This window comes from Mesorhizobium sp. WSM4311, from assembly GCF_002295115.1.
Lineage (GTDB): Bacteria > Pseudomonadota > Alphaproteobacteria > Rhizobiales > Rhizobiaceae > Mesorhizobium.
In genome coordinates, this window is record NZ_NSFV01000018.1 from 56,861 (window position 1) to 114,531 (window position 57,671).

Here is a 57,671-nt window from a genome sequence, read left to right on the forward strand (position 1 = left end):
GCCAATAGGAGGGCGATCCCGAAGACCAGCGGCCTGGCAATCAGGACAAACATCGCCGCCAGATCTTCGAGAGGTGGTGCCGGGCGCGCCAGGTTCCTGGCTTCCAATCGTCGAATCATGCGTGGCATCGTGCTGTACCCTTCCGGTCAATCGGCAAGCAACGACATCTATGTCCGCCGTTGCTTCTACCTTGAACAAGCCGATGTTGTGGTGCAAGACATCATCGGTCTGAGCTAGACCCTTGCGCCGGGTACTTGGCGGTGTCTACTAGCCGCAGGGGCAGGGCATTCCGACCTCGGCCTCCGGCCGTTCCATGAACTGGGCATTGGTGATTCTGGGCGCAGAACGCCCGGCATCGGGATCCTAGGCCCATACAACGAGAGCATAATCGCTTGCCATTCAGCCTGTCTCCAGACCTTTTAGCCTTGCCTCTAATTCGCCCCGACCTTGACAGAGCAGCGCTGCCATCCGATGCCGTCGTCCGTTTTTGACATTCGCCGACTCTTGCCGAAGAAGACGAAAGCTCGATGGTCCAGGACAACGCAAACGGCGGTACTGCTACTGAAGCTCTCGCGTGGACTGCGTTGTGGAACGCCGCGTCAGATTGTGGCAGCGGCTCGCGCCCGATCAACCTGCAGTCCCTGCGCGCGCTGCCGGCGGGGCGGAAATGGATGCGCGAGGCCGTCAGGGTGGTCTTCGATGGGCTTATGGTCGGAAGCCTGTCGGCGCCGGCGCAATTGGCTGCCAGATGGGACAAGTTCGGCGGCGCCGTCACCGAGTTGATCGTCGAACTCGGCAAGGTCTGGGGCGATCCCGCAGCGGGTCGCCGCGCCCAGTATCAGCTTGAGCAAATGCTTCTCGACGTCGACGATCTTGCCGCGCGGCGCAGGCTGGCGCGGACACTCGGAATTCGCGTCGACGCTCGCAATCCGACCGCGATCGAACTCCCGGAAGGCATCGATCGAATTTATGCCTATCTGATGATGGACGGCCAGATCGAGGCTGTCGTGCAGTTTGGCGTGCTCGGGACAGTGACAAGAGATCATTGGATTCAGTTGATTCAGAATGTCGTGCCCGCTGAGCGGCTTACAGACGGTACGGCAAGGCTTGCAGTACGATCAACTGTGCCGCAAGAGGGCGTCGGTGCCGACACGTCAAACACGCTTGCACCCGAGGCGTTGCTGTCCACAGCCGAACGCCGGACCGATCCGGAAAGTCACTTCGGCAAACTCGCCCTATTGGCCGCTGCAGCGCGGGAGCTGGTTCGGTCGAGCGCCGAACCAGCACAACCTCCTGCAGCGCCGCGCCGAGCACGGTCCGCGGACAGGAATGATCGCGCGGCGTTCTGGAACAGCTATTTCGCGACCGAGGATCCGTGGAACTACGGCTCGCTCTATGAGCAGGAAAAATATCAGCGGCAGCTCGAAATCCTGCCTGCCGGCCCCATCGGACGGGCGCTTGAGCTGGCCTGCGCGGAGGGCCACTTCACGCGGCAGCTGGCGCCGCGTGTTGGCCATTTGACCGCAACCGACATCTCCGCCATAGCCATCGAGCGGGCCCGTGCGCGATGCAGTGATCAGCCTAACATTGAGTTCGGTGTGCTGGACTTCGCTGCGGACGCCCTGCCGGGTGAGATGGATCTGATCTTCTGTTCGGAAGTGCTCTACTACCTGGATGATCTCGCCGAGTTGCAGCGTATCACTAAAAAATTCGCTGAGGCATTGGCCCCTGGCGGCAGTTTCATCAGCGCACACGCATTCGTGTTACGTGACAATGTTGAAAGGACGGGCTTCGACTGGAACACATTCGGTGCCCAGGCGATCTCGGAGACGCTGGCAGCGACCGAAGGCCTCGTGCTCGAGCAATCGATCCAGACGGAGCTCTACCGCATAGACCGCTTCCTTCGCCTGTCGCAGGGCGATTTGGTAGCGAAACCGATGATCGATCATGTGCCAATCCGCGCGCCTATCGAAATCGGGGTCGCGCGAAATATCATCTGGGGTGGGGCGCGGGCCTTGCGCCGCGACGTCGCGCGCAACGAACGGCGGCAGCGTATCCCTGTCCTCATGTATCATAGCGTCTCCGATGATGGTCCGGCCGCGCTCGCCCGTTTCCGGCTCACGCCCGCCGCATTCGCCAGCCAGATGGCATGGCTGCGCGCCAATGGCTTTCACGCGATTAGTTCAGATCAGTTGGAAGTGTGCATCGCCAAGCGCCAACCATTCGTTGGCCGCCCAGTTCTTATCACCTTCGATGACGGCTTCCAGAATTTTGCCGACCATGCCTGGCCGACCTTGCGTGCGAACGACCTGACCGCGGAAGTGTTCCTGGTGACGGACCTTGTGGGGGAAAGTGCACAGTGGGACGCCCACAACGGTCCGCCGACGCAACTTATGGGAGCGGGGACGGTGCGACGCCTCGCCGCCGAAGGCGCGTTCTTCGGAAGCCACATGGCGACGCATCGCGCGATCGATGGTCTGTCGAGTTCTGACCTGGCCGCCGAGCTCCTGCGCTCTCGTATGTTCATCGAACGGTGGACCGGTCGTCCAACCACGGCGTTCACGGCACCCTTCTCTGTCACCGACGGACGGCTTGGCCGGCTGGCCAGGGAGTGCGGTTATCGGATCGGCTTCGGCGCCAGACACGGGCCGGCGGACCTCGATTGCGATCCCATCGACCTTCCGCGTATCGAGATTCGAGGGGATCGCTCGCTCGATGACTTTGTCGCCACTGTCGAGGCCGTGCTCGAATAAACGGTGAACGTATCAGTGTCATTGCTCCCACTCACAATAGGCAAGACACAATCGACGAGACGCTCCGCAGCGTGCGCGCCAAGTCTATCGTGCTCTCGACGAGATTATTGCGTTGACGATGGCATTCTAGCGGTTGGAAGGACTGCTGTCGCAGCGCGCCCCAATGATCCACAAAGAACATCGCCAGTCAGAGGCGATGCAGAGCATTGCCAGAACCTTACATTCTGGCTCGTCGAGGCCGGTCTAGATTTGTGACAAATTGGTTCGCTTTTTGCTCAATGTCCCGCCGGTACCGCCTTCGCTAGTCTATTGGGCGACTTGGGACACGGCTGACATCAGCTCCTGCGGGTTTGGCGCCCCAAACATGTATCGCCCACCCTCTGGAACCTCCGTGAAGCTCCAGCGGACGATCCCCTGCCGGTCCAGCAGGAACTGACCTATCAGTTGTCCGTGTCCGGTCGCCATCATCTGCTCGTCGGCTTCGGTCAGTTCGTAGTGGTCCTTGTTGTTGAGGATTTCGCTGGCGGCAAAGGGATCCAAAGGACCGGGCAACTCGCCTGGCATGTCGACCCGCATGTCCTTTGCCGCTGCCATCGAGACCTTGTACGGCCAGTTCGTCTCGTTTTCGGTGAATTCGAGATTGGGCAGTCCAAAAGCACGATGTGAAGCGCGTTCAGGGTCCGAGGCCGCAAGCAGATTCGGCATCGGGTGGTAGCGGAAATAGAGACGCGCCCGTTCGATCGGCGTGTTGACCACCGTCAGGCTCCCCACGCCCCTTTCGCGCAACTCCGGATCGAGCCGCGCCTGGGCGGCGATATGGCGCCTGCAAAACGCACAATGCAGACCTCGAAACAGCCCGACCAGCACCGGCTTTTGTCCACGAAAGTCGTCAAGCGCGATCTTGCCTTCCTGGGTAATCGCGTCGAGTACCAAGTTCGGCGCGCGGTCGCCCGGTTGAAGCGGTAACAAGTCAATAGGCGCGGACATTTCAACCTCCCACCCGGCTAGTCGAGAAAAGGCAGCACCACAAGCGTTTCCGGATCCAGCCCGTGCTGGGCGCATGTTCCCTGCGCCAGGGAAAAGTAACGTTCGGCCTCGGCCAGATTGTCGAGGTCGAGATTGAGCGTTGCGAGACCATCATAGCACGGAAACAGCAACTGGGGCTCGCCCGTTTCGCGGGCTACGTCCAGTGCTTCCTCGAACAAGCCAACCGCCAGTTCCGGACGGCCGTTGCACTGGTGGATCTGCCCAAGCACGATCAACGGCACCGGCAGGTGCTCGCGCTGGTCGAGTGCCCGGTCGATCTCGATGGCCTTCTCTGCGGCAGGGATGCCCTCCGTCGGACAGCGATCCGTGAAAGTACAACAAGCGACCGCCAGATTGGCGAGGAGGCGCGCCTGGAAACCCAGATCACCAATATGGCGCGCCACTTCAAGACCGCGCCGACAGACCTCGATCGCCTTTGCCGGATCGATGGTCGTGTAAAGCACGCCGAGATTGGTGTAGCCGCGGCAGGCCGCGCCCAGTAGACCGGCGGCTTCGGCCAATTCAATGCTACGCTCAACCTGCCGCACGGCTTCACGGTCTCGTCCAAGGCGAGCCAGCGCGACAGCCTTGGTATTGAGTGCCTCGGCGGTCACAAGGGTGGCATCGCACCCTGCCTCGGAGGCACGCTCCGTCGTCAGAGCGCCGACGCAATCCAGCGCCGCGTCCGCCCATTTTGCCGCGAGAGCATGATCTCCGCTACGGAACGCCTGTCGGCCACGTTCTTGCCAGAGATGCGCCTGCTCGATCGGGGCATCCGCTCCATCGAGGAGCGCTGCCGCTTCAGCATAGCGGGATTCTGCGTTGTCGCGCTTGCCGACGTCCCAGAACAGGCGACCGATCTTGCGCAAAACGCGCGCCGAAGCGACACGATCGGCTGACTCGCGATATGCCTGCAACACCGTCTCGTAATGGCGGTGCGCGATCTCGCGGCGGCCTGCCGGACCGCTCAAATCGGCAATGCGCTCTGCAATTGCCAGTTTGAGCGGTGTCTGCCCGGTCGCGCCCAACGCAGTCAGTGCCCGCTCGTAGAAACGAAGGGCGTCGTCGTTGGCGTAGATCATGCGAGCGTGATCGCCCGCCGCCTGCAGGTAGTGCGCGCCCTTCTCCCGCTCGGCGCTCTGTGCGAAATGATGACCGAGCACGGTCAAATCCTCGAGCCGTTCCGGCTTGTCGCCGCACAGTTTCTCCAAGGCAGCACCGACCCGCCCGTGGATGTCGGTCCGGCGCTGCAAGAGCAGATTCTGGTAGATCACGTCCTGCAGCAATGTTTGCGTAAAGCGGTAGCTTTGCGACGAGACCGAGCCTGATCCGGCAACTTCCTCGATGATTTCGGCATCGCAAAGCAGTTCGCAGCCGGCTTCCAGCCGGCCAGGATCGGCTGTCACGGTTTTCAGAAGTGTGGCATCGAAGCGCGGGCCGATCACCGCGGCTTCCTGGGCCAACCGGCGTACCTCTTGGGGCAGCCGGTCGACGCGGGCGAGCAACATTGCCTGGATCGTGGCGGGGATGCCGGTTGCGACCTCGCCTGCCACAATCCGCCATCGCTGGCCCTCGCGCACCAGTACACCGCGATCGATAAGGCCGCGAACGATCTCCTCTATAAAAAGGGGGTTGCCGCCCGCGCGCTCGAGGATCTGGTCAAGAAGCCCTCCTGCGGAGTTTACCCAGCTCTCGCCGAAAAGCGCCGCTAACAGGCTGCGTCCGTCATCGCGGCTAAGCGGTGAAAGCCTGAGTGCTGTGTGACTGACCCGACTTGAGTCGAGCTGGCCGTGGTCCGGCTCCGGACGATGCGTGACCAGCAACATCAACCGCGTGCGCTCCAACCTGTCCATCACGAAACGCAGTGCCTCGAGCGACACGGCGTCGGCCCAGTGCAGGTCTTCGACGACAATCAACAGCGGCGACAACGCAAGCCGCCGTTCGATGATTGTGCGGACTGCGTAGAGAATTTGCCGCCGCAGCTGCTCGGGCTCGACATGCTGCAAGGTGGCATCGGGGTCGCCAAGACCAAGCACATGGTAGAGCAAGGGCATCAGCCGCTTCGCCTCCTCGCCCTGCAGGCCGAGATCGGCCAGCAAGCCTGCGAGCTTCCCCCGCATTTCGTCCCCATTGTCGTTCTGCATCATCCCGGCGGCACTGCGCACCACCGCGCCCAAGGCGCCAAATGATCGTTCGCCCAGCGGTGAGCACGTGGCCTGCCGCACGGCGACGTTGCGAAAACGATCCTCGTCGCCGACGCGGGCGACGAACTCCTTCACCAGCCGCGATTTCCCGATACCGGCTTCTCCAACGAGGCGGACAAGTTGGGCCGAGCCGCTGCACGCCTGGTCAAGGCTCGCCAGCATTCTATGCAGCTCAGCGTCACGACCTATCATCGGCGCGCTGAGGCCGAGCGCCTCGAGCCCACGCGCCGCACGCGGCGCCGCAAGCGGTGCATCCAGCCGATGGACGAGCACACTGCCGGCCTTGCCGCGAAGCACGACATCACCCAGCGGTTCGTAGGAGAAGGCATGCCGGGTCAGCTTGTGAGTGAGCTCGCCTACCAGCACCTCACCCGGTGCGGCCAGCGATTGCAGGCGTTGCGCCGTATTCACGGTGTCACCGGTAACCGAATAGGATTTGGCGGTGCCGATGCCCAATCCGCCGGTGACGACCGGACCGGTGTTTATGCCGATGTGGAGCAACAGCGGCGAGCCGGAGTTGGGCGCGCTTTCGCCGAGCCGCGCCGTCCGGGCGATCATGTCGAGAGCGGCGCGAAGCGCACGCTCCGGATCGTCCTCATGCGCGACCGGCGCCCCGAACAAGGCAAGCAGTGCGTCGCCGATGAATTTGTCGACGAAACCACCAAAGTTTCGCACGGCTGCCGTCAATTCCTTGAACAGTTCGTTCTGCAGCGCTTGCATCACCTCGGGGTCGAGCTGCTCGCTGAGTGTCGTGAAGCCGCAAAGGTCGGCGAACAGGACCGTTACCGTCCGACGATCGGCCTCTGAGACGGGTTGCAGCCCATCGCCTTCGATGTTCGGAAGCAGCGACGGAATTCGAGAAGGCGGCACAACGGTCCGGCTTGGTGTGGGAGCAGGCCGTTCGACCGCTTTTGCGGGCGCACCGACGCTTGCCCCACATTTCGGACAGAACTCGAAATCAGGTGCGCAGAGGTAGCCGCAACTTGCGCATGGCACGGGTTGGCGCCTGCCGCACCTCGGACAGAAAGCGTATCCGCTCTCAACCTCGAAACCGCAGCCCGAGCAGTCCATCGAAAGACCTCACTAGCTACCGTGACGGCGTGATCGCGCTACGCACGTCACGGACAAGGTATTCACAAGGATGAACCGTTAGCCGTCGACCGGCAAGCGGCAGCGCAAATCGGCATCGAGCGATCCGTGTGGCTCCGTGGCAGGGCGCTGTCGATTCAGGCGGCTGCGTCCTTTGCGAAAGTTCCCTCTTCCCCTCTGTCTTCCTGCTATTGTGGGGACGAGGAGACGGACCGATGAGCGAGAATCGCAAGCTGGCCGCAATCCTGGCCGCGGATGTCGTCGGCTACAGCCGGCTCGCGAGCGCGGACGAGGATCGTACCTTGGCGAGGTTGCGGGCCCTGCGCAGCGACCTGATCGATCCGATCATCGCTGTGCACAACGGGCGGGTGATCAAGCGTACCGGGGATGGGGCGCTGGTTGAGTTCCGCAGCGTGGTGGATGCCGTGCGTTGCGCCGTTGAGGTTCAGAACGGCATGGTGGAGCGCAATGCCGGCGTACCGCAGGACCGCCGCATCGAGTTCAGGATCGGTATTCATCTGGGGGATGTCGTTGAAGAAAGCGACGGCGACCTGATGGGCGACGGCGTCAACATCGCTTCGCGTTTGGAGGGCGTCGCGGCGCCCGGCGCCATCTGCCTGTCCGAGGATGCCTATCGCCAGGTCAAGGCGAGGCTGGACCTCTCGGTCAGCGATCTCGGCAGCACGCAGCTCAAGAACATCGCCGAGCCCATCCGGGTCTATTCGCTGCAAGTCGGTAGCGCCGGGACCAAGGCGACCCCGGAAACCGCGACGGGCAGGCCGGCGACGGCAGCGCCGCCGAAGCTGTCGATCGCCGTACTGCCGTTCACCAACATGAGCGGTGACGCCGAACAGGACTACTTCGCCGACGGCATCTCCGAAGACATCATCACGGCGCTGTCCAAACTGTCGCAGCTCTTCGTCATCGCACGCAATTCGTCGTTCACCTTCAAGGGCCAGAACGTCCGTGTGCAGGAGGTGGGCGCGAAACTCGGCGTGCGGCATGTGCTTGAGGGCAGCGTACGCAAGTCGGGGAACAGGGTGCGCATCACCGCGCAGCTCATCGATGCAACCTCGGGCGGCCATCTTTGGGCGGAGCGGTTCGATCGCGAGCTGACCGACATATTCGCCGTGCAGGACGACGTGACGCAGCAGATCGTCGGTGCGCTGGCGCTCAATCTGACCGAGGGTGACCGTCAGCGGCTGGCGCCCGAGCACCCGCGCAACGCGGAGGCGTATGACTGTTTCCTGCGGGGCCGGGAGCTGTGGCACCGGCTGACGAAGGAGACCAACGTCGCAGCCCGCGACGTCTTGCAACGTGCCATCGACCTGGACCCGAACTTTGCCTCTGCCCACGCTTTCCTCGCACTCACGCACGGACTCGACTACCTCAATAGGTGGAGTGCCTCGCCGCCGGAATCGATGGCGCAGGCGGAAGAGGTCGCAACGCGAGCGGTAACGCTGGATGGCAGCGATCCCTGGGCGCACTGGGCGCTGGCTATAGCCAAGCTGTACACACGACAGCACGATGGGGCCATCGACGAGGCCGAGCGCGCGATCGTCCTCAATCCGAACTTCGCGGAAGGGCACGTCATCCTCGGCGAGGCGCTGTACTATTCGGGCAGACCCGAGGAGGCCCTCGAGAGTTTCGCCCGGGCGAAGACCTTGAATCCATACTTTCCAGATGTGCTTCTGCATTTCCAGGCTTTGGCGGCGTTCCAACTGGGAAGGTACGAAGAGGCCGTTGACCTCTTGCTGCAACGGCTGGCTCGCAACGCTGTCACCGACGTCTCTCGCGCGCTTCTGGCCGCCTGCTACGGCCATCTCAGCCGTTTCGCCGAGGCCCGCGCGGCATGGCAGGAAGTGCTTCGCCTCAACCCCGACTATTCGCTGGAATACCGTCGCAAGGTCTTGCCCTACAAGAACCCTGCCGATTTCGAACTCGTGGTGGACGGGCTCCGCAAGGCCGGTGTCGTGCAATGACAGGAGGCCATGTCAGGTCGCCTTGATCCCAGCCTGGCCGATCTTGCGCCATCGAGCGTTTTCGCGAACCAGTTTCAGGTCGTCGGTCGTCTCGGCAAATGTCCGCAATCGGTATTGCCGGAGCAGTTCCGGGAAAAGCGCCCCTTCCGGCAGGCCGGCAAGCTGCTCGCGGACCGAGATCTTTTCATCGATGACGCGCATGCCCCAGGCATTTTCCCGAACCTGCAGCTCCGCAGCCAGATCGCGCTCTTCCGGCGCGTTTTCATCTAGCGCAGCCAGCAGGATCGAGTGGAAAAGCGCTACATAACCAATCTGTCTCAGGCCACCCACAACCCGCACGCGCGGCAATATGGCGAGGACGAGGAACATCAGGAACAAGTTCGGCAGCAGCACGCCGTCCAGCAGCGCCTGCCTGAGATGCGGCCGCTCGAACGGGATGGAAAGACCATGCGGCCTGTCAGGCTCGATCAGGTGCCCGTTCTCGAGGACGAGCTTGCGCACGCGCTCCTCGCGGATGCCCCAGAAATAAGCCGTGGCATTGGGCAGGAATCTGCCAAATGGGGTCGATGCGGCCTCTTGCAAGGCACGGTCGAGACGCTGGCGCCTTGCGGGCTCAATGAGCAGTCTGGACAGGAGGCTGCCGTCATATTCCAGATGCCGAGCCATGGCAGCCGCGGCGAGCCGATCATCGATGAAAACCGGCAGGGCCATGCCGGAACGATCCCAACTGGCGACTAGGTCTTCGTTGAGCTCTGTGAGCGCATCGGCGGCGGTTGCAAACACCTTGTCCTGGCTGGCGAGCAGTGTGCCCAGCCAGCGACTGGCGTCCGTCTCATTGCCCACCGCTTCGAGCGCGCTCGTGTTGAGGGTGACGGGACCGGCCGCGCAGGCGCTTTTGCGGCACAGCTTGTGGCGCCCCATGCCGAACAGGTTGACCTTGTCGTCGCCGACATCGAGCCATCCCGGCCCCTCCCGGCCAACTGTCTCCATGGTCATCGTCGTTCCCATGAAGCTGAAGAAGACGGACAGCCCGTTTTCGACCGCGCCGAGCCAGGCAAGCAGGTGGGCGTCGAAGGTGATCCGGTCCATCAGAAGCAGGCAGTGCAGGCCTGACTGAATCACCGGTCTGTGCTCGAACTCTTCGAGGGCCTTGCCGATCTCTTCAGGCTGCATGATCACGCCGAGGCGCTGCTGCAGGACGTCGCGCAGGATTGAGCGGGCAGCGATCGCCGGGCTCGATGCAGGCCTTGGCAAGGGCCGCCACAGATGGCGGGCGTATTCGGAAACCGGTGCATTCCAGTTCTGCTCAATGTCACGCACAACTTCCGGGCAAAGCAGCGACAGCACAGCCAGAATGTCCGCCGGAGGCGCAGAGGTAGGGTCAAGGACGGCAGTCATTGGTCCCGTCTAGCCGCTTGCGGTGCAAACGCCAAGGGAGACCAGACTCGGCACGAATTGTTGGATTGGCAGTTGAGGCCCGACAGCGGATCTTAGAACCGCAGCCGGGCCATGCTCAGGAGGTCGTGGTACCGCCCGTTGGTAAAACCGGCCTTCACATGCCGGCCTTCGACCTCAAAGCCGTGGCTTGCGTAAAGACGGATGGCCGGTTCGTTGTCGGCATAGACGGTCAATTCGACCCGCTTCAAGGCGCGCCAATTGTCGGCCACGTCAAGCAACGCGCCAAGAATGGCCGAGCCAATCCCCTTGCCGACAAAGGCATCGTCAAGGCCGATATTGATCTCGCCGATATGCGAACGGCGCGGCGAACCCTGCACGACCAGGCTGCCATGGCCCACGACCCTGTCGTCCAATTCCGCAACGATCCAGGTGGTTTCCTGGCCGGACTTGGCGATGCGCCGTTCCACCTGCTCCACCCTCTCGAAAGGCATCCTGAGCGTGCCCTCACGGAAGCCCGGCATGTTGAAGATGGCGCAAAGCGCCTCCGCATCGCTTGGCCGGACGGACCGGATTTGCGGCTGGATCTTCTCGGGGGATGGCGAGGTGGTGCTGGTCATGGCGTTCCGGTGAAGGCAAGAGGCCCGGCACGATGCACCGGACTGCACCTGAAAATCCAGCCGTCTCTACAACCTATGATGCCGATTGCGCGCTGAAATACCGGAAGGCGCCGTAGAGTTTGAAGGCGCCGCTGACGCCGATCCAACCGAAAAGGGCGAGCCAGCACAATGTCCCGGTCGCCGTCCAGCCGATCCGGTGCACGGCGGCGTCGGTGATGACGAGGCCAAGGATGGCAAGCAGGCCAACCAGAAACTGCGCCAGGCCGAGCACCAGCAGTTCCTCGCGCGGCGCGCTTTTCCAGACGAGATATACGCCGCCAGCGCCAGCGAGGAAGATGGCGCTGTAGACCTGGGCGTGGAAGGGATCGACCGACCATGGCCAGGTGCGGCTGACCATCAGGGGATACAGCAGCATGCCGACGCCATAGAGCCCAAGGATCGTCGTTTCCGCCAACATGTAGCCGCGCCATGCGGGATTCAAAGTCACGCCTTTCGCTGAAGGGCGGGCCCTGGCCTGCCACAGGAACAGCCCGGATACCGCGGCCGAGGCAAGATAGACCAGGAACCAGAGCCAGGTCGCTTTTCGCTCGAAGTCGAAATAGCCGAGATTGATCAACGAAACCGCCGACACGATGACGGTGAAGATGAAGGCCATGACGAGCACCAGCCTGCCGGGCGACCACCGGTTCCAGAACAAGAGCGCCGCCATCACCGCCATTTCGGCGGTGTAGAAGCCGCCGAGGAAGCGGGCACTGAATGGCGTGACTGGCCAGGGCCAGCGCGGCTTGACCAGGGCCGGCGCGAAAAACAGGCCTGCGCCGACGATCAGGACGATGATAACCCCTGCGGAGAAAAGGCGCAGAGCCGCAGGAAATGGCGGGTTGTCGGATGTCGGCATGGGAGACGGTCCCAAAGATGAATGCCCCATGACCCATCATAGTGCCGCTTGCGGCTGTTGAAAATCGGCCGAATGGAAATGAATTGTCACCCGGCTTATCTACTCGAATGGCCATACGGTCCGTTTCGAAGTAAAATAGAACACCCGGATTAAAGAGCGGTCCGGTCAACACGCCGCGGGGGTGCATTTTCCGGAGCCTGCACGATGAACGAAGCTCAGGACCTGTTCTCGCTTCTGCGGCAATCGACCGATGTCGATCCACAGGCAATCGACGCGATCAAGCGAACAATCGCGGAGGGCAAGGACCGCGAACTTTGCCGCATCAACGCGCCAGCCTTCGCCAGCAAGCATGGCCTCGACGAGGAACGCACCATAGGCGCGTTTCTCCATGCGGCGCGGGTGGGCATCTTTGACATTTCCTGGAATGTTCTGTGTCCCGGCTGTGGCGGCGTGCTCGACACCAATGCAACGCTGAAAACCATGCAGAAGGAAGAATACACCTGCGCGCTGTGCGCCGAGGGCTATTCGCCGACCCTCGACGAGATGGTCGAGGTGACATTCACCGTCAGTCCCCGCATGCGCAGGATTGCCGCCCACAATCCACACGAACTGCCGTTGGTGGAATATTTCCGCCAGATCTACTGGGCGTCCGGCGTCGATCTGCCGGATGAGGATTTCGCGAAAAAGATTGAAGCGTTCTCGCTGGAGGATATCGAGCTTGCGCCCGGTGAAAAGGCGGTTCTGCCCATACAGCTTCCGTCCCAATTCATCATCGTGTTCGAGCCGGTCACCCACTCAGCGCAGTTCATCGACGTCAAGGGCGAACCAACAAAGGAGCGCCGAAGCCTCTCCTTGGTCTTTGACCGCGACCATGTCCAGAACCAGACGCTGGAGATGCAACCCGGCCCGTTGCGCATTTTGCTGGAAAACAGGACCGACACCCGCGTGCTGCCGACGGTCTTTATCGCTGGCCAGCAATTGCATGATCTCCTCGGTAAACGCCGGCCCTTCCTCACCGCCAAGCGCCTGCTCACCAACCAGACGTTCCGCGATCTCTATCGCGCGGATACGCTCGACATCAACCAGCGCCTGAAGATCACCAGCCTGACCTTCCTGTTCACCGACCTGCGCGGATCGACCGCGCTTTACGAGCGGGTGGGCGACCTTTCGGCCTTCGATCTCGTACGCGCGCATTTCCAGGTGCTGCACGAGATCGTCGCGGCGGAGGCAGGCGCGGTGGTGAAGACGATCGGCGATGCGGTGATGGCGACCTTCGCGACGCCTGATCGCGCGATAGCTGCGGCCCTCAGGATGCGCGATGCCATGCGTGCGCTCAATGACAAGAGCGGGCGCGAGGATCTGCTGCTCAAGATCGGGGTCCATGCCGGCCCCTGCATCGCGGTGTCCATGAACGAGCGACAGGACTATTTCGGCCAGACGGTCAACATTGCTTCGCGGGTCCAGAACCTTGCCAACGCACAGGCGATCTTCGCCACTCGTGCTGTGGTCGACGACGATCTCACCGCCGATCTGCTGCGCAGGAACGCGCTGACGCCCGTGCCTCACGAAGTCTCGCTGCGCGGCATTGAGCGGGAAATAGCAGTATATACGATTCCTTGAAGACTTGGTCCCTGAAGACTCGTCTCCGCCCTCACACGCGCCTGGAGAGAAAATAACGATCGGCGGGCTCCGAGGTTGGCGGCGGGAGGCGTTGCAACTGCGGGTGATCGAGCGGTGTGCCGCTGACCGCGAAGCCGCCGACGCGAAGCATTCGCGCAATCAGATCGGGAAGCCAGGTATTGGTCACTGCATCGCGATCGTCATAGCCGGTGCCGATGTCGGCATGAACAAGAGCGGCATCGATGCCGATGAACCTCTTCGCTGTCTCGCGTATCTCACCGAGCACGAGGTTTTCAGCTTCGGGAATTGAGCTGGCGTGTGCGCCCACTTCGCGGTCGAACACCACGATCCGGCGTCCGGGTAGGCGCTCGCGCAGATGATGGAACGTCCGGCCATTGCCGAGGCCCAGCTCGAGCACGAGCCCCTCCATCTTCGCCACCTCGACGCAGACTTGGTCGAGAATGTCGCGCTGTGCGGTCATCCTGCTGATGAAATTCTCAAGGCGACTCATGTGCGTTTGTGTGTCCTCAACCAGCTAAAGAGATCGGCGATGCCCGCGACCAGAACGGGTCGCGGGTGAAACCCTGGGGCGACGTGTCAAGCCCCGATCGAGTCTCGCCGCATATAGAGGCGAACGATGGAAACCGCAACAACCGAGCAGGCAGCCGACAAGGATCATACCGGGTGGAGCCGGCGGCCGGCGCGCGGCGGAGTAGCGATGTCACTTGTAGGGGTCTGCGGCGTCCCGCAGGCCGTCGCCGAGGAAGTTGAACGCCAAGATGACGAGAATGACGGGGAGCATCGGCAAAAGCAGCCATGGATAGAATGCGATCACGCTGACGCTGCGTGCCTCGGTGAGCAGGATGCCCCAGCTGGTTGTCGGCGCCCTCAGGCCGAGCCCGAGGAAGCTCAGCGCCGTCTCGCCAAGGATCATGCCCGGTATGGAGATCGTCGCCGTCGCGATCAAATGCGACATGAAGCCGGGAATGAGGTGACGCCCGATGATGCGGCTGCTGTTGGCGCCCATCAATTGCGCGGCCAGAACGTAATCCTCCTCGCGCAGGGCTAGAAGCTTCGAACGAACGGCCCGCGCCAGTCCGGTCCAGTGGATCAGCCCGAGGATGACGGTGATGCCGAAGTAGATCAGGATCGGGCTCCAGGTTATCGGCATGATCGCCGCCAGAGCCAGCCATAGTGGAATGCTGGGGATCGATTGCAGAACTTCGATTATCCGTTGAACGATCAGGTCGAAGAGACCGCCGTGATAGCCGGCCAGTCCGCCGATGACTATGCCGAGCAGGAAGCTGAAAATGATGCCGACGAGGCCGATTGTCAGTGAAATGCGTGCGCCATAGATGATGCGAGAGAGCACATCCCGCCCCAGCCTGTCGGTGCCGGCGAGAAAGAGTTGGCCGTTTTCGGCAGGGCAGACAAAATGCCTGTCCCCTTCGATCAGGCCCCAGAACCGGTAACTGTCGCCCTTGCAGAAGAAACGGATCCGCTGAACATCATCCTGCTCCTCGATGTAGTTTCGCTTGAGTGTGTCCATATCCAGCGTCATGTGGCGGCCATAGACGAATGGCCCGACGAACTGGCCGTTGTGGAACAGGTGCACCCCCTGCGGCGGCGAATAGATGTAGTCCATGTTGCGCGTGTGCAGATTGTAGGGCGCCAGGAACTCGCAGATCAGTATCCCGAAATAAAGCGCTGCCAGGAATATGCCGGAAACAACGGCAAGCCGGTGCCTTCGGAATTTCCACCACATCAGCCGCAACTGCGACGCCTGAAAGACCTTCGATTGCTCCGGCGTCATCGCCTCGACCGACTCCAGGTCAAAGGGCGCGATGGAAACGTAGTGTTGCAGTGGAGCACCTGGAGCGGGCAGCGGCGAAGGTGTGTTCATTTGGTGCTGCCGCCTTGCAAACGAATTCGTGGATCAAGCAGCGCCAGCGCCAGGTCGGAAATCAGGACACCGATGACCGTCAGGAAGGCAAGGAACATCAGGAACGACCCCGCCAGATACATGTCCTGGCTCTGCAGCGCCCTGATCAGCATCGGCCCGGTCGTTTCCAAGGACAGGACGATCGCGGTGATTTCGGCGCCTGAGATGATGGCCGGCAGGATAGAGCCGATGTCGGAAATGAAGAAATTGAGCGCCATGCGCAGCGGATATTTGACCAGCGCCTTGAAGGGATGAAGGCCTTTGGCGCGCGCGGTCACGACATACTGCTTGTGTAGCTCATCAAGCAGATTGGCGCGCAGCCGCCGGATCATGCTTGCCGTGCCCCCGGTGCCGATGATCAAGACCGGGATCCAGAGATGGGCGAGGATCGACTTCGCCTTGGCCCAGCTCATCGGCTCTCCGAGATATTGCTGGTCCATGAGATGGCCGATGGACGTGCCGAACCAAATGTTGGCGAAATACATCAAGATCAGCGCCAGCATGAAGTTCGGAATGGCAAGGCCGAGAAGGCCGAAGAAAGTCAGGCCGTAGTCGCCCCAGCTATATTGATGCGTGGCGGAGTACATGCCGATCGGAAAGGCGATGAGCCAGGTGAAGATGATCGTGACGAAGGAAACCAGTACGGTCAGCCACATTCGGTCCCCGACGACGTCGCGAACCGGCAGCTCATATTCGAAGGAATAGCCGAAATCGCCGTGCAGCATCCCGCCGACCCAGTAGAAGTAGCGAATGACCGGCGGCTGGTCGAAACCATATTCCTTGCGCATCATCTGGATGCGATCGGAATCCACCGCTTCGCCCTGAGCTCGAAGCTCGGCAACATAGCTGTCGAAATAGTCGCCTGGCGGAAGTTCGATGATCGTGAACACCAGCGCCGATATGACCAGCAGCGTTGGAACCATTACGGCAATGCGCCAGACAATATATCGAAGCACGCTCAGGTCTCTCCAAGCCAGAATGTATCGGGCATATAGACGCCGAAATAGGCAGTCGGGTCGTAGCCGTAGAGCGCCTTGTCAGGCAGGTTGTGCAGCCGCGAGGACGCCAGAACCGGCTGGTACGTTGCGTTCACCGTCCCGATTGAAAACACCTGATCGGTGTAGATCGATAGCATTGAATTCCAGATTTCGGCGCGCTCCGCGGCTTCGGTTGATGCGTTCCAGCGCTTGAGCAAAGCGATCAGCTCGACCACAGGCGGAAGATCGGGCGCTTCACCGACCGTGCCATGAGACAAGTAGTGAGCACCCCAGAGCGGCCATTGCAACTGGTCGTCGATGGTGGGGGCCAACTGGTACGGGTTCATGTCGGCGGTCGGCACGCCGTTGTCGATGCCCGACCACATCGACATCATGATCTCGCCGCCAAGTGCGCGGCTGCGGAAGATGTCTCGCTGCGAAGTCCGGATAAACACAGCAATGCCGATCTTGCGCCAGTGATCTGTGATGAGTTCGAGCGCGTCGGTTTCCAGGGTGCTTTCGCCGGCCGTTTCCACGATGACCTGCGCCGTGCGTCCGTCGGGAAGTAGCCGCAAGCCGTCATCGTCACGCGTTTGAAGCCCGACCTCGTCGAGCAGCGCATTGGCCTTGTCGGGATCGTGGGCGACCCAGGCTTTCGCGAATTCCGGCCGGTAGAGCGGGCTCTCCGGCAGGACCGTATCGGCACTTTCCTGCGCCAATCCGTAGAACACGGCCAAATTGATCTCGCGCCTGTCCACAGCGAGCGAAAGCGCGCGGCGCACGCGCACGTCACGAAAAAGGCCGCGCCACACCTGGTCGGCACAATTCAGATTGGGCAGCAGCGCCAGCCGCGAGCCCTGCGTGCGTTTCCACAGATGCATCTTCACCGGGTAGCGCTTCTCCGCGTCCTTCAGGAAGGAGTAATCGGCGAAGTCAATTCCCATGCATTGCAGGTCGCTCTCGCCCGCACCAGTCTTGGCGGAAATGATCGCCGACGAACTGACATTCATGACAAACCGGTCAATATAGGGCAGTTGCCGGCCATTTTCGTCAATTCGATGAAAGAACGGGTTGCGCTCGAAAATGAACTGCTCAGCCGGCGGCTTGGTCCGGTTCTGCCAAGGATCCAGCGTCGGCAACTCCGGGTTCTCCGGGCGATACTGCCGAGACATGCGGATATGCAAGAGCGTCCATTTCTTGGCCCGGTACTCCTTCATGAGACCGGCCAGCCGGAATGGATCCTGGTATTTTTTGTGAAACTGCTTGAGATAGGCGGCCGGCAGAACAAGCGGTAGAGGCGAAGCAGCGGCGAGCTTTGGCAGGAAGTCGGGATTGGGCGCATCCCAACTATAGCGGACCGTCAACGGATCGACGATGTCGAAGCGAGGCGCCTTGCCGTCCGCCAGCAGGGCCGGGGCGAGCCCGCCTTGCGAAAGCTCATCGTTCAGCCAGACATCCTCCCAGCAATAGCGAAAATCCTCCGGCGTCAGCAGGCTACCGTCGGACCATTTATGTCCTTCCCGTATCTTGAAAGTGAAGACGCGATCATCCGCTACGTTGAAACTTTCGAGAATGTCGGGTTGCATGTTAAGCTTTTCGTCATAGCCGACCAGGCGAGCATACCCATAGATCGTCATCATCCGGATATCCTTCTGGCTGCCGATGATCGTGCGCAGCGTGCCGCCATACTGGCCGGGCTGCCGGCCCATCGCAGCGAGATTCAACGCGCGCGGGCTCTTGGGCAGGCGTTCGGCGAGTGCCGGCAGCGCCCTGGCCTTCAACTGCGGCTGAAGAAATTCCGGCTCCAGATCGCCGGCGCGCGACGTGCCCGGCAGAAATGCCGAAGCCATGAGGCCAAGGACGGTGCGCCGGCTGATCAATGGCGTAGCTCGCTCACATCGGCCGAACGTCGGGCCAGCACGAGGTGGCCGCCGCCAAGATCGAGCGGCGACAACTTGTCCTCGTCGCCCTCGTCGCGGAATTGCGGTCCCCATGCGCTGGTGTCCGAAGCGCCGCTGAGCTTCAGCGTCTTGAAATCCATCGGCCTGTCGAGATCGGGGAAAGGGACTGCGGCGACCAGCGAGCGCGTGTAGGGGTGGACCGGTTTCCTAAGCAGAATTTCGCGCGGCGCAAGCTCGACGATACGCCCGCCGCACATCACCGCGATGCGATCGGCCATGTAGTCCACCACCGCCAGGTTGTGGGATATGAATAGGTAGGTCAGGCCCAGTTCCTTCTGCAAGTCCTTCAGAAGGTTTAGGATCTGCGCCTGGACAGAGACGTCGAGTGCCGAAACCGGTTCGTCGCAGATCAGCAGTTCCGGCCCCAGTGCCAACGCACGCGCGATGCCGATACGCTGACGCTGCCCGCCGGAGAAACTGTGCGGATAACGCTTGATGAAGCGCGGATCGAGCCCGATTGCCTGCATCAGGCTCTTGACCGTGGCCAGCCGGGACGCGGCATTGCCACGTTGATGGATTTCCAGCGGCTCGCTCAAGATGTTCTCCACCGTCATGCGAGGTGAAAGTGACGAAACCGGATCCTGGAAGACCATCTGGATTTTCGCACGCAGCATGCGCAAGGCGCCTCTCTCGGCCTCCAAGACGTCGATCGGTCCATCGCGGCCGTTGAAGATCACAGAGCCGCCGCTAGGGGTGACGGCCCGCATGAGGATCTTGCTGACGGTGGTTTTACCAGAGCCGCTTTCGCCAACCAGACCCAGGCACTCACCCCGTCTGATATCGAAGCTCACGCCGTCCACGGCGCGAACAAGGGTTTGATGATCTCCGCCGAACCAGCCGGACTTGCGGGTGGTGAAGGTCTTTGTCAAATCCCTGACCGAAAGCAGGATGTCGTCCGGCCCCTTCGATGCCGGCGCCGTCTGCTTGCCGAGCAGGTTCCCGACATTGACCGGCACGTCGCGGAGCGCCTTTAGCCTTTCGCCAGGCTTCAGGTCGAAATGTGGAACGGCTGCCATCAGGCCCTTCAGGTAAGGGTGACTTGGCCGGCGGAATATCGCCTCGACAGGTCCCGCTTCCATGATCTCGCCATGGTAGATGACCACCACCTCGTCGGCGACATTGGCGACCACGCCGAGGTCGTGCGTGATCAGCAGCATCGCCATGTTCAGTTTGGTCTGAAGCCCGCGCAGCAATTGCAGGATTTGCGCCTGGATGGTGACGTCCAACGCCGTCGTCGGCTCGTCGGCGATCAACAGGGCGGGCCGGCAGATAAGCGCCATCGCGATCATGGCGCGTTGACGCAATCCTCCCGAAAGTTCAAAAGGGTACATGTCATAGGCACGCCTGGGATCGGGAAAGCCGACAAGGCCGAGCATTTCCTCGGTCCGCGCCTTGCGCTCCGCCCGAGCCATGGGTGTATGAATCTGCAGGGATTCGCTGACCTGGTTGCCGATCGTGTGCAGCGGCGACAGCGATGTCATCGGCTCCTGAAAGATCTTGCCGATGCGGCTGCCTCTCAGCGCCCGGATTTCGGGTCCGTCACGCGGCATCTGCAGGATGTCCTGCGTCGTGCCGGGCTTTTCAGGATCGGAAAACAGGATACGGCCGCGAACATGGGCTGTCCTCGGCAAAATGCCCATCACTGCCTGGCTGAGAACCGATTTTCCCGAACCGGACTCGCCCACAAGCGCGGTAACCTTGCCGGGCAGGACGCGAAGATTTGCACGCCTGACGGCATGTAACGGTCCCCCGATAATGGCAAATGAGATGCCAACATCCTCGATCCGCAGCAGGTCAACGCCTGTATTCATTCTCACACCAGCCCCACTCTGGAGGCCTGCCAGGCGGCAGGCCCAGAAATTAAGACTAGCGCATTGCCAGCCTAGAGCAACGTGGATTCGAAACGGTCGCCAGAGGCGGAGCCGGCGATGGACTGCACAGCAAGGCGTACGGATCGGATCGTGGCGGTTACTGAAGCTTCCTCCGGTCGCCCTCCGACAGCCGGGCGGCATCGCGATGAAGAAGCATGAGCTGCTCGGCTTCCGATCTTCGATCGTGAATCGGCTCCAGCGCAGCATCTTCATCGAGTGCGAGAGCACCCGACAGATCGGGTGAAAGCACCGTCAGCTTCTGCTTGATGCCCGCCAGTTCCTCGTTGCCGAGCGTCAGCCAGCTGTCGGCGCCGCAATAGCTGGCGAAGTCTTTGCTGGCGAGAACGCTGTGCGGATACTTCTTGGTCAGGGTCTGGAGGCGCTGCACCTCGTTTACAGCCGAGCCGAAGACAGAAAATGTCAGCCGGTCGGTAAGCCCGACATTGCCGAACATCACATTGCCGACATGCAGGCCGATACCAAATTTTATATGGCCCAATCCCTGCTTCTTTCTGCGCTGATTGAGATCCATCATGCGCGCGCTGGCCTTGCGCGCTGCCGCAAGAGCAGCCTGGCAGGCGATCTCGGACTGCGAGCGGTGCCTTTCGCAAGGGTAGACGGCAATGAAGCCGTCCCCTATGAAACTCATGATCTGCCCGCCTTTGCGATTGAACGGTGCAGCAACGGCGTCGAAAAACTGGTTCAGCGTATCGATATAGACTTCGCGGCCGGAGGTCTCGGCAAGTCTTGACGACCCGCGCATGTCGCCCATGACCAGCGCGGCCCGGATTGTATCACCCTCGCCGCGCTTGATCTGGCCGTCGAGCACGCGCCTGCCGGCGTCGCCGCCGAGATAAGTTGTCATCATGTTGTCGGCGAGCTTCGTGAGTACCGCCATCTTGGTTGCGATAGCGAGATGGTTCTGGATTCGCAGCAGCGCCGAAATCATGCTGTCGCTGAAGCCTGCGGCACTGTCGGTGGACCAGGACCCCAACATACCCTGACCGGTGTTGCCGTTGAAGGGATGGACGAAAGCCATGTAATCGGTGACGCCCATAAGCTTGAGTTCATCGAAAACAGGAAACTCGGAGGGCACCGACGCGTTCAACCGGCGCCGCAGATGGTCGAGCTTGTTGCTGAGCAGATGGTAGTATGGGCTGGTCAGGAATCTGTCGGAATGCACGCCGCTCTCCTTGCGGAAGCCTTCCATTTCCATGCCCTGGCCGCGAAGCCAGGTGAAGCCAAGCGCATCATAAAGCGGATGAAGCATCGAAAAACTCAAATGCACCCGCTTCAGCGGCAGGCCGGCGGCAGCCAGCCGTTCACAAAAGCCTTGTACCAATGTTTCCAGGTCGTTGCCGGCCAGCGCCGATTGGGTCAGCCAATCGGCAACCTTGTCCATGAGAATGGTGGAAATTTCTGCTTGCGCTGTGCTCATGCTATCTCGAAACCCGTCGAAGACGAGCCATCTCCTTTGATCCGCCAGACCCTCGAAGTGAATGAAACCGGCTTCGGCGGCAAAGCCGGCGAAGAATTCCCGGATGACTGTCGTTGCAGGCAAGCAGCAGGCGTAACTGCATCTATCTCCTGGCACACATATTTGGCGAGGCTCCCGGCGGAGTGCAATCCCGATCCTGACATCGGGCAAAAAATTTCGCCGGCTCGGACGCCGTCAGGCCTTCACCACCGTCTCTCGGGCTAGTCCGAGACGGCCAAAAACATTTCGTGTGTCGACGATCAGAAGGGCGTGATCGGCGATCGCCTGATAGTCGATCGCATCATGGTCGGTTGCAACGAGGACAGCATCGAAATCCTTCAAGACCGCTTCGGTCAATTCGACCGAGCGACGCCCCTTGATCGCCATATGCTCCCGTGTGGTCGGGATCTCGGTAACATGCGGGTCGTGGAATTCCGCCTTGCCGCCCCATTCCTCGATGAGTTCAATGAGCCGTAGTGAGGGGCTTTCGCGGATGTCGGGCACATTCTTTTTATAGGCCAGCCCGATGATGAGAATGCGCGAGCGGCTGAGCGCCTTGCCGCAGCGCCGGTCCAGAGCTTTGGCCAGTTCATCGACGACATGACTCGGCATGGCCGTGTTGATCTCTGCCGCCAGCTCGATGAAGCGGGTCGGCAGTTCGTATTCGCGCGCCTTCCACGTCAGGTAGAAGGGATCGATCGGAACGCAGTGACCGCCAAGTCCGGGGCCAGGATAGAAAGGCATGTAGCCGAAGGGCTTGGTCTTTGCAGCCTCGATCACCTCCCAGATATCGATGCCCATCGCTCCGAGCACGATTTTCAACTCGTTGACAAGGGCTATATTGACCGAGCGGAAGATGTTTTCCGTGAGCTTGACCGCCTCGGCGGTCGCCGTGGTGGAAACCGGAACGACGGTCTCGATCACGCCCTGGTAGAATGCCTGCACGAGCGTCGCCGCCTCGATACCGTCGCCTGCCACGACCTTGGGGATCGTCGCGACTTCAAAGCTGCGGTTGCCGGGATCCTCGCGTTCGGGCGAGAAACCGAGGAAGAAGTCTATCTTCGATTGCAATCCGGTTTCTTCCAATATGGGCTTGATCACATCGTCGGTGGTGCCGGGATAGGTGGTCGATTCCAGCACGATCAGCTGGCCGAGACGCAGATGCTTGGCGATGGTGCCTGCCGTGTTCCTGACGAAGGAGAGGTCCGGCTCACGATGTTTCGTCAGCGGTGTTGGAACGCAGATGATGATGACATCGCAGACAGTCAGTTCGACAAAATCCGCAGTGGCACGGAACCGACCGCTAGCCACCTCGCCGGCAAGGGCAGTCGACGTTACCGCCTCAATGTAGGATTGGCCGTTGTTCAGGCACTCGACCTTCCGGGCTTCGATGTCGAAACCGGAAACCGGGAAGCCGGCGCGCGCGATCGCAACCGCCAGCGGCAGCCCGACATAGCCCAGTCCGATCACTCCGACTTGCGCGGCGCGCGTCGAAATCCGGTTCAGAAGACGGTCATATGGCGATCGTGAGGCGTCCAAAAATCTGTTCTTCCGTCAATTCGGACAGGCTGTCCGCTTCCATGGCGAGGCTCACCTGGTCCCAACAACCATGGCGGAGGCATATTGCGGAAGGTCGATTTCCGCAAGCCTTCATCAGACCAGCAGCTTCGCCTTCAGGCTTGCGGCAGCCATCGCATAGCCGCCGGCGGCGCCATCGATGAAATGAATGTGATCGCGCTGCAGGGGCGACGCGACGAGGCATGTCATCAAGGCCGATTTCTGGCGGTGCAGGCCGTAGCTGCAGATGCCCGCCTCTTCCGCCTGTTTCAGCCGGCTCTCGATGCGTTGCAACACATCCGCGTCAACGTCGATGGTCATCTTCAAGCCGTCGTCGAACTTCCGGAAATCCGAATTGCTTGCCACTTCGCGTTTGTAGACTTTTGGATCGAAACGACCGATGGTCCAGCCAAATCTATCGGCGACCGCAGTAAGCGTCATCAGAAAGATCACCCACAGCTTCGCCAGCCATCGCCGCCCTGGCGGCGCCGTGGCCCGCGCCTCGACATCGAGACCGGCTGGCAGCAGACTGTAGCCCGGCCCGTCCACCGGCACGGGGTGGCCATCGCGCTCCTGCCTGCCGGCAAGGGCAATGATGTCGGAAGCCAGAAACTGAAAACCGCGCAAGTCGCGCGACACCCCCGGTATGGCTATGATCGAGACGATTTCGCCATGCCGGGCTTCTATCGGGTTCCAGCGGCAGGAGAGGCCGGTCAGATCCGGCCGCGCGCCGGCCGGCGCGGGTTCGATGCGGTAGCGTCCCGCTTTCATCTCGGCTTCCGCCCAACTGCCGCCACCGCCGGCGAACATGGCATAAAAGACAGCTTCGGAGGCCTGGAACCTCGCCACGCGAACGTCGAGGCCTTGCGCCCTTATATCCTTCATCGGCACGATTGCGGCACGCAAGGTCAGGTCCAGTTCGTCCGCCACCCATCTCTGGACAGCCGCCAGCGCGTTGCGGGTGACGTCCAGAGCCGAGCCGGGAAACGCCACGAGCGCGCCGTCGCCACCGAAGACAAAGGGAAGATCTTGCCGTCCCAGCGCATTGAGCAGCGCCGAAATGACGCTGGCACCGGCCATATTGACGGTTTTATAGCGCCCGGCCTCGATCGCCTTGGTCGAGCCGACGATGTCGGCGGTGGCCAGCGCCCAGCCATCTGGGAGAGGCCGATAGTTATCGATATCGGCAACGCTTTCGAACTTTGCGAAGACCGGCAAGGAAGCGACAAACGGATCGGACGCGGCAGCTGTTTCCATGAGCATCAGATAGCACACTCCATTGCTTGAAGTTGAGTAGATCGTGCCTGGAAATTGACTTGCGTAGGCTTTCCGATGATAGGGTTCGCCGATGCGAATTGCCTTCTACGCGCCGCTGAAGTCACCCAATCATCCCGTTGTCTCCGGCGACCGCCAGATGGCGCGAATGCTGGTCAAGGCGCTGGAGCATGGAGGGCATAGCGTCGAACTGGCATCCGAGTTGCGCTTCTATATACGCCAACCGGAGCAGAAAGGTTTCGATGCGCTCAAGATCGAGGCCCGAGAGGAAGTCGCGCGGCTGGCAAAGCTTTGGGATCGTGGCAAGCCCGATCTCTGGTTCTCCTATCATCCCTACTACAAGGCGCCCGACCTGATCGGACCCGAGCTGGCGTCGGCCTTTGGTGTCCCCTATGTGACAGCGGAAGCCTCCTATTCGAGGCGGCGCGACGCCGGCGTGTGGGCCGATGCGCAAGCCTTGGTGGCGCGAGCAGTCGAACAGGCAGCGCTGAATATCTGCTTCACGCAAAGGGACCGTCGGGGGCTGACAGATGCGATACCCGACGCCGCTCTTGGCATGCTTCCACCCTTCATCGACACATCGGCATTCCGGGAAACGCCGGCACGGGGTTGCCCGACGCGCCTCGTTACCATCGCCATGATGCGCCCGGGCGACAAAGCCGAAAGCTATCGCATGCTGGCGCGAGCGCTCGGTTCGATCGGCCACCTGCCATGGACCATGTCGGTCGTCGGCGACGGGCCTGCCCGCGACGAGGTCAAAGCGCAATTCGCCGGGTTGCCCGCCGACCGTATCGAATGGCTTGGCGCGATTGAGCCAGCCGCCGTGCCGGATGTCCTCTCCAGTGGGGGAATCTACGTCTGGCCGGGTTACGGGGAGGCCTATGGCATTGCCTATCTCGAAGCACAGGCCGCCGGTCTTCCGGTGGTGGCTCAGGACGTTGCCGGCGTACCGGAGGTCGTACGGGAAGGCCAGACCGGGTTTCTCACCCCGCCGGGCGATGTGGCGGCATTCGCTTCTGCCATCGAAAGGCTGCTGGCCCGTAACGACGAAAGAACCATCATGTCCGCGAAAGCCAGGCGTTTCATCCTCGAGGAACGTTCCCTCGGAGCTGCGGCGGCGCGTCTGGTCGAACTTCTTCAGAAGATCCCGGCTTCATGACATCCGATCAGATCTGGCAGCCATTGGTGGACGAACTGGCGTGCCGGCAACGGGCGGGCCGCAAGGCAGAGTTCTGGCTGCGCGACGATGACGCCGTGGATCCGACCCCCGCGCTTAATCGGCTGCTCGACCTGACCGGTGAATTCGCGGTTCCGGTCACTCTGGCCGTCATTCCGGCCCTGACCGATGAGAAGCTTGTCGTCCGGCTTCAGGAGGCGCCGCATGCCACGGTCGCGATCCATGGCTGGGCGCACCGAAATCATGCGCCCGAGGGCCACAAAAAGCAGGAGCTCGGCGCGCATCGGCCACGCGAGGCGGTACTCGATGATCTGGCTCGCGGGCTGTCGCACGTGACCGGCCTGCATGGCGCACGCGCCGTTCCGATGCTGGTGCCGCCCTGGAACCGGATCGACGCCGGCTTTGTACCCGACCTTGGATCGACAGGATTTGCGGCATTGTCGGTCTATGGGCCGCCGAAGCCGGCTTCACTGGCGGTCATCAACAGCAATGTCGACATCATGGATTGGCATGGCACGCGCGGTTGCCGCGATCATGGTCTATTGGTTCAGGCTATTATCGCGCAATTGCAGCATGCATTCGATGGCGGCGAACCGGTCGGCCTGCTCACCCACCATCTCGTCCATGATGAATCGGCCTGGCTTTTCCTCGAACGGCTGTTCGCAGTCACCGCACGGACCGAGGCCTGCGTGTGGCTTCCGATCAAGACATTGATCGGGCGCAGCGCCGGCAAAGGAACGTAGCTCAGCCTTCTTTGTGCAATGAGGCAGGAAATTTGAGCGTCTGGCCATCCCGTGCTGCAAAAGCGCCGGCAAACCTGTCTTTGGCCAGTTTCTCGATCTCGTCCAGTTCCTCGTCGAGGCGTGTCGGATCGTGGTGAAACAACGCAAGCCCGTGCGCACCGGCCGCCTCACACAGGTTGACGCCCTGTTGCCATGTCGAGTGCCCGTTACCGCGGCGGCGTTCCATTTCCTCCTCGGTGTAGGTGCAATCGTAAACGACGAGGTCGGCGTCTTCGATCAGGTCGAGCACCGCCTGATCGAGTTTGTCCGGTTCGTGCTCAGTGTCTGTGATTACCGCCACGACGCGGCCGCCCCATTCGACCCGGTAGCCTATGCAGCCGCCCGGATGGATAAGACTGCCGGTCCGGACCACCACCCCCTCGCGCGGACGAAGCACGTCTCCGGATGCGAAATCGCGGCAGTCGAGGCGTGCCTTGCAGATATCCAGTTTCACCGGAAACCACGGCGGCCGCATGAACTCGTCGACCATCTGCCGGGTCGTCATGCGTCCTGCAAGATGCCCGGACCAAAGGGCAACCTTGACGCTCCGATCATAGATCGGCGCAAAAAACGGCAGCCCGATGATGTGATCGTAATGGCAATGGGTGAAAAGCAGGTCGAAATCGGTCACCCCCGACGCCCGAAGCGCCCTGCCGGCAGGCTGTAGGCCAGAGCCCGCGTCGAACAAAAGCGTATGCTTGCCGCATCGCATCTCAATGCAGGTTGTGTTGCCGCCATAGCGAGAGAATTCCGGCCCCGATACCGGAATGCTGCCACGTACACCCCAAAACCTGACCAGGAAAGCGTCGTCGTCCATGCTTACCTCTTTGCAGTCCCCGCCGCCCGTCGTAGCCAAACAACTGCTGTCAGGCGAGACAGGTCTCCTCCCGGTGATCTTCTCAGCCAGAGGCCAGTGCCATCACAGCGGCGAGGATCGAGCGCACATCATACGTTATTTGGTGCTTCGTGCGTCGATCAGATCTGCGGTCGTGTGGCTTAGGCGATTGGCAAGAACCCGCAGTATCTCGATGGTCATTTCCGGGAACTCGTTCATAAGCCTCAGGAAATGATCCTTGGGGATTCTCAAAGCTTCCAGCGGACTTGCCGCTCTGACGGTGGCAGTGCGGGAGCTGTTGCACAATATGGCAATCTCGCCAACGATGGAGTTTGGCACCAGTTCAGCAACTTTTATGGGTCCGCTGTCGGAATCGACCAGAATATCCGCCCTGCCTGAAAGGATGACATAGGCGGCATCTCCCTCGTCGCCCTGCCGGAAAAGGATCTCGCCGGCGCTGTAGTTCACGCGGTCGGATGTGAACGCAAGCAGCTTGAGCTTTGTCGGCTCGATGCCAGAGAACAAGGGAACGCGTTGCAGCATTCCAACTTCATCCTTGAGCAGCATTGTCGCAAACCTTCCCAAATTCGCCCTGCCAGACTAGAGCAACGAACGTCCAGATGGAATCAATTCTGTTTCCGGGATGTGAGCCCGATGTCTGTCGTGCGATCAGGCGATGCCGCCTGACAAAATGGGCGTCCGCCAGCGGGAAACCCGTAGAGCCGGGTGAATTCGCGGCAAGGCTTTCGGGTTTGGGCGCGGATGTCGTCCCGCTTCACCCTTCGCCGAATCCTTGATGTTGCACCAAATTTCCACCGGCAGAATGATCCCATCTGAATGTCCGTTGCTCTATGACAGCAGCTCCTTGAAAATACCGTTCCCTGCCAAAAGAGTCTCGTGTGTTCCGTCTTCCACCATTTGACCCGAGTCGAAGACGACAACGCGATCGAACATCGTCGCCATTGCCGGATTCGTCACGACCCACACAATTGCCGGCGATTGGCCGTCGCGCCTGGCCTCCTCGAGCACGTTTCGCAGCACCTTATCCTGCATGCGCTGGTCGAGCGCCGACAGCGGCCGGTTGAGAATGAGAAAATCAGGACGCTTGAGCAGGGCCCGGGCAACATCGAGCTTCTGTCGCTGCCCATTGGTAAGCCGCCTGCCGCCGGCGCCGACGTTGAAGTCCAGACCGACATCCAGAAGCTCGCCATAAAGCCCCAGTTCGTCAAGAATGTCATAGACGATGGATCGTATACGGTCCGGCGCGTCGGGATGGTTGTTGCCCACACGCCCGAACAGGACATTATCCATGACGGTGGCCGCGGCAATGTATTTGGCAGGATCATACCGTTCGACCGCATTTTGCAGTTCGTGCGGCAGGTTTTCATAGAACCGGTTGCGTGCGGCGACGATCTTGCCCATCAACTCGTCGCTCAGCAGGCCGAAGCGGTGCCGGGGCTCGATATAGGCAAAACTCAAGGTGACGATCATGGCGCGATCGTTCTCCGAAACCGTCTCGTAAGGACGGTTCTTGAGCCGTTGCAGCAAGGTTTCGTACGCGGGTATCTCCTCGGCGCTCATGAAGGCGAGCTGCTGGAAGAACTGGTGATCGGGCGGCAGGTCGGCAAACAGCTCGATCGCCTGTTTGGCAATCTCCATGCCCATTTCGTAGAGCGTGCGGTCGAGGCCGGCTTGCCTCAGCACAGAAGCAAAATAGGGATTGGCCGCCAAGGCCCTGTCGGCCAGTTGGGGACCGGCGGCAGCGCCGAAGAGCAGGTTTTGGCCGATCGTTGCTTCCTTGTTGTAGGCGCCCGGTTCGAAGGGAACCACCAGTCCGCTCAGCCCTTCGTGTTCCAGCCGGGTTCGCAGCGCCGCGCGCAGTTCGACGATCCGCCTGGCAAGCTCGGTGTGACGCGCGAGATCGGCCGAAGAGCGCAAGCCAAGATCGAGAATGTCGCGCGACAGGACAACCGCGTCGAGCACCCGGCGCACGGCTTCAAAGAGGTCGTGCGGGCCGCTAGCGCCGGCGGAAGCGTAATTGATCCAGTCGCTGTGGATATCAAGATCCGGATTGCCCGACCGGCGTGCCTCGTCGATGTTCCAGCGGTGCTGGACTGCCGCGGCTCCGTCATAAGGCACCGATGTCAGGGGCGCATGCTTCAACCCGTAGAGCAGGTTATCGCGGAGGCTTGCCTGGAACAGGAAAACATCCGACGAGGCATAGGACATGCGCCGGCCGGTCACTGCTTCGGGGAGTTCAAGCAGGTCGTCGGCGCCGGACGCGACTCTTCCACTATCCGGCCAGTTCAGCCGCGCGAAGGCTTCTGCAAGCGCCTCCCCTCCACCTGTTGCGGTACTGACCAGCGCCACCGTCTCACCCGGCTTGACCTGCAGGGAGATGCGGTTGAGGAGCATTGCACCGCTATCGTCCGCTATGGACAGACCGATCGCCGACAGGGGCTTGGTCATCGGATCTGGATCGTCGATCGTCAACGCCCCGATTCTCGGCTCTATCAGACCGTCGACGGTGAACTGTTCGACGACCTGCTGATATTTGACCTGGACATCCTGCCGATCCTGATCCCAGTCGATCAGTTCCTTCATCGGGCCGGGCAGGTCCTTGTAGGCGCCGATCACGGCCACGAGCTGGCCGACATCCAGCCGCCCCTCGATGACCAGATACCCGCCGATCATGTAGAACAGAAAGGGCGTAATCTGCGCGAGAAAATTGTTGAGGAACTTTACCATGAATTTCCATTGGTAAAGATCGAAGCGGATCTTGAAGATGAGCCCGAGCCTCGCGGCTATGTCGGCGCGCTCGTAGTTTGAGGTATCGTGGACGTGAACCGCGCCAATGCCTTCGACGATTTCGCCAACCCGGCCTGAAAGTGCGCGCGCCGTCAGCTGCCGTTGGCGCCCGAGCACGATCAGCCGCCGCCGCATTCGCGGGATGAGCACGATCTGGATCACCACGATCACGACCGCTATCATCCCGAGCCAGACATTCTGGACCATGATGAACAGCATCGCGGTCAGCGCCTGGCCGCCGAGCAGTACCGGCTGCAGGAAGGCATCGCCTATGAAGCCGCCGAGCGGCTCCACCTCGTCCTTCACCATGGTCGCCACTTCGGCGGATTTCACCCGCTTGAAGTAAATCGGCGGAAACCGCAGCACACGATCGACCAGATCGAAGCGGATACGCCGCAGCATGCGTTCGCCGAGGCGCCCCTTGTAGGTGTTGATGTAGAGTTTGAACAGGCCGTTGATCACGACCAGCAAGAGGAACACAAGGCTCAGGGCAAGCAGCGTCGCCTTGCGGTCGAGCTGAAAACCTGAGAAGAATTGGACATCGCCAATGAACGGCAGGTTGTAGTGCAGCCGCATGAATGCCTGGGTCGCGCCCGGCTGCTCGAAGCCCCTACCTTGGATCGGGCCGTTGACGATCAGCTTCGGCAGGTCGAAGGACATGAAATACGGGATCATCGAAAGCAGGACGACCATCAATATCCAGAGCTGCTGCTTCTTGGTGTGCCTCCAGATATAGCGGGCTAGGCTGGGTTCCATATGCGACTGTGGACCTTCAGTTTAAAGAACAAAAGTGGAAGCGCTGGCTGGTGAACGGCGCATCGGCAATCATCGCCGGCGACACGTTCGAAGCCTGCGGGGCGGCTTTGCTGGCAAGATTGCGTTGTGTCGCCCGAAATCCCAACATACAAGGCGAATATGATGGATGTCACGCAACCACGCAATGTCGGCACGGACGGGCACGAGCAAACCCTGGACCTCACGAGGGGAATTGCTGCTTATGTCAACAACCCTCTCGTGGCAGGGCTTGCACGCGTCGTCGCCAAGCATCCGAAGGCCGATATCGCCAACGCCTTCAACCACAAGCAGGTTGCGTGCAAGACATGGGCGCTCGACAGGCTGTTCGAAAGCAGCGGTGGCCGGTTCGGGCGCATATGGGTTCTGGGTGGATGGTACGGCGTATTGCCGGCAATGCTCTTCAACGACGCCCGCTTCGACATCGCGGCGATCGATAGCATCGACATCGATCCCGAAGTCGCGGCGGTCGCCCGGACCCTCAACCGGGAAGCATGCGACCGGTTCCGGGCGCTGACGGCAGATATGTACGCGCTCGATTATGCGGCCGGGCGGCCCGACTTGACGGTCAATACCAGCTGCGAACATATAGCCGATCTGCGCGCCTGGCTTGCCCTGCTTCCGCGGGGCACGAATGTACTGCTGCAATCGAACGATTATTTCAGCGAGCCAACGCACATCAACTGCGTGGCTTCACTTGCAGCATTCGAAGCGATGGCGGCGCTAAGCGAGGTGCGGTTCTCCGGCGAATTGCCGACAAGAAACTATACGCGCTTCATGCTGATCGGGACCGTTTGATGCATTTCGCCCAAAAGCGCAGCGTTTTTTGGGACATCTACATAAAACAAGGACTTGAGGTGCGCCGTACTGGCCAGACAAGATGCGCGATAAAGCCGATGAATCGTCTAGGACCCATCGTCCGTTTGATCATGTTCCTTTCCGAAACCGGACCCCATTCTTAGGGACCATGTTCGATACCGTTCGCGCAGGATTTGCGCGGAGTGACGGGCACCTTCCAGGTCGAGACGATGCGCGGATGGCGTCGGTCCGGCAAGTGTCTGTTCGATCGCGAGCACCAAGCCCTCAGGCGTCAGGTCGTTTTCCGTCAGCACCGTTGCGAGACCGAGCTCTTCGAGCATCAGGGCGCGAACCGTCTGTTCGGTTTCTCCGCCGGCTGCAAATGGAACGAGCAGCGAGCGACAACCCGCGCGCAGGACATCGCAGACCGTGTTGTAACCCGCCTGCGAGACTGACAGGCGGGCGCCGGTCAACAGGCTGGCGAAATCCTCGCGGAACCGGAAGATGGACAGGACAGGTGAGGCATCGCGTGCAATCGCGTCGAACTCGTCTTTCGGGAGGTTGGGGCCGGTGAGCAAACACCATCTCCAACCGTTGTTGGCATTCCGGGCTGCCGCGACGGTGGACCTGACAACGCTCTTTCCGGCAGCCCCACCCCCAACCGACACCACAACATCGTAGCGCTCGGAGGCCGCGGGCGATGGCGGCGCGGCAACGAGCCCCGTGTAGGTGACCTCGGCCCTGATCGCCCCAGCCAGTGGAAATGTCTTGTCGATGGTTGCGAAAGCCGGATCGCCGTGGATCATGACAAGGTCGAAATGCCTGTTGATGAGACAGACCGTTTCCTCGTTTCGGCCCAGCTTGACGCGCTCCTGAAGGATATCACGGACGGACGTCGCCAGCAGCGGTCTGGGCGACGTGGCGTCGATGGCCTCGATCAGCGGCAAGAGTTCGAAACGCATCTGCCGGCGTCCAAATGGAAACGCCTCGACAATGACGATATCAGGCCTGCAATCCCGGAATGCCTGCAGCAGCATCTCCGAACGCCGTTTCTTGAAATCATCGTCGATGGGTTTGCCCTGCAGGTCGACAAGTCCGGAAAATCCTTCATCACCGGAGGTGACAGGTGGAAGCGTTACAGATTTTACCCCCCGCCCGGGAAAACCCGCGATCGGCGCTCCGCCGGTCACGACGGTTACGTCGAACCCATCATCGACCAGAGCGGCCGCAATGCGGCTGGCGCGCGCGAGATGGCCGATACCGAGCAGGTGCTGGACATAGAAGAAAGCCCGCAGCCGCTTCATTCGGAGGCCCACTCCCGCTCGAATAGTTCCTTGAGCTGTCCAATGCTTGCCAAATGATCGAAATTGTCGCGCACGCGCCGCTCTGCGGCTTCGCCGAGGCGGGTACGCAGCACGGGATCACGGATCAGGCGCTCCAGCGCCTGTGCCAGGGCAATTGGGTTCTCCGTCGGAACCAGCAGCCCGGTTTCATCCGGCGACAAAAGCTCCGGCACGCCGGAAATATCGGTCGACACGCAGGCAAGCCGCTGGCTAGCTGCCTCCACCAGTACATTCGGCAGACCGTCCCGGTCACCATTTGCAGTGATCCTGCAGGCCAGGGCGAAGAGGTCGGCGCAACGGTAGTGCTCAAGCACCTCCTGCTGCGCAAGCGCGCCCCTCCAAGAGACGCGACCATCCAGTCCAAGTTTTTGTGCCAGCGCCTTGAGCCGTTCCAGTTCCTCGCCGCCGCCGATATGCTCAAAACGCCACGCCAAATTATCAGGCAAGAGGGCAAGGGCCTCCAGCAAGGTATCGTAACCTTTCTTTTCAACGGCGCGCCCGACACTCAGAACGATAACCGGTTCGTCCGGCGTCGAGCCGTCATTTTGGTTCCGAGCCTCGCCGAAACTGCCGAAGCGATCAAGGTCGAGCCCATGATAACTAAGATGCACACGCGCGTTGCCGCTAGCGAGTTCTTTCAGACGGTCGAACCCGGTTTTCGTGCAAGTGACCGTCCAGCGCGCCGAGGAAAGCTTGCCAGCCAGATCCCAGTCAGCCGAAGTCCAGATGTCCTTGGCATGGGCCGAGCAGCTCCAGGGCAGGCCACGAAGCTGGCTGGCATAGCGCGTCACCGATGCCGGCGTGTGCGCGAAATGTGCATGCAACCACCCCGCGTCTTCCGGCCATTCCGCCGCCAGCACGAGCGCTTGTCCGAAGCGGCGGACGCGACTGCGCGAAAAGTCGCGGGGGATATCGGCAGCTAACGATCCGAGCGCGCGCCAGAAGCCCGGCCGCAGCAGATAAGCAAACAGCGAGCGAACCACGCGCAGCGGCTCTTCATGCAGATATTCCGGCAGATAATGGACGGGCGCTTTGATCTCGTCATGCACGGGGTGGCGTCCCGCGTCGGTCGGCCGCCTGAGCGCGACGAGTATCAGGTCGAACCCCGAACGCTCCAGACCGAGCAGTTCCTGCGCGATGAAGGTTTCCGACATCCGCGGATAGCCCTTCAGAACCACGACGATCTTGCGATGTTGCAATTCAGCTCATGCCTTCAACGACCGAAAGGTGATGGCCGGCCCGCCGGTCGAGCAGTTCCGCGACGATTTCCGAAATATGAGGCAGCCCTTCCAACGTCAGATGCGGATTGCTCTGCGATGGGCGGGGCCGGTTTGGCAGCCCTTCCAGTGCCTTGGCAAACCGCTGAGAATCCTCCGCTTCTTCCGGCAAAAGCATCTCGATGAGGCCGAGTTCGGCGGCGCGCCGTGCACGAATCAGTTGTTCCTCGCGAGGTTTGACGCGCGGCACGATCAGCGCCGGCTTGTCGAAAGACAGTATCTCGCAATAGGTGTTGTAACCGCCCATCGCCACCACCGCCTTGGCGCCGGCAATCAGCTCTTCCATGCGGTTGTCGAACTCGATGATGTTGATATAGGGGATCTTGGACCCCTTTTTGAGCAGCTTGTTGCGCTTGCGCGCTGGCATGTAAGGCCCAAGCACGATTAGCGCCCTATGCTGCAATTGCGGATCCTGCTGATAGGCATCGATGACGTCATGAATCAACTCACCGCCGTCACCGCCGCCACCGGTGGTAACGAGGATATATTCGCCCTCGGGCCGGTGGCCCGGCAGCTCGTTCTTCTGCAGGCTCCGTTGCAGGAAACCCACGAACTTCATCTTTGCTCTGACAGCCGGCGGCACAGACAGGCCGGTCAACGGATCGTAGAAATCCGGCGGACCGTAGACCCAGACCTTGTCGTAGAATAGCCCTATCTTGCGCATCACATCCCTGCGTGCCCACTCTGCTTCGAGCAGATGCGGCGCGTCCATCACCTCGCGCAGGCCCAGCACGAGCGTGGTGCCCCGCGTCTTGAGGTAGGACAGCGTGTCCTCAATCTCACCGCGCAGGCCGAGCGGTTCCTTGTCAACGATGAGGATATCCGGCCGGAAGGTCTCGGCTGTGTGGCGGATGATCGACTGGCGCATCCTTAGCGTCTCATGCAGATCGATATCCTTCTCCAGCGAGGTGTATTCGCCGTTGCGCAGCTTGATGACGCTGGGGATCTTCACGAAGTCGACACGGGCGCGGTAGTCGAAGGCGCCAGCGATAGGCGCACCAGAAATGATAAGCACCTGAAGTCCGCGAAAATCCTCGACCAGCGAATGCGCGATCGTCCGGCAGCGCTGCAAGTGGCCGAGCCCGAACGTGTCGTGGCTGTACATGAGAATTCGGGCATTTTCTGTGTGCTGGGTCATAGTTGAACGTCTTTTCGAATTCTCGCCTTGAGGACTGTGACAAACCCGCAGGCTTCGGAACCGTCCTGGCTCTACCGACCTGTTGTGAAACATGAGGGCGCAATTTTCAATTTGTATTACCAAAAAACCGCAGATTGCTCAGCCAAACTGGCTGCCTTGCGGACAATTTCGCCCCGGAGGGCTCGTTTGGTGCCGCAGCCGCCGCTGAATCTATAAGTAAGTCAAAAGGTTGCCTGGAGTTCGCGCGACTTCGCCGCGATTCCATTCGCAGTTCGACAGCACCAGATTCAAGAGTCCTTTCTTCTCGTTTGGAGCCTGTTGAGCAAACAGACGGCTGGCATCTCGGGCCAGTTCCATGAGCCGCAGGCTGTCTTCCGCATGATCCTTGCTCCTCGCTGTGCCGCTGGATCTCATATGTGGACGGCCCCCAGCGTGCAAGTATTGGCTGAGATAGTTTGATCGGATCGCTTGCGCTCATATGTCCGGCTTTTTGCGCGCATATCGAGGCCACCCCCGACGGCCAGGAAGCGCCCCGTTGCAGTTCCAGCCCGCTACTGGCCTTCGTAACCGGGGATGAAGGTAAAGAACACAGGCCAGCGGTCGCGGCCGGCTGCCTCGCAATTTGAGCAGCCAAACAGCCCGATGAGAGCCTGGTGCTTCGAGCCGTGATCAGGGCCCAGACCATCTATCAATGCACCGATGCCGAGGTTTGTCGAGCGACCAGCGTGTCGGCCAGGGGCTTAGGGGCACGGCGATATCCCGTTGAAGGCGGTTCGCCGCAGCGAAGGTTCCCCAATTGTCCTTCGTGTATCCCAAGGCCTATCATCCAGGAGATTTGATTCCCTATTCCCGCCAGTCCAGAATGAGGCTGACTACCTCGGCTTCATGGGGTCCAATGACTGAGTACCCGCGCCTTGCCTACAGCATGAAAGCCGTTCGCAAGGCAGGTTACCAGCTGGCAAAACCTATTCAGTTCGGACGAGACACCACTGTCGGCCAGTACGTGGACACACTCGAGATCTTCTCAATCGCCAATAGCTGGCGCGACTCGCACTTTCTGCCGATGCGGAGCGTTCGGTTCTCTGTCGGTCACCACATGAGAGCGCTTCGACTGAAGGGCGACATGGCATCCCGCCCGAAGCGCATGGCATCCATTCGTCGCAAGCTCCGAGAGTCTACCACCAATATGGACACCATGAACGACATCGGCGGTTGCCGAGCGATCATGGCCGACATCAAAGGTGTTCGCTCGCTTCTCGCATCGATGCGAGAGAAGTTCCCCCACGAGATCCACACTGGGGAATTTAACTATATCGATGAGCCGAAGCCGGACGGTTATCGAAGTCACCATATTGTTTTCAAGTACCGACCCAAAGATGCCGACACTGTGGCTTTCGAGGGACGACGCATCGAACTGCAAGTTCGGACCAGACTTCAGCACTCATGGGCAACTGCAGTTGAGGCTGTTGGGCTGTTCCAGGGCCAGGATTTGAAGCACGGAAAGGGCGAGCAGGATTGGCTGCGCCTTTTCCAGCTTACGTCGGCGGAATTCGCGCACGTTGAGCAGTGCCCCGTTCATATCGGCGTTCCGGGTCACAATGACCGGGTGCGAGAATTGCGGGATATCAACGAGCGTATAGGTGCGACCAGAATACTAGAAGACATCAAGAATTTTACCCACTATTCAGAGAAGTTCGTACGGCTAACGGAAAAATCTCGATACTATTTGCTCCAATATGGCAGAGATCATAACGTGACCATTGAGCCGTTCTGGACGCTTATGTCAGGTGCGCGAACATTGGGAGAGATAGAGAAAAAATAGAAATAAGGGGCCTCGACCTAAATGCTGTCTTGATCGAGGTAGATGAGGTAGACAAACTAGTTGAACTTTATCCGAATTACTTCGGCGACGTTTCGCTATTTGTTCATAACCTGAAATCCATCTGCACGGGAAATCCATCTGCACGGGAAATTCGGCTATCGAGTACGGTCCAGCGCCGTAACAGCTGGTAGTTCCGCAAGCCCGATTATGCTTGGGTTAAGCGTCGCTTCCATTTGAAGTAGCCGGATCACTGGCCTGCTGCCGGTTTCGTGGACACCGAGATAAGGTGTTTAACGGAACTGGCTAGTGGGAGAAGGAAGTTCGGCCGCGAGTTCAAGCTTGAGGCGGTGAGATTGATCAAGGATCGGGGCGTTGCGGTGACCAGGCCGCCTGCGACCTCGATGTCCACGAGAATGTGTTGCGCAAATGGGTGCGCGATCTGTCGACGGATCCGCAGCACGCCTTTCCCGGGGCAGATGAAGCCGGAGTAGCAGGAGATCGACTGGCTGCGCAAGGAAGTCGCGAAGCTGAAGGCGGAGCGCGACATCCTAAAAAGACCGCAGCCTACTTCGCGAGGGAAGTGACATGAGGTTCGCTTTCATCGCGAGGCACAACCGCGGGGAAACTCGAAAATGCGCGACGCCTCCCGGTTGCTGTGGTCTTTCTACAACGCAACCCCACAACTATGGAACTGTGTCGGATGCGGCTTGCCCATCGCGGCTCTCCTTTCGACCGCAATGAATCACCACACCGGCAAAACGGGAATCCCGAATCCGGTAAAGGCGACGCGCTTTAGAAAGTTTGCTGGCGCAGAAATTCTGACGGGTTGGTTCGTCCTGGGGAGGGAGCCAGGAGCCGATGCGACGCGTCGGAAAACCCCAGACCCATGCCGTGACCTTGACGCGCTGCGGCCTGTGCAGAACTCCGCTTCCCGTCGCTACGCCCAACGTTGGTGAAGCCATGACGCTTCGAACTCCAGCCCTGCGCAAATAGCAGGGCCGCAAGCGGAAAAGAAAAAACCCGGCGGTTGCCCGCCGGGTCTTCGATCTCGACTTGTCGAAATCTATTAGAACGAGCGCTGGAAGCGGAGGAGACCGCCGACGCTGCTCTTCTTGGTCGCGTTAGTCCAGTTGGAGAAGTCGGCGTCGTCGAACTTGCCTGCATTGAGGTAGTCGACTTCGGCCGTGATCGTCATGCCGGGAACGATGTCGTAGGCGATGTTCGCGGCGACGCCGAGATTCTTCCAATCGTCATACGAAATCTGAGCGTTGAACGAGGTCTTCTCGTTGAACTTGTAGGTGCCACCGCCCCACACTGCCCAGTTGCCGCCCCACTGCTTGAAGTAGCCGCGGCCGCCGGCCGGGAAAGCCCAGGTCGGATCGGAGAGGTTGTCATCGGTGCCGTAGCCGCCCATGACCCACAGCTGCACAGCGTCATTGACGTTGACATCCAAGCGAACCTTGGTGGCAACTTCTTCGTAGTTGCTGTCATAAGCGACGACACCGGTGATCGCGCCCCAGCCCTGCGTCCACTTCACGCCGCCGACAACATTCGGGACGTAGCTGTCGATCGTATTCACGCCCTCGCCTTCTTCGAGCGAGAGGACGGCCGAGAAGCCGTTGCCAGCGTCGAAGTAGTACTGGATGACGTTGGTGTCGAAATCACCATAGGGAACCAGCGTATCCTGGATGACGTTGCCGGCATAGCCGATGAACGTGTTGAAGGCCGATTCGTCCTTACCGACGCGGAGACCACCGAGCTGGATCCAGGCGAAGTTCAGCGAGGTGCTGTTGCCGGCCTCATTGATCTCGTTGGTGAGCGGACCGGCACCGTCAGGGTCAGCACCCAGGTCGGACTGATGGTTGGCGAAGTTCCAGCGGGTTTCGGTGTAGGTCTTCAAGGTACCGAGTTCGGTTTCCTGGCCGGTCCAGGTCTTCAGCGTGAAGCGGGCCTTCTTGAACCAGGTGTCGTTGCTTCCACCATCCTCGTGATCGGCGCTTGTCGCACCGTCGAACGAGCCGATGTCGCCGCCGCCGATGTCGTAACGGACATAGCCGCCGATGCGCAGGCAGGTTTCGGTGCCGGGGATGTAGAAGTAGCCAGCGCCGTAGACGTCGCAGATCTTGACGTATTCAGCGGGTTCCGGCTCGGCGACGACGACGGCGTCGGCGGCGCGCGCACCGGAAACTGCGAGCAGAGCCGCAGCGGAGCCGAGGAGAAGGCTCTTGATGTTCATTTTCTGACCTCCAGTCAAAAGTTAAAAAACGGGTCTGGGTATTCTTTGCTGAAGGACAGCGTTCCCTGCCCCATCCCCACTACCGAAAAAGATGCGCACCGCGCCGCTCCTTCGAATTCGACATTACCCATCGGAGCATCGTGATCAACCGAGATCGTCGCGGGAGTGTCCTTGACCGGCACCTATCCGCCCTGCCTGTTGCAGAAACGTCACGTTTTCGCCTCCTGATAAACAATTTGGTAACGAATTCGCCTTGCTTGGGCGCGGCTTCATGATCTTTGTATGGCGAGAATCGGGCCGCGGCCGAAGGCGTCTGTCGAAAGAGCGTCACAGAGAGAAGCTGGCCAACCGAGAGGCTTTGCAGGAGACGCTCTCTGTAGTGATAGAGAGTGTCCTGCAAACAGGTGGGGCCGAAGATGCGCTTGCCTGCCATGAGGGTGGCATCCGAGTTGGCTGCGGTTATTGTGTCTCAAATAGTTTGCCAGACAGACGCTATGCAGCGAGCATTCAAGCGGGTTGAGGACGACAGGGCCAATTATGCCACCGAATTTGCGGCCGATCTGCTGCAAATCGCGACCGGGCAAGGGAAGCCGCCGGGGGGTTCGACAATAGCTCAAGCAGGTCCTGTGCTCGATCGGCCGACTCGCGTTCGGCGCGCAACTTCGCCGAGTAGCCAATCTACCTGTCGGCGGCATCCAGTGCGCCTGATGAGCCGCAAAATCGGCTTCGGCCTTCCCACGAACAGCCGCTTCCGCTGGAGCTAAATCCAGCATCTCGGTAAGCGCCTCCAAGTGAACACAGCCTCACGTTCTCTCCGTCGCGCAGCCGCACAGCAGCGCTGAGGAAACAGTCAAGCGCTCGCCGCCGCGCCGCGCCGCTCGAGCGCGGTCTTGCGGATGATTTCCGCGATCTCCGGGCTGCTGCTGCACAGCATCTGGAAATCCGCCGAGTGCAGTGACAGGAGTGAGACAGCCGTCGTAGCACTGACGGTCGCCGAACGCGGTTCGCCGCTGATCAGCGCCATCTCGCCGAAGAAGGCACCAGGGCCGAGTTCCACCGGATTCGGCGTCGCGACGCTGACGCGCCCTTCCACGACGAAGAACATCCGATCACCGGGCTCGCCAATGCGGCAGATCATGGCGCCCGCCGGCACCGTGCGAGCCCTTAATGCGCGCACGATCTCGACCAGCACGGCCGGGCCAAGCTTCTGAAACAACGGCACCGCGGCGACCAATTGCCAATTGCGGACGAAATCACCGCGACGGACTTCTTGATAGAAGCCCGTGGCAAGAATGCCGGCCCAGAGCCCGAAGATGCCGATGCCACTCATCATGACCGCACCGGCGAGGACGCGGCCTGCGAAGCTTTGCGGGATAGTGTCCCCATATCCGGTGGTGGACAGCGTGACGACCGCCCACCACATTGCTTGGGGGATGCTGCCGAACTTTTCCGGTTGGGTGTCGCGCTCGATGACATAGGCCGCGAGCGCGACAGCGAACAGAACGACGCCGAAGAGCGTTGTGACGCCGATCAGATTGCGCGCTTCGTTGGCCAGGACCCTGCCCAGCACCGGGAAGAAGGTCGAGTCGCGCAGCGGTTTCAGCAGCCAGACAGCACAGTAGAGGCTCTGGTCGGGCGTGCCGACGAACAGAAATGCGGCGAGTGGAACGAAGACCGCGAGCACATCGATGGCGATTTTGGGCGTCCTGTCCCGTACGTCTCCCGCCCGGCGCTTGAGGAGCGTCGCGGCCAGTTGCAGGAGATAGGCGCCCCAGATGACGGCGAGCAGAGCAGCCAGAGCCAGTCTGCTTCGTCCGGATATGCCTGGTATCGTGAGCGCAGCCACCGCCAGCAACCCAGGCGCAGCCAGCACCGCGTTGAGCGGCGCGTAAATTCTTAAGAAAGGCAGTACCGACATTCTATGCCCACGAGCGGCTACTACTCTCCAGAATAGGATGCCTTCAAGGCAAGCGCAAAGGTGCTTGCTGTCGCTGCGATGTGCATCACCACGGTGAGCTCAATTGTCCGGATGGCTTCGTGACCGGTCGTCAACCGACAGGTCACAAGATGCAATGCGGGTCGGCACTGCCAAGCGCAAATCAAGCCGGGAGGCGCCACATTCGCACACGGCCTGTGCCACGCAGTTCCGTTTCCGCGAGTGGCTCGCAAGCAAAATTTGGCCCAAGCAGTGTGTGAGTTGCATCCGAAATACGAATTTCATCCGGCTCCGCGGACGTTTGAATACGTGCGGCGAGATTAACGGTCTCGCCCCACAGGTCATAGGCAAACCGCCTTTTGCCTATGACGCCCGCGACGATTGGTCCTGAGTGAATTCCAATTCTGAGCCTTAGCCGTCCTCCTGTGAAGCGTTCGCGCTTAACCGCCTTGCGCAGTTCAAGTGCATAGCGCGCGAGGGCTTCAGCATGATCGGATCGCGCGGCCGGCAAGCCGGCGACCACCATGACACAATCGCCGATTGTCTTGATCTTTTCGCAACCGTATCGTTCCGAGAGCCGATCCGCCGCCTTGAAGAAGTAATTCAAAATAGCGAGCGTCGTCACGGCTCCGACGCTCCGCGCTCTTTCCGTAAAACCGACGATGTCGGCAAAAAGCACACTCACCTCTGCGTGATTGTCTGCAATTTGTTCGTCCGCTTTTAACCGCTCCGCGATCGACGCGGGAAGAATGTTGAGGAGCAGGGTTTCGGCACGCTGGTATTCACGCTGCAATCCCTCTTGGCTCTCCCTCAACGCCTCGTTCACCGATTGTAATTTCTCGTTGAGCTGACGCTCTCTCTCTTGCAGGAGCGTCATTTCATAAGCCTTCTGCTGAAGACGCTGCCTATTGTCGCGTTCGACGGTCGCATCGAGAAAGAGCAGCCACACGTAGGCGCTGTCAGCAAAAAGATGAAGGTCCGCGACACGCCCGCTGGGCAGTTCGACCATGGCCATATGATATGGAAGCTCCGGGGAAGGCAGCAAACCTTCCATGAATTCAAGCTGATCGGCAACCGGCTGACCAATGCGAAGCGATGAGAGCCCGTAATGTTTGACGTTGCCGCCTTTCGCAGCTACGCAAAGCTCGGCGTCAATTTTCAGATACGCGATAGAGTGCTCGTCGTAAAAAAAATTGTAAATCCAGCTTCCGACTTCTTTTGGCAATCTATGCATGGTCTATCTAGCAACCATCGAAGCAAGTTGACGAAACGCATCGTCAACGTGTTCGCCCGAAAGTGCACTTGTTAGATAGATTTGCCATCCAAGTTGCCTCAGCTCGTTAATATCACCATCTGATATTGCCCACCGATCGGCAAGATCGGATTTGTTGAACAGCAATACAAACGGCATCGTTCCGAATTCGGCCTCGACCCGCTCGCGTAGCGTGAGCGCCGCGGCAAGAGTAGCGGCGCGGGTTCCATCGACGACAAGCACGAGCCCGGTCGCACCTCGCACATGGCTGACGCGGAATGAGCCGATATCGTCTTCGCCGGCCAAATCCCACAAAATCAAATCCACGGTTTTGCCCGGTAGTGCGACGCTCTTCTTGTCGATTTTCACTCCCACCGTGGTCAAGTAGGTTTCTGAAAAGATGCTTTGCACAAACCTGCGGACCAGGCTCGTCTTTCCGACACCGAACCCGCCCAACATGCAGATCTTTTTTTGCAACATCTTGAGCTCCACTAGTCCAAGTTTACCGTAATCGAAACCCGGCGATTGGTGGAGCTCCCAGTTTGACTATTTTCAGGCACCAGCGGCTCAAAGGTGCCCGCGCCCCGAACCAGCAGCAGTTCCGGAGCGACGCCGCGCTTGTTGAGAAGCGCACGAACTGTCTCGGCGCGGGCGGCACTGATCGACGCGTTGGCCGTCTCGCGGCCCGTAGCGTCCGAATGGCCGGTCAACATGAACCGCGCAGTTACGCCTGACTTGTGGGCACTTTCGGCGAATTCCTTTATTTGATCCGCCAATCTGTCGAGAACCGGCGTCTGCTCTGGTCCCGGCACAACTTTGCCGGAATAGAAGAAAATATCGGTCGCCTGGATGGCCGCTCGCAAATCATTAAGTTCTGCAAGGTTCAGCTCATGCAACTGCGAGATATCCAGAACCACTCCGTCCGCCGAAAGTTGATCGGCGGCGGCCCGCGCCCGGTTGATCCAGTTGGCAGGAGCCTCCCCTACGACAACGATGCGACCCTGGATGATCGAAAGCAGAACCGATTTCGGCGGGGTCAGCGAAGCCTCCAGCCGCTTCACCACGAACTTCGGATCAAGACTTTGATAGAATTGCCACTGTGAATGAACGCGGGCAGGATCGATCTGCGTTCCGTGCAGCAGAGCTTGCGGGTCGGCGGCTAGCGGGTCTCTCAGGCCGGAAATGTAGAAATGTCCGCCCCTCTCTGTTTGCTGGGCGACGATGATTCCCGGTTGGGCCTCAAGTCGCGACACATAGTACTGCCAATGCTCCGCCGCGCGCGCTTCGGGGCTCACATCACGAACCTTGGAGATGTCGAATTCCGGTCCGCCTGCCGAAAGCTGTCGGGCCGCCGCGCGCGCCTGATCTATCCAGGTGTCGGGAGCCTCACCCTCGGCAACGATGCGATCCTTGACGATCGAAAGTCGCACTGTGTCCGGCGGATACAGCGACGCCGCTAGCCGCTTCAACACGAACTCCGGCTCAAGGCTCTGATAGAATCTCCACTGCGAATGAACCCGGGCGGGATCGACCTGTGTTCCCGACAGCAGCGACTGCGGGTCGGTGCCAAGCGGGTCTCTCAGGCCGGCAATATAGAATTGGCCGTCGCGTATGTTTTGCTCGGCAACGATGATGCCTGGCTGGGTCTCCAGTCGCGACACATAGGCCTGCCAGCGCTCCGCCTCGCGTTCTTCGAGGCTTACGTCACGGACCCCAGAGATATCGAACACCGGCCCGCCTGCCGAAAGCTGCTGGGCGGCGGCGTGTGCCTGGCTGATCCAAGCGGCACTCGCTTCACCTTCGGCGACGATGCGATCCTTGACGATCGAAAGTCGTACTGTATCGGGCGGAGCCAGCGACGCCGTCAGCCGCTTCAATACGAACTCCGGCTCAAGGCTCTGATAGAATTTCCACTGCGAATGAACGCGGGCGGGATCGACCTGGGTTCCCGACAGCAGCGACTGCGGGTCAGCGCCAAGCGGGTCTCTCAGGCCGGAAATGTAGAATTGGCCATAACGTACCTTTTGTTCGGCAACGATGATGCCCGGCTGGATCTCCAGTTGCGACACATAAGCCTGCCAGCGCTGCCCGGATTGCCAGGAAAGAAGGAACCAACCACCTGCCGGAATCAAAAGCAGCAGGACTGCAACCACCACCAGCCACGGAAACCCCTGGTTTGATTCCTCCTGCTTCAGCTCGACGCACGTCTGCAATTGTGCCTCTACGCCGGCCAACTGCGAACTGTCGCCGTCAAACTCCCCTAAAGCCTGTGAGCATTCCTCATGGATGCGGAGCAATACATCGCGAACTATTTCATGCAATTCCTCTGGCGGATTTCCTCGGATCACCGAAACCAAGGTCGCGAACTGTCCGACTTCTGACCAAAGGCGAAGGTCGCCAAAACGGATCGTGTCCAGACTGCTCTGTTCTTTTTCGTTAAATGAGTCCTTCACAAAGTCCTGAATTGCACTAAGCATCGAAGAAATAAGCTGAGGATCCTCGCTCGTTGCATTATCCGCAGCTACATGCGCTATCAGAAGTCCGGAATTTCGGCTAATTAGGAAGACATGTTCCACTCGATATACAAGAGAATGCTTCAGAACAACTTCCGAAAAACTAGCACCTGTTCTCCAAGATTCAAATCTCCACTTGAGACCATGCCAGGTAAATATATGTCTTAAAGTTTCGTTCAGCGACTGAAAGGTCTGGTCGATCTTTTCCCCGATCGACTTGCGAATTGCCGGCAGAAACACCGGGTATAATATGTCCGTCAGCGTGCGCGGGCTCTTCTGGATTGAGCGTTGCACGGCCCTTTCGACAGCTGGCGCAAGGGCCTCGCCGAGTTGTACGTGAGGCGCTCGCGCGGCCGCACTGGAAAGAACGTCGCCTACGGCTGCCGCGAGCTGCTCCGGTTCGTCCAGCAGATGCGTGACTCGTGAAAGCTCTGAAATTTCGCGGCTGACCAGCAACTGGCGCAGCGTTTCCATGCGAGGATCGGCGGTTGGAACTCCGTCGAAACGCGCACGATAGTCCGGATCAACGTTCCGGGCAATTTCGATCAAAAGACGAGCCAGAGCCTCGCGATCAATCTCTGTATCGTTCGAGGCTGTTCTTTGCGGTAGGCTGATCGGGTCGACGGTCGACGTCAAGGTCCCATCAACTCGCTTTCCAACTACGGTCCGAATTGCTCTTGCTGCCGACGGGATCCTGATTAAGACATTTTGCAACCTCGACAAACAGGCCAGCCAAAAGATTTCGGTCGGTCTTGACGTTGCTGAGATCGGCAAACATTTTCTCTATCAGCATCTGAACGCCTTCATTCTTCTGCTTGATTTCTTCACGCAGTGAATGATCGTTCCGATTTATCCGGTCCGCAACGTCGCGCTCAAGCGCGCTCAATTGATCCGACAACGCGCGCACCTGCTTTTCAAGCGCCTGGTTTTGCTCGCGAAGATTCCGATCAATTTCCTTGTCGGCATCGGCTCGTGCATCTTTTTCGCTCCGCAATTGCCCCGCAAGCGAATCGACCTGCTTCTTTGCATTTGACTCGTACATGTCGAGATTGCGCTTGGCCTCGGATTCGACATCCTTGAAGCGCTGCAAGACCCGTTCTTCGAGCTTGGAGAAGCGGCGGTCATAGTCCTGCATCTGGTTGCCGAACAGCAGATCACGTATCTTGTCGACACCTACAGCGTCGCCGGGACCCCCGTTTTCGCGAGCCTGGACGCCCATGAAGTTCAGACCGTTTCCTTCTGCGTTACCTATCAGATTTCCGTCCGCTTTCTTGTCTGAAGAAGCGGAATTCGAAGATTCCTTTGCCATGCTTTTGCCCTTCCGTTTGAACACCTGCCACAGTGCAAAACCCCATACATAAGAAAGTCGGCATATAAGAAAGTCAGCATGTCAGCAAAATACCCGGCTCGCAAGCGGGTATCGTCTTGACTTGAGCCGATTCGTGAGGCAGCCGCGCGCTGAGTCGCCGGCGCAGGAATGGAAGTTGGTAGCGATGCCATTTCAAGAGCGGCAGCCGCGGCTGGTCGGGGATCAAAGGCGGTAAGCGTAGCCGTCGAAGCAGTGGCGCCCCGCAATCTCTGCGCTCACGGCATCCCGGCGTTCGACCGCAGGGTGATCAACCGAATAACGACGGCGGCAGGTCGCAGCTTCGCGCTCGAGGAGGCGATCCGGTCAAGCTCGTTAAGAACCGCCTCACGACTACGCCACGGGTGTTTGCGCACGCGTTGCGCTTTTCCGGGAACTGCTCAGATGGCCGGCGCGCTGGCGCGCGCCAGCCGTCTGGCGTCAGGCGTGGCGGATCTCGGTTCCCAACACCTTCAAGCATTCGCGGATGAACGCGGCAAGCGCCGTCCAGCCCTTGGCGGAAACCATCGTCCCGTCCACATAGGCATCGGTGGGTGACAGGTCGATGTAAGTGCCGCCGGCAAGCGTCACCTCCGGCTCGCAAGCCGCGAGAGCCCCAACCTTCTTGCCGCGGACGACGCCATCGACGGCGATCAGAATCTGGACGCCGTGGCAAATCGTGAAGATCGGCTTTTTGGTCTCATGGAAATGGCGCACCATCGCCTGCACGCGCTTGTCGGTACGGATGTATTCCGGCCCGCGGCCACCGGCGCAGTAGACGGCATGATACTGGTCGAGCTGTCTTTCGGCTTCCGAGAACGTCTTGTTGATCAGCGCGTAGTGACCGAGCTTTTCGGTGTAGGTCTGGTCGCCCTCGAAGTCGTGCAGCGAGGTCTTGATCAGGTCGCCGGCGTTCTTGTCGGGGCATACCACGTGAACCGTGTGGCCCACGGCCTCCATCGCCTGCTGATAGACGAAGATCTCGTATTCCTCGGTGAACTCACCGGTAAGCATCAGTATTTTCTTGCCTGGCATGGCTCTTCCTCCTGTTGCGGCTGGGCGAGGTGCGGATCACGCCTCGCCTGTCTTCGAAATCGGATCGGATCGGAATGGCGAATCCGGGAAATACGCGCTCGGCGCGCAGCACCGGTTCGACGGCGCCCGGCACGGCACGAGTGGGCAGCGCGCTTCCTCCCTCTCCGGCGATATTGGCTGCAATGGACATCGGGTCCGACCTTAATCGAAGGCCGGAAGCAAGCGATCGCGCGAATGCTCGATATGGACGCGCATCGCCTCTTGGGCGGCGTCGGGATCGGCCGCGCCGAATGCGGCGAGGATCGCCTCGTGTTCGTCGAGCGCTTCCTCGGTCACGCGGGCATGATACATTAGGCGGAAGATATGGAAGTGGGCATGCTGGTGGCTCAACGTCTGCCGAATGAGTTCGTTTTGCGAAAACTCCATGATCTTGTCGTGGAAGATCGCGTCCTGCCGGGCGAAATTCGAATAACGCAGGCGATCGTCCTTGCCTTCGCGCCGTGACATCACGCCAGCCGCTTCCAGCAAAATGTTGAGCTTGGCTTCATCCATGGCAGCGGCGGCTTTCGCCGCGCCATGCGGCTCAAGCAGAAGGCGCATCTCGTACAATTCGTCGAACCGGCGGCGTGTGATTTGCGGCGCCGCGCGATAGCCGATCAGGTGCGTCTTGAGCACCAGGCCTTCGCCTTCGAGGCGGCCGAGCGCCTCGCGGATGGGCGTGTGCGAGACGTTGAATTCCTTGACCAGGCTGTCGACGGTGATGCGCGAACCCGGCGCGATCTTCAGCGACATCAGCTGCGCGAAGATCGCTTCATAGACATCCTCGACCAGGCTGTTGGAGCGCTGGATGCGACCGCCGCCGGCGGCCGTTTCGGTCGTGTCGATTGGGTTCGCGGCCTGCATCTTTTTACCTATTGACAGTGTGGACCGCTAACACGATGCTCCAACGGATGCAATCCTATATCCTATACGATTTTAAGGCGAATATGCTTTTCGTGCCGTTACATGGTGCTGCAGAATGTCCCTGGCGCCGTTGCGGACAGATGGCGGATCCGTCGCGACAACCCATCCCAGTTCAGGCGCCGCCAAAGGACAAAAGATCATCATGAGCCTCTTCGCCGCCCTCCGGCTTCCGAGTGAAATCCTTTTCGGTAACGGCCAACGCCATGCGCTGCCGACGGTCGCCAGCAGGTTCGGCCGGCGCGCCCTGGTCTGTACAGACGAGCGTTTCGCCGGCACGGCGGTGTTCGCGGAAATTGTCAAATCGCTCAAGGCCGCCTCGATCGAGGTGCTGGTGCATGACCGCGTGCTTCCCGACGTGCCACGCGACAGCCTCGGCATTTGCGTCGACGAGGCCGCGAAATTCCAGCCTGAGATAGTGATCGGCATCGGCGGCGGCAGCTGCCTCGATTTCGCCAAATGCGCCGGCCTGCTGCTCAGCCATGGCGGCAAGCTTCAGGACTACTATGGGGAGTTCAAGGTGCCCGGCCCGACGCTGCCGCTGATCGCCGTGCCCACCACCGCGGGAACCGGCTCCGAAGTGACGCCCGTCGCGGTGATCTCCGATCCGGACCGGACGCTGAAGGTCGGCATATCGAGCCCCTATCTGATCGCGGCGGTTGCCTTGTGCGACCCCGAACTGACGATGACCTGCCCCCCTGCCCTGACCGCGATAGCCGGCGCCGATGCCTTGACCCATGCGATCGAGGCTTTCACCGCGAAGCGGCGCGGCGAGGACCCCAGCCTGGCGCAACAGCATGTCTTCATCGGCAAGACCGCGCTGACCGACCATTTCGCCCTGCTGGCCATAAAACTGCTGGGCCGCAGCCTGGAGAAAGCCTGCACCGACGGCACCGATGCCGATGCGCGCGCCGATGTGATGATGGGCGCGCTGGCGGCGGGCTGCGCATTCGGCACCGCCGGCACCGCGGCGGCGCATGCCGTGCAATATCCCGCGGGCGCCCTCACCCACACGGCGCACGGATTGGGCGTCGCGACGATGATGCCCTACGTCATGACCTACAACAGCCGCGTGGTCGCCGCCGAAATGGCCGAGATCGGCGCAGCGCTTGGCCTTGAGGCCAAGGGGCGGAGCACCGGGGAGATGGCGGACGCCACAATCGAGGAAATCCGACGGCTATTCATTGCGACCGGCATCACGCCGACGCTGGCCGATCTCGGCCTTCCCGCCGACAAGCTCGACTGGACCGCCGATCAGGCGCTCGGCATCGATCGCCTGATCAAGAACAACCCGCGCCCCTTCGATCTCACCGCCATGCGACGCCTGGTCCAGGCCGCCCATGACGGCGACCTCGCAGCCTGCGCCATGTAATCCACGGAACAAGACCATGAACCTTCCTCCCAATGCGCTGTGGATCGACCAGGACGACTATGATGTTCGCGGCTTTTCGCACGGACTCTACATCGACGGCAGATGGCGACCATCTTCCGACGGCCGGGTCATCGACGTCGTCGATCCTGCGTCGGGATCCGTCATTGCAGCGGTTCCCGACGCGACGCTCGAGGATGCCTTGGCAGCCGTCGATGCGGCGGCCATGGCGGCGACGGCATGGCGGGGGACAGCGCCACGCAAGCGCTCGGAAATCCTCAGGCGCTGTTTCGAACTCATGGTCGAGCGATCGGAAACGCTCGCCATGCTGATCTCGCTGGAGAACGGCAAGGCTCTGCGCGACGCGCGCGGCGAGGTTGCGTACGCCGCCGAGTTCTTCCGCTGGAACGCGGAAGAAGCGGTTCGCATCACCGGCGAGTTCGGCACCGCGCCGTCCGGCACCAACCGCATCGTGGTCGACTATGAGCCGATCGGCATCTGCGTGCTGATCACGCCCTGGAATTTTCCGGCCGCGATGGCGACACGAAAAATCGCGCCGGCATTGGCGGCCGGTTGCACGGTGATCCTGAAGCCGGCCAGCGAGACGCCGCTGACGGCCTATGCGCTGGCCGCGCTCTACAGCGAGGCCGGCGTTCCGGCCGGCGTCGTCAACGTGCTCACCACGACCAGTCCCGGTCCGCTGACCTCGGCCATGCTGGCCGATGCGCGCGTCAGGAAGCTCTCTTTCACCGGCTCGACAGGCGTCGGACGAACCTTGCTTGGTGAAGCCGCCAAGCATGTGGTCTCCTGCTCGATGGAACTCGGCGGCAATGCACCATTCGTCGTTTTCGACGATGCCGACCTCGATGCCGCGCTCGACGGCGCCATGATCGCGAAGATGCGCAATGCCGGCGAGGCCTGTACAGCCGCCAACCGCATCTATGTTCAGTCGGGCATCCATGACGCGTTCGCCGACGGCCTTCGCAAACGCATGGCAGCTCTCAAGGTCGGACCAGGCATGAGTGCGGATACCGAGTGCGGGCCGATGATCACCAGAAAGGCGGTCGACAAGATCGACCGCCTAGTCAAGGACGCCGTGGGCCGGGGAGCCAAGGTGCTTTGCGGCGGCTCTATCCCGGAAGAGGAAGGCTTCTTTTATCCGCCGACGGTCCTGTCGCAGGTTCCGTCCGATGCCGACATGGCGCATGAGGAGATCTTCGGGCCGGTAGCGCCCATCACGCGATTCGAGACCGAGGCCGAAGCCATCATGCACGCCAACAACACGGAATACGGCCTTGCCGCCTATATCTATACGCGCGATGTCGGCCGAGGATTGCGGGTGGCATCGCGGATCGAAGCCGGCATGATCGGCCTCAATCGGGGGCTGATGTCGGATCCCGCGGCCCCCTTCGGCGGCGTCAAGCAGAGCGGCCTGGGTCGCGAGGGCGGCCAGCACCACGGCATCGCCGAGTTCATGGAGGCGAAGTATATCGCCGTTACCTTCTGATCGGGCAGCCATGCAGAAAGACCCCTTCCGCACCCGCGACCACGTTGCCGACTTTGATGACATCGTGGCCGATATCGTGGCGCGCAGCGCCACGACCCGGGCGACGCTGCCCATGGTGGCTGATGTCGCCTATGGCAACGGCGAGGCCGAGAGGCTCGACCTGTTCTTTCCGCCGGGCGAGCGTCAGAATCTTCCCGTTCATATTTTCATCCACGGCGGCTACTGGCGCATGTTTTCAAGGGGTGACTATTCCTATGTGGCGAACACAGTCACCCAAGCCGGTGCGATCGCGGTCATCGTCGATTATGCGCTGATGCCCGAGTTTAGGATGGCGGCGATCGTGGAGCAGGTCCGGCGCGCCAAACAATGGGTGCTGGACAACATCGTCGACCATGGCGGCGATCCAGGCCGGATCAGCGTCAGCGGCCATTCGGCTGGCGCGCACCTGGCCACATTCCTATTTGAAAAGGCGCCAATGCCGTCACGCATCCACGCAGCGCTGCTGCTGGGTGGCCTCTACGACCTGAAGCCCCTGCAGAAATCCTTCCTCGAGCCGTTGATCGGCATCACCGACGAGGAGGCAGCTGCCTTCACGCCAATGACGCGGCAGCATGACCCGAAGACGGCAGTGACCATTCTCGTCGGGGACCAGGAAACGCCCCCTTTTCACCAGCAGGCGGCCGACTTCGGAACGCTCCTGCGCGCGCAGGGGCACGGTGTCCGCGACCTTTGCCTGAATGACCGGAACCATATGACGAGCGTACGGGATCTGGGCATCATCGGTACGCAAGCTGGCGATTGCCTGATGCAGACGATTGAAACGACCCTCTTCTAGAGGCAATGCCGAGCCGACCCGAATGAGGAGGTCGCAGTGTGATGTGCACCGCTCGGTGGGCAGTTGCGCAACCTCGGGACTTGGCCCTATTGCGCGACCAGGCGACTCGCCTAGCGAAACAGCTTTGCTCTCATTGGCCATTCAGCGGATTCGATTTGCTTGGTGATCCCTCACCCTTAGGGCAAACTCCCTGCCGGGGCTGCAGGAGGTGAAATGAGAGCACGCGCAGCAACGCTCGGGGATCTCGAGGATGTGTTTCATGGCCTGTCCAAGCGGATGTCGGAGGAGTACGCGGCGGCCGGCAAGGACAGCAAGATCGCCTACGACAATCTGATGATGAATCTGAAGGAAGGCCGGGCGCACGCGCTGGTGGAGGGCGAGAAGGCCGTGGCAATCATCGCCTGGCATGAGAACAGCGACGCCGCCGATACGCTGTTTGCCGCGCAGGAGGACTTTTTCCGCGCCTCGACCGTGCGCTTCTGCAAGCGACATATCAGGCACATCCAGGCGCTCGCCGGCAACCTTCCCATCCATTCGCGCAGCTGGCTGCAGGGGCCTGACGTCGCCCGATGGTTCGGCATTATCGGCTATGCCGAGCGCGGTCAGGAGAACGGCGCCAACCTGTTTGAGCTGCCGCCGGCCCGCGCCAGCTAAGGAACCCCGGCTGGTGGCATGTGTTCCTCCTTGCCGCAAACGCCGAGCATACCGCGCCATCGCCCGCGCAAATTCGTCGATGCGGGGTCCCCCCTTCGGTTCCAAGCGGTTTAACTCGGTGGCCTTGCGAATTGCACTCTCGGCCGCCTTGGACTGCCTCAGCAAGCGGCTTGCACGGGGCGACGATTGGCGGGATGTTACTGGGGGCAACCGGGGCCAAACCGGCAGGCCGAGATCGATGTGGCTGCTGGAAAATGTCGCGAGCCTGCTTCGCCTTTCTTACCTTTGTTGTCTTGCTGGCGCCGGTAGAGGCAAGCGAGCGCATGTCTCATCTGCTTGACCCCTCCAACCTGCCGATCTCCTATCTTCGCGAATCGGATCTTGTGACGGCATACACGACTGCAATGGCGCGCTTCCGTCTGCAGTTCTCAGGACGTGCCGGCGAAACCAATCTTGCGGTCTCTCTCGAACCATTGTTTTTGCGGGCGGAATTCCGTGCGCGGACCTGGCGCTCGGCGGACGGCAGCTTGTTGCAAGGCTTCGCCGGCAAGGGCGGCTTCCGATTGACTATCGGTAACTGCCTGGCGCGTATCTGCGCTGCCAGCGAATGCAGCGATGCCGGTTGGCCGGTCTACGCCTGCAGCGACGGACGCAAGCGCAAGATGTCCGTCACGGATTTTGTGACGGCAAGCTTCGATGGCGTGCCCTATCGTCGATTGAGCGCCTCCCCTTCACAGGAATGAGGGCGCGAGGTGCCCACCATCCTACCGAGGCAGGCGTTCAGCAAGGGCGGTGTTCCTTTCCCGCACCGCGAACGCCTTCCCAGTCGACAATTGCCCGCCTCACGCAGCGCTGCGACTCCCCGCCGCAGTCGCGCAGGACGTTGCGGCGCTGAAATTGACGCGCGGCATCATCTTTTTCCCGCGAACATGGTCCAAATAGAATAGGATGGTGGGGCGCCATCCAAACGCGGACACGTGTTGCATTCGACCCAGGCGGCCGGAAAATCGGTGACAAGCGCCGCCGGAACGTGTTGAAGGTGACGGTCGACACAGAGAGGGACGTGCGATCGGGTTGCACTCGGCAAGTGTTGATGGTTTGTTGCCGGTCTGCGGAGAACGAGTGATGCGAGAATCGATCGGTCAAGACGAATATGGGTCGGCGAACCCTTTCGATCCGGACGACCTGCCCAATCTGAATGCGATCGGACCAGGGATCGGCAACAATGATTTCGAGAAATACGCGGTCGCCGTGATCATCGTGTTCGGCGCCCTGATCATCGGCGGGCTGATGGCCGCGTCGTTGACCTTCGGCCATCGCAACGGGTTCCTCTTCGCGCTCGGCGGCGCCACCTCGGCATGGATCTCCGGAAACGCGCTTCTGCTTGACCGGCCGCGCATCTACGCGCTGTTCGTCGGCATCGCCGCCCTGATGCTGATCGCATCGACCATCACGCTGGTTACCTGACGGTCCTTGCCGGGCCGCGACCCTGTCCAAGCACCCACCCCGGCATCAATATCCGAGCGCCTCGCCAGAGGCCGCGCGGCTGTCGATGGCGCCATTGTAGCGCGCGCCGCCGCCCTTCCCGATCTCCGCCAGGCTCTTGCCACCAACGAGAATGCCGGCCGCCTGCCCCCAGGTCTGGTCACTCAGATCGAGGTGGTAGCCCATGCCGGCCAGCAGTCTTTTGGTGTCCGGCGACAGGCCGAACGGCTCGACATAGACTTTATCGGGCAGCCATTGATGGTGGATACGCGGCGCGTCGATCGCCTCCTGGATGTTCATGCCGTGGTCGATGACGTTGACGATCGCTTCCAGCGTGATGGTGATGATGCGCGAGCCGCCGGGGCTGCCGATGACCATGAACGGCTTGCCGTCCTTGGCCACGATGGTCGGGCTCATCGATGACAGCGGCGTCTTCTTCGGCTGAATGGCATTGGCCTCGCCCTGGACCAACCCATAGAGGTTGGGCACGCCCGGCTTCTGGGTGAAATCGTCCATCTCGTTGTTGAGCAAGATGCCGGTGCCGCCCGCGACGACGCCGGCCCCGAAGGAGCCGTTCAGCGTGTAGGTGACGGCTACCGCGTTGCCGTCCTTGTCGATGATGGAATAGTGTGTCGTCTCCTTCGACTCGCCAAAACCCTTCGGCATCAGGTCCTGCGACACGCCGGCCCGGAATGGGTCGATCTTGTCGCGGATGTCCTTGGCGTAGCTCTTGTCCAGCAATTTCGAGACCGGATTGTCGACGAAATCAGGATCGCCGAGCGCGGAGTTGCGGTCGACATAGGCATGGCGCATCGCCTCGACCATGACATGCACGGTCTCGGCCGAGCCGGCGCCGAGATAGGACAATGGGTAGCCTTCCAGCACGTTGAGGATTTCGCAGATGATGACGCCACCGGAGCTTGGCGGCGGCGAGGAAGTGATCTCATAGCCGCGATAGGAGCAGGTGACCGGTTTCAGTTCACGCACCGCATATTGCTCGAAGTCCTGTTTGGCCAGGATGCCGCCCCTGGCGCCGCTCGCCTTGACGATGGCGTCAGCGATGGCGCCCTTGTAGAAGGCGTCGAGGCCTTTCTCGGATATCGCCGAGAGCGAGCCAGCAAGATCCGGTTGGGTGAGCCGCTCGCCAACGCCATAGGGCTTGCCATCGGGTTTCAGGAAGGCGGCCGCCGCCGCCGGGTCCTTCGCCAACCTTTCAGCGTTGCCGGCGAACGAGGCGGCATCGCCCTGATTGAGGATGAAACCGTCCCTGGCATAGGCGATCGCCGGCGCCATCAGCTCTTGTCTTGACAGTGTGCCATATTTTTCGCGCGCTATTTCGAAACCGGCCACCGAGCCCGGCACGCCGACGGCGAGATAACCGTCGAGGCTGGCGCCCTTCACCGGGTTGCCATCCTTGTCGAGATACATGGTCTTGGACGCGGCCAGCGGCGCGCGCTCGCGAAAATCGAGGAAGGTCGATTTGCCATCGGCGAAACGGATGGTCATAAAGCCGCCGCCGCCAATGTTGCCGGCATTGGGGTAGACGACGGCCAGCGCATAGCCGACAGCGACCGCCGCATCGACGGCATTGCCGCCCTTCTTCAAGACCTCGACGCCGATTTCCGACGCCAGATGCTGGGCCGTCACCACCATGCCGTGCTCGCCCTTGGCAGGTGCCGGCGACGCGGCAAAGGCGCTCGTCAATGGCGCCAGCGCGAAGGTGATGGAAAGACTGGCGGCGATCAGTGTCCGACGGGTGAGGTGCATGGCGGGTTCTCCTGGCGGGGAAGCCTAGAAGAGCCCGTCGCAGTGGCCGAGTCCACCACCAACGGTGGGCCAGGCGGATCAATTCATATGACAGGCGTGTCAGACAATTCCGCCCGAGCCGCCGACAACAGCCGGGCGTTCGGCGGCGACCTTGGCGCGGTAGCCCGCCGCCCGGTAGGTGGCGACCGGATCGATGGCGCCCCCGGTTTTCAGCCGCGCCATGGCGAGGATCGGCTCGACATCGGTGCGGTAGGCCGCCTTCAGCGTCTGCGTCGCCATCAGCGCGTCATTGCCGTCCTGAAAACCTTCCAGCGCGTTGCGGTCGACCAGCAGCGCCTGTGCATAGGCGCGCTGCACCTCGACCGCCGACAACATCAGGCTTTCGATCGGATCGGTGACGTTGTGGCTCTGGTCGAGCATGTGGGCGGGATCGAAACCCTCGGCGCCGGACAGTTCGGCATCGACCAGTTCGTTGAAGACCAGGAACAGCCGATAAGGATCGATCGAACCGGCGTCGAGATCGTCGTCGCCATATTTCGAATCGTTGAAATGGAAGCCGCCGAGTTTCTTGAACTGGATCAGCCGCGACACGATCATCTCGATGTTGACATTGGGCGCGTGGTGGCCGAGGTCGACCAGGCAGAAAGCCTTGTCGCCCAGTTCCTTGGCGATAAGGTAATTGGTGCCCCAGTCCTGCACGACCGTGGAATAGAAGGCCGGCTCGTACATCTTGTGTTCGGTGAACAGTTTCCAGTCGGCGGGCAGCCCGGCATAAATCTCCTTCATGGCGTCGAGGTAGCGCTCGAAGGCTTTGGCGAAATTGACCTGGCCCGGAAAATTCGAGCCGTCGCCGATCCACACCGTCAGTGCCTTGGAGCCGAGCGTCTTGCCGATCTCAATGCATTCGAGATTGTGCTCCACCGCCTGCCGGCGGGTGCCGGCGTCGGCGTGCGACAGCGAACCGAATTTGTAGGAGAGTTTCTGGTCCCTGGCGTCGGAGAATGTGTTGGAATTCATGGCATCGAAGCCGAGGCCGAAGCGCGAGGCCGCCTGCTTCAGCCGGTTCGGGTCAGCCTTGTCCCATGGAATGTGCAACGAGACGGTCGGCGTCGCCTGCGTCAGCTGGCTGATGACGGCACAATCCTCGATCTTGTCGAAGATATCGCGCGGCTCGCCGGCGCCGGGAAAGCGGGCAAAGCGCGTGCCGCCGGTGCCGACGCCCCAGGAGGGGATGGCAACCGCAAATTTCTCGACCTTGTCGCGGATGGCGTCGATGGCGATGCCGCGGCGGTCGAGACGTTCGCCGAGCGAGGCGTAGTCGCGCTCGAGGTCGGGCTTGCGCGCGGTGTTATCTTTTT

At 60.8% G+C, this 57,671-nt stretch carries 44 protein-coding genes and 1 pseudogene (2 of these 45 running past the window's edge); 14 read left to right on the top strand and 31 right to left on the bottom strand.

Annotation, left to right across the window (positions count from 1 at the left end):
* Positions 1-128, bottom strand: the 5' portion of a protein-coding gene (locus CK226_RS30565) for a mechanosensitive ion channel family protein (RefSeq protein WP_245437901.1). It extends 2,167 nt beyond the left edge of the window; only the first 128 of its 2,295 coding nucleotides appear in the window; it begins with the start codon at positions 126-128; its stop codon lies beyond the left edge, outside the window.
* Between the two features lie 399 nt (positions 129-527).
* Here CK226_RS30565 and CK226_RS30570 point away from each other — a divergent pair, with 399 nt between their 5' ends.
* Positions 528-2,753 carry an SAM-dependent methyltransferase gene (locus CK226_RS30570; RefSeq protein ID WP_245437902.1) on the top strand — a complete coding sequence of 742 codons (2,226 nt, stop codon included), beginning with the start codon at positions 528-530 and terminating at the stop codon, positions 2,751-2,753.
* A gap of 306 nt (positions 2,754-3,059) precedes the next feature.
* On the opposite strand, the gene CK226_RS30575 is transcribed toward CK226_RS30570, so the two are convergent.
* Positions 3,060-3,740 (bottom strand): redoxin domain-containing protein, encoded by a 681-nt coding sequence (locus CK226_RS30575; RefSeq protein WP_095775253.1) that lies wholly within the window; start codon positions 3,738-3,740, stop codon positions 3,060-3,062.
* A 17-nt stretch (positions 3,741-3,757) separates the two neighbouring features.
* A complete protein-coding gene (locus CK226_RS30580; protein ID WP_142887687.1) occupies positions 3,758-7,054 on the bottom strand; it encodes an adenylate/guanylate cyclase domain-containing protein in 3,297 nt (1,098 codons plus the stop codon).
* A gap of 233 nt (positions 7,055-7,287) precedes the next feature.
* On the opposite strand from CK226_RS30580, the gene CK226_RS30585 reads away from it, so the two are divergent.
* Positions 7,288-9,054, top strand: a complete 1,767-nt coding sequence (locus tag CK226_RS30585; protein WP_095793816.1) for an adenylate/guanylate cyclase domain-containing protein — start codon at positions 7,288-7,290, stop codon at positions 9,052-9,054.
* Positions 9,055-9,066: 12 nt separating this feature from the next.
* Here the strand turns inward: CK226_RS30585 and CK226_RS30590 are convergent, their stop codons facing one another.
* The 3 genes from CK226_RS30590 to CK226_RS30600 form a co-directional block, all read right to left on the bottom strand.
* The gene (locus CK226_RS30590) at positions 9,067-10,452 is read right to left on the bottom strand and encodes a hypothetical protein (RefSeq protein ID WP_095793817.1); all 1,386 of its coding nucleotides are present in this window, start codon (positions 10,450-10,452) and stop codon (positions 9,067-9,069) included.
* Between the two features lie 92 nt (positions 10,453-10,544).
* Positions 10,545-10,973 carry a GNAT family N-acetyltransferase gene (locus tag CK226_RS30595; RefSeq protein ID WP_245437903.1) on the bottom strand — a complete coding sequence of 143 codons (429 nt, stop codon included), beginning with the start codon at positions 10,971-10,973 and terminating at the stop codon, positions 10,545-10,547.
* A 169-nt stretch (positions 10,974-11,142) separates the two neighbouring features.
* Positions 11,143-11,967 (bottom strand): hypothetical protein, encoded by an 825-nt coding sequence (locus CK226_RS30600; protein WP_095793818.1) that lies wholly within the window; start codon positions 11,965-11,967, stop codon positions 11,143-11,145.
* A gap of 204 nt (positions 11,968-12,171) precedes the next feature.
* Between CK226_RS30600 and CK226_RS30605 the strand changes: the two genes are divergently transcribed.
* Complete coding sequence (locus CK226_RS30605) at positions 12,172-13,587, top strand: adenylate/guanylate cyclase domain-containing protein (protein WP_095775248.1); 1,416 nt, start codon at positions 12,172-12,174, stop codon at positions 13,585-13,587.
* A gap of 31 nt (positions 13,588-13,618) precedes the next feature.
* On the opposite strand, the gene CK226_RS30610 is transcribed toward CK226_RS30605, so the two are convergent.
* The 8 genes from CK226_RS30610 to CK226_RS30645 form a co-directional block, all read right to left on the bottom strand.
* The gene (locus tag CK226_RS30610; protein ID WP_095789774.1) at positions 13,619-14,098 is read right to left on the bottom strand and encodes a class I SAM-dependent methyltransferase; all 480 of its coding nucleotides are present in this window, start codon (positions 14,096-14,098) and stop codon (positions 13,619-13,621) included.
* 210 nt (positions 14,099-14,308) lie between these two features.
* On the bottom strand, positions 14,309-15,490 hold the full coding sequence (locus CK226_RS30615) for an ABC transporter permease (protein ID WP_095775246.1): 1,182 nt from the start codon (positions 15,488-15,490) through the stop codon (positions 14,309-14,311).
* Complete coding sequence (locus tag CK226_RS30620; RefSeq protein ID WP_095775245.1) at positions 15,487-16,485, bottom strand: ABC transporter permease; 999 nt, start codon at positions 16,483-16,485, stop codon at positions 15,487-15,489. Before CK226_RS30620 ends, CK226_RS30615 begins: the two co-directional genes overlap by 4 nt.
* Positions 16,486-16,487: 2 nt before the next feature.
* Positions 16,488-18,386 carry an ABC transporter substrate-binding protein gene (locus CK226_RS30625; protein ID WP_095793819.1) on the bottom strand — a complete coding sequence of 633 codons (1,899 nt, stop codon included), beginning with the start codon at positions 18,384-18,386 and terminating at the stop codon, positions 16,488-16,490.
* Entirely contained in the window at positions 18,383-20,278 is a 1,896-nt protein-coding gene (locus CK226_RS30630; RefSeq protein ID WP_095789776.1) for an ABC transporter ATP-binding protein, read from the bottom strand. The genes CK226_RS30625 and CK226_RS30630 overlap by 4 nt, the downstream gene beginning before the upstream one ends.
* 157 nt (positions 20,279-20,435) lie before the next feature.
* On the bottom strand, positions 20,436-21,776 hold the full coding sequence (locus CK226_RS30635) for an adenylate/guanylate cyclase domain-containing protein (RefSeq protein WP_095789806.1): 1,341 nt from the start codon (positions 21,774-21,776) through the stop codon (positions 20,436-20,438).
* A gap of 234 nt (positions 21,777-22,010) precedes the next feature.
* Positions 22,011-23,354, bottom strand: coding sequence for a nucleotide sugar dehydrogenase (locus CK226_RS30640; protein ID WP_095793820.1), 1,344 nt, complete (start codon positions 23,352-23,354; stop codon positions 22,011-22,013).
* 114 nt (positions 23,355-23,468) lie between these two features.
* Complete coding sequence (locus CK226_RS30645) at positions 23,469-24,629, bottom strand: DUF3095 domain-containing protein (RefSeq protein ID WP_245437904.1); 1,161 nt, start codon at positions 24,627-24,629, stop codon at positions 23,469-23,471.
* 91 nt (positions 24,630-24,720) lie between these two features.
* Between CK226_RS30645 and CK226_RS30650 the strand changes: the two genes are divergently transcribed.
* A complete protein-coding gene (locus CK226_RS30650) occupies positions 24,721-25,806 on the top strand; it encodes a glycosyltransferase family 4 protein (RefSeq protein WP_095793822.1) in 1,086 nt (361 codons plus the stop codon).
* Positions 25,803-26,567, top strand: coding sequence for a polysaccharide deacetylase family protein (locus CK226_RS30655; protein WP_095793823.1), 765 nt, complete (start codon positions 25,803-25,805; stop codon positions 26,565-26,567). Before CK226_RS30650 ends, CK226_RS30655 begins: the two co-directional genes overlap by 4 nt.
* A 1-nt stretch (position 26,568) precedes the next feature.
* Here CK226_RS30655 and CK226_RS30660 read toward each other — a convergent pair whose 3' ends face one another.
* The 3 genes from CK226_RS30660 to CK226_RS30670 form a co-directional block, all read right to left on the bottom strand.
* Positions 26,569-27,423 carry an MBL fold metallo-hydrolase gene (locus CK226_RS30660; RefSeq protein ID WP_095793824.1) on the bottom strand — a complete coding sequence of 285 codons (855 nt, stop codon included), beginning with the start codon at positions 27,421-27,423 and terminating at the stop codon, positions 26,569-26,571.
* A 135-nt stretch (positions 27,424-27,558) separates the two neighbouring features.
* A complete protein-coding gene (locus CK226_RS30665; protein ID WP_095775237.1) occupies positions 27,559-28,008 on the bottom strand; it encodes a cyclic nucleotide-binding domain-containing protein in 450 nt (149 codons plus the stop codon).
* A gap of 282 nt (positions 28,009-28,290) precedes the next feature.
* Positions 28,291-31,005: an ABC transporter ATP-binding protein gene (locus CK226_RS30670; RefSeq protein ID WP_095793825.1), complete on the bottom strand. Its 2,715-nt coding sequence runs from the start codon at positions 31,003-31,005 to the stop codon at positions 28,291-28,293.
* Positions 31,006-31,167: 162 nt separating this feature from the next.
* Between CK226_RS30670 and CK226_RS30675 the strand changes: the two genes are divergently transcribed.
* Positions 31,168-31,839 (top strand): class I SAM-dependent methyltransferase, encoded by a 672-nt coding sequence (locus CK226_RS30675; protein ID WP_095789807.1) that lies wholly within the window; start codon positions 31,168-31,170, stop codon positions 31,837-31,839.
* 107 nt (positions 31,840-31,946) lie between these two features.
* On the opposite strand, the gene CK226_RS30680 is transcribed toward CK226_RS30675, so the two are convergent.
* The 3 genes from CK226_RS30680 to CK226_RS30690 are packed head-to-tail and all read right to left on the bottom strand — an operon-like array spanning position 31,947 to position 35,597.
* A complete protein-coding gene (locus CK226_RS30680) occupies positions 31,947-33,143 on the bottom strand; it encodes a glycosyltransferase family protein (RefSeq protein WP_095793826.1) in 1,197 nt (398 codons plus the stop codon).
* On the bottom strand, positions 33,140-34,336 hold the full coding sequence (locus tag CK226_RS30685; protein WP_179301166.1) for a glycosyltransferase: 1,197 nt from the start codon (positions 34,334-34,336) through the stop codon (positions 33,140-33,142). Before CK226_RS30685 ends, CK226_RS30680 begins: the two co-directional genes overlap by 4 nt.
* A gap of 46 nt (positions 34,337-34,382) precedes the next feature.
* Positions 34,383-35,597 (bottom strand): glycosyltransferase family protein, encoded by a 1,215-nt coding sequence (locus tag CK226_RS30690; RefSeq protein WP_095789783.1) that lies wholly within the window; start codon positions 35,595-35,597, stop codon positions 34,383-34,385.
* Positions 35,598-36,492: 895 nt separating this feature from the next.
* Here CK226_RS30690 and CK226_RS30695 point away from each other — a divergent pair.
* Both CK226_RS30695 and CK226_RS30700 read left to right on the top strand, forming a co-directional pair.
* Positions 36,493-37,419: a RelA/SpoT domain-containing protein gene (locus tag CK226_RS30695; protein WP_179301163.1), complete on the top strand. Its 927-nt coding sequence runs from the start codon at positions 36,493-36,495 to the stop codon at positions 37,417-37,419.
* A gap of 299 nt (positions 37,420-37,718) precedes the next feature.
* A pseudogene (locus CK226_RS30700) lies at positions 37,719-38,031 on the top strand (transposase); the annotation flags it as partial.
* 454 nt (positions 38,032-38,485) lie between these two features.
* On the opposite strand, the gene CK226_RS30705 reads toward CK226_RS30700, so the two are convergent.
* The 9 genes from CK226_RS30705 to CK226_RS30740 form a co-directional block, all read right to left on the bottom strand.
* A complete protein-coding gene (locus CK226_RS30705) occupies positions 38,486-39,655 on the bottom strand; it encodes a porin (protein ID WP_095775231.1) in 1,170 nt (389 codons plus the stop codon).
* 850 nt (positions 39,656-40,505) lie between these two features.
* Positions 40,506-41,573: a cyclic nucleotide-gated potassium channel gene (locus CK226_RS30710; protein WP_095793829.1), complete on the bottom strand. Its 1,068-nt coding sequence runs from the start codon at positions 41,571-41,573 to the stop codon at positions 40,506-40,508.
* 181 nt (positions 41,574-41,754) lie between these two features.
* A complete protein-coding gene (locus CK226_RS30715; protein WP_095775229.1) occupies positions 41,755-42,825 on the bottom strand; it encodes an adenylate/guanylate cyclase domain-containing protein in 1,071 nt (356 codons plus the stop codon).
* A gap of 3 nt (positions 42,826-42,828) precedes the next feature.
* Positions 42,829-43,323, bottom strand: coding sequence for a Rab family GTPase (locus CK226_RS30720; RefSeq protein ID WP_095775314.1), 495 nt, complete (start codon positions 43,321-43,323; stop codon positions 42,829-42,831).
* Positions 43,324-43,334: 11 nt separating this feature from the next.
* The gene (locus CK226_RS30725; RefSeq protein WP_095793830.1) at positions 43,335-45,992 is read right to left on the bottom strand and encodes an OmpA family protein; all 2,658 of its coding nucleotides are present in this window, start codon (positions 45,990-45,992) and stop codon (positions 43,335-43,337) included.
* 7 nt (positions 45,993-45,999) lie between these two features.
* Complete coding sequence (locus tag CK226_RS30730) at positions 46,000-46,665, bottom strand: hypothetical protein (RefSeq protein WP_095775313.1); 666 nt, start codon at positions 46,663-46,665, stop codon at positions 46,000-46,002.
* A gap of 477 nt (positions 46,666-47,142) precedes the next feature.
* Entirely contained in the window at positions 47,143-47,736 is a 594-nt protein-coding gene (locus CK226_RS30735; RefSeq protein WP_095775227.1) for a DJ-1/PfpI family protein, read from the bottom strand.
* Positions 47,702-47,926 carry a hypothetical protein gene (locus CK226_RS34610; protein WP_142887685.1) on the bottom strand — a complete coding sequence of 75 codons (225 nt, stop codon included), beginning with the start codon at positions 47,924-47,926 and terminating at the stop codon, positions 47,702-47,704. Before CK226_RS34610 ends, CK226_RS30735 begins: the two co-directional genes overlap by 35 nt.
* Before the next feature lie 11 nt (positions 47,927-47,937).
* On the bottom strand, positions 47,938-48,639 hold the full coding sequence (locus CK226_RS30740; protein ID WP_095793831.1) for a GntR family transcriptional regulator: 702 nt from the start codon (positions 48,637-48,639) through the stop codon (positions 47,938-47,940).
* Between the two features lie 202 nt (positions 48,640-48,841).
* On the opposite strand from CK226_RS30740, the gene CK226_RS30745 reads away from it, so the two are divergent.
* The 6 genes from CK226_RS30745 to CK226_RS30770 all read left to right on the top strand — a co-directional run bounded on the left by CK226_RS30745 (position 48,842) and on the right by CK226_RS30770 (position 54,528).
* Positions 48,842-50,068 (top strand): iron-containing alcohol dehydrogenase, encoded by a 1,227-nt coding sequence (locus CK226_RS30745; RefSeq protein ID WP_095793845.1) that lies wholly within the window; start codon positions 48,842-48,844, stop codon positions 50,066-50,068.
* Between the two features lie 16 nt (positions 50,069-50,084).
* The gene (locus CK226_RS30750; RefSeq protein ID WP_095793832.1) at positions 50,085-51,572 is read left to right on the top strand and encodes an NAD-dependent succinate-semialdehyde dehydrogenase; all 1,488 of its coding nucleotides are present in this window, start codon (positions 50,085-50,087) and stop codon (positions 51,570-51,572) included.
* A gap of 10 nt (positions 51,573-51,582) precedes the next feature.
* A complete protein-coding gene (locus CK226_RS30755) occupies positions 51,583-52,407 on the top strand; it encodes an alpha/beta hydrolase (protein WP_095793833.1) in 825 nt (274 codons plus the stop codon).
* Positions 52,408-52,620: 213 nt separating this feature from the next.
* Positions 52,621-53,061, top strand: coding sequence for a hypothetical protein (locus tag CK226_RS30760; RefSeq protein ID WP_095775223.1), 441 nt, complete (start codon positions 52,621-52,623; stop codon positions 53,059-53,061).
* Positions 53,062-53,315: 254 nt separating this feature from the next.
* On the top strand, positions 53,316-53,804 hold the full coding sequence (locus tag CK226_RS30765) for a hypothetical protein (RefSeq protein ID WP_179301164.1): 489 nt from the start codon (positions 53,316-53,318) through the stop codon (positions 53,802-53,804).
* Between the two features lie 382 nt (positions 53,805-54,186).
* Positions 54,187-54,528: a hypothetical protein gene (locus CK226_RS30770; RefSeq protein ID WP_095775222.1), complete on the top strand. Its 342-nt coding sequence runs from the start codon at positions 54,187-54,189 to the stop codon at positions 54,526-54,528.
* A 45-nt stretch (positions 54,529-54,573) separates the two neighbouring features.
* On the opposite strand, the gene ggt is transcribed toward CK226_RS30770, so the two are convergent.
* Together ggt and rhaI are read right to left on the bottom strand one after the other, a co-directional pair.
* Positions 54,574-56,313, bottom strand: coding sequence for a gamma-glutamyltransferase (ggt, locus tag CK226_RS30775; RefSeq protein WP_095793834.1), 1,740 nt, complete (start codon positions 56,311-56,313; stop codon positions 54,574-54,576).
* 99 nt (positions 56,314-56,412) lie between these two features.
* Positions 56,413-57,671 carry the 3' portion of an L-rhamnose catabolism isomerase gene (gene rhaI / locus CK226_RS30780; protein WP_095793835.1) on the bottom strand. It continues 34 nt past the right edge of the window, so only the last 1,259 of its 1,293 coding nucleotides appear in the window; the start codon falls outside the window, past its right edge; the stop codon is at positions 56,413-56,415.

Excerpts from the sequence above, each read along its gene's own strand:
- CK226_RS30740 (WP_095793831.1), bottom strand. The coding sequence starts at position 48,639 with ATGCAGGCCGCGAACCCAATCGACACGACCGAAACGGCCGCCGGCGGC.
- CK226_RS30645 (WP_245437904.1), bottom strand. The coding sequence starts at position 24,629 with ATGGAAACAGCTGCCGCGTCCGATCCGTTTGTCGCTTCCTTGCCGGTC.
- CK226_RS30690 (WP_095789783.1), bottom strand. The coding sequence starts at position 35,597 with ATGACCCAGCACACAGAAAATGCCCGAATTCTCATGTACAGCCACGAC.
- CK226_RS30630 (WP_095789776.1), bottom strand. The coding sequence starts at position 20,278 with ATGAATACAGGCGTTGACCTGCTGCGGATCGAGGATGTTGGCATCTCA.
- CK226_RS30575 (WP_095775253.1), bottom strand. The coding sequence starts at position 3,740 with ATGTCCGCGCCTATTGACTTGTTACCGCTTCAACCGGGCGACCGCGCG.
- CK226_RS30770 (WP_095775222.1), top strand. The coding sequence starts at position 54,187 with ATGCGAGAATCGATCGGTCAAGACGAATATGGGTCGGCGAACCCTTTC.
- CK226_RS30760 (WP_095775223.1), top strand. The coding sequence starts at position 52,621 with ATGAGAGCACGCGCAGCAACGCTCGGGGATCTCGAGGATGTGTTTCAT.
- CK226_RS30595 (WP_245437903.1), bottom strand. The coding sequence starts at position 10,973 with ATGCCGGGCTTCCGTGAGGGCACGCTCAGGATGCCTTTCGAGAGGGTG.
- CK226_RS30695 (WP_179301163.1), top strand. The coding sequence starts at position 36,493 with ATGACTGAGTACCCGCGCCTTGCCTACAGCATGAAAGCCGTTCGCAAG.
- CK226_RS30600 (WP_095793818.1), bottom strand. The coding sequence starts at position 11,967 with ATGCCGACATCCGACAACCCGCCATTTCCTGCGGCTCTGCGCCTTTTC.
- CK226_RS30670 (WP_095793825.1), bottom strand. The coding sequence starts at position 31,005 with ATGGAACCCAGCCTAGCCCGCTATATCTGGAGGCACACCAAGAAGCAG.
- CK226_RS30705 (WP_095775231.1), bottom strand. The coding sequence starts at position 39,655 with ATGAACATCAAGAGCCTTCTCCTCGGCTCCGCTGCGGCTCTGCTCGCA.
- CK226_RS30765 (WP_179301164.1), top strand. The coding sequence starts at position 53,316 with ATGTCGCGAGCCTGCTTCGCCTTTCTTACCTTTGTTGTCTTGCTGGCG.
- CK226_RS30665 (WP_095775237.1), bottom strand. The coding sequence starts at position 28,008 with ATGCTGCTCAAGGATGAAGTTGGAATGCTGCAACGCGTTCCCTTGTTC.
- CK226_RS30605 (WP_095775248.1), top strand. The coding sequence starts at position 12,172 with ATGAACGAAGCTCAGGACCTGTTCTCGCTTCTGCGGCAATCGACCGAT.
- ggt (WP_095793834.1), bottom strand. The coding sequence starts at position 56,313 with ATGCACCTCACCCGTCGGACACTGATCGCCGCCAGTCTTTCCATCACC.
- CK226_RS30735 (WP_095775227.1), bottom strand. The coding sequence starts at position 47,736 with ATGCCAGGCAAGAAAATACTGATGCTTACCGGTGAGTTCACCGAGGAA.
- CK226_RS30570 (WP_245437902.1), top strand. The coding sequence starts at position 528 with ATGGTCCAGGACAACGCAAACGGCGGTACTGCTACTGAAGCTCTCGCG.
- CK226_RS30655 (WP_095793823.1), top strand. The coding sequence starts at position 25,803 with ATGACATCCGATCAGATCTGGCAGCCATTGGTGGACGAACTGGCGTGC.
- CK226_RS30660 (WP_095793824.1), bottom strand. The coding sequence starts at position 27,423 with ATGGACGACGACGCTTTCCTGGTCAGGTTTTGGGGTGTACGTGGCAGC.
- CK226_RS30590 (WP_095793817.1), bottom strand. The coding sequence starts at position 10,452 with ATGACTGCCGTCCTTGACCCTACCTCTGCGCCTCCGGCGGACATTCTG.
- CK226_RS30720 (WP_095775314.1), bottom strand. The coding sequence starts at position 43,323 with ATGTTGCAAAAAAAGATCTGCATGTTGGGCGGGTTCGGTGTCGGAAAG.
- CK226_RS30715 (WP_095775229.1), bottom strand. The coding sequence starts at position 42,825 with ATGCATAGATTGCCAAAAGAAGTCGGAAGCTGGATTTACAATTTTTTT.
- CK226_RS30615 (WP_095775246.1), bottom strand. The coding sequence starts at position 15,490 with ATGAACACACCTTCGCCGCTGCCCGCTCCAGGTGCTCCACTGCAACAC.
- CK226_RS30750 (WP_095793832.1), top strand. The coding sequence starts at position 50,085 with ATGAACCTTCCTCCCAATGCGCTGTGGATCGACCAGGACGACTATGAT.
- CK226_RS30635 (WP_095789806.1), bottom strand. The coding sequence starts at position 21,776 with ATGAGCACAGCGCAAGCAGAAATTTCCACCATTCTCATGGACAAGGTT.
- CK226_RS30610 (WP_095789774.1), bottom strand. The coding sequence starts at position 14,098 with ATGAGTCGCCTTGAGAATTTCATCAGCAGGATGACCGCACAGCGCGAC.
- CK226_RS30680 (WP_095793826.1), bottom strand. The coding sequence starts at position 33,143 with ATGAAGCGGCTGCGGGCTTTCTTCTATGTCCAGCACCTGCTCGGTATC.
- CK226_RS30675 (WP_095789807.1), top strand. The coding sequence starts at position 31,168 with ATGGATGTCACGCAACCACGCAATGTCGGCACGGACGGGCACGAGCAA.
- CK226_RS30730 (WP_095775313.1), bottom strand. The coding sequence starts at position 46,665 with ATGGCAAAGGAATCTTCGAATTCCGCTTCTTCAGACAAGAAAGCGGAC.
- CK226_RS34610 (WP_142887685.1), bottom strand. The coding sequence starts at position 47,926 with ATGTCCATTGCAGCCAATATCGCCGGAGAGGGAGGAAGCGCGCTGCCC.
- CK226_RS30580 (WP_142887687.1), bottom strand. The coding sequence starts at position 7,054 with ATGGACTGCTCGGGCTGCGGTTTCGAGGTTGAGAGCGGATACGCTTTC.
- CK226_RS30650 (WP_095793822.1), top strand. The coding sequence starts at position 24,721 with ATGCGAATTGCCTTCTACGCGCCGCTGAAGTCACCCAATCATCCCGTT.
- CK226_RS30710 (WP_095793829.1), bottom strand. The coding sequence starts at position 41,573 with ATGTCGGTACTGCCTTTCTTAAGAATTTACGCGCCGCTCAACGCGGTG.
- CK226_RS30685 (WP_179301166.1), bottom strand. The coding sequence starts at position 34,336 with ATGTCGGAAACCTTCATCGCGCAGGAACTGCTCGGTCTGGAGCGTTCG.
- CK226_RS30745 (WP_095793845.1), top strand. The coding sequence starts at position 48,842 with ATGAGCCTCTTCGCCGCCCTCCGGCTTCCGAGTGAAATCCTTTTCGGT.
- CK226_RS30585 (WP_095793816.1), top strand. The coding sequence starts at position 7,288 with ATGAGCGAGAATCGCAAGCTGGCCGCAATCCTGGCCGCGGATGTCGTC.
- CK226_RS30755 (WP_095793833.1), top strand. The coding sequence starts at position 51,583 with ATGCAGAAAGACCCCTTCCGCACCCGCGACCACGTTGCCGACTTTGAT.